The organism is Corynebacterium sp. L4757 (assembly GCF_043673995.1).
In the GTDB taxonomy this organism is placed as follows: Bacteria; Actinomycetota; Actinomycetes; order Mycobacteriales; family Mycobacteriaceae; genus Corynebacterium.
Genome location: NZ_JBIMEN010000001.1, coordinates 460,763 through 518,433, shown reverse-complemented (window position 1 = coordinate 518,433; position 57,671 = coordinate 460,763). Strand labels below are relative to the sequence as shown.

Annotated in this window: 51 protein-coding genes (2 of these 51 running past the window's edge); 44 read left to right on the top strand and 7 right to left on the bottom strand. The window is 54.6% G+C overall.

Annotated elements, in window-relative coordinates:
* Positions 1-1,593, bottom strand: the 5' portion of a protein-coding gene (gene asnB, locus ACG98I_RS02375) for an asparagine synthase (glutamine-hydrolyzing) (protein ID WP_394718017.1). The gene continues 324 nt to the left of window position 1, outside the view; 1,593 of the gene's 1,917 nt are visible here — the first part of the coding sequence; it begins with the start codon at positions 1,591-1,593; its stop codon lies off the left edge, out of view.
* 383 nt (positions 1,594-1,976) lie between these two features.
* On the opposite strand from asnB, the gene ACG98I_RS02370 reads away from it, so the two are divergent.
* The 14 genes from ACG98I_RS02370 to ACG98I_RS02305 all read left to right on the top strand — a co-directional run bounded on the left by ACG98I_RS02370 (position 1,977) and on the right by ACG98I_RS02305 (position 18,043).
* Positions 1,977-3,071 (top strand): cytochrome c oxidase subunit II, encoded by a 1,095-nt coding sequence (locus ACG98I_RS02370; protein ID WP_394718015.1) that lies wholly within the window; start codon positions 1,977-1,979, stop codon positions 3,069-3,071.
* A 19-nt stretch (positions 3,072-3,090) separates the two neighbouring features.
* A complete protein-coding gene (locus tag ACG98I_RS02365) occupies positions 3,091-3,522 on the top strand; it encodes a cytochrome c oxidase subunit 4 (RefSeq protein WP_394718013.1) in 432 nt (143 codons plus the stop codon).
* Positions 3,523-4,121: 599 nt separating this feature from the next.
* Positions 4,122-4,706 carry a heme-copper oxidase subunit III gene (locus ACG98I_RS02360; RefSeq protein ID WP_394718075.1) on the top strand — a complete coding sequence of 195 codons (585 nt, stop codon included), beginning with the start codon at positions 4,122-4,124 and terminating at the stop codon, positions 4,704-4,706.
* A gap of 81 nt (positions 4,707-4,787) precedes the next feature.
* The gene (locus ACG98I_RS02355; protein ID WP_394718073.1) at positions 4,788-5,681 is read left to right on the top strand and encodes a c-type cytochrome; all 894 of its coding nucleotides are present in this window, start codon (positions 4,788-4,790) and stop codon (positions 5,679-5,681) included.
* Positions 5,678-6,898: a ubiquinol-cytochrome c reductase iron-sulfur subunit gene (locus tag ACG98I_RS02350; RefSeq protein ID WP_394718011.1), complete on the top strand. Its 1,221-nt coding sequence runs from the start codon at positions 5,678-5,680 to the stop codon at positions 6,896-6,898. Before ACG98I_RS02355 ends, ACG98I_RS02350 begins: the two co-directional genes overlap by 4 nt.
* Positions 6,898-8,520 carry a cytochrome bc complex cytochrome b subunit gene (locus ACG98I_RS02345; protein WP_394718010.1) on the top strand — a complete coding sequence of 541 codons (1,623 nt, stop codon included), beginning with the start codon at positions 6,898-6,900 and terminating at the stop codon, positions 8,518-8,520. Before ACG98I_RS02350 ends, ACG98I_RS02345 begins: the two co-directional genes overlap by 1 nt.
* 1,439 nt (positions 8,521-9,959) lie before the next feature.
* On the top strand, positions 9,960-10,604 hold the full coding sequence (locus ACG98I_RS02340) for a C40 family peptidase (RefSeq protein ID WP_394718008.1): 645 nt from the start codon (positions 9,960-9,962) through the stop codon (positions 10,602-10,604).
* A gap of 238 nt (positions 10,605-10,842) precedes the next feature.
* A complete protein-coding gene (locus ACG98I_RS02335; RefSeq protein WP_394718007.1) occupies positions 10,843-11,937 on the top strand; it encodes an NlpC/P60 family protein in 1,095 nt (364 codons plus the stop codon).
* A 27-nt stretch (positions 11,938-11,964) separates the two neighbouring features.
* A complete protein-coding gene (locus ACG98I_RS02330; RefSeq protein ID WP_394718006.1) occupies positions 11,965-13,080 on the top strand; it encodes a glycosyltransferase family 4 protein in 1,116 nt (371 codons plus the stop codon).
* Between the two features lie 40 nt (positions 13,081-13,120).
* A complete protein-coding gene (locus tag ACG98I_RS02325) occupies positions 13,121-14,074 on the top strand; it encodes an ROK family protein (protein WP_394718005.1) in 954 nt (317 codons plus the stop codon).
* 74 nt (positions 14,075-14,148) lie between these two features.
* Positions 14,149-14,880, top strand: coding sequence for a lysophospholipid acyltransferase family protein (locus ACG98I_RS02320; RefSeq protein WP_394718072.1), 732 nt, complete (start codon positions 14,149-14,151; stop codon positions 14,878-14,880).
* A gap of 2 nt (positions 14,881-14,882) precedes the next feature.
* Complete coding sequence (locus ACG98I_RS02315; protein WP_394718003.1) at positions 14,883-16,016, top strand: acyltransferase family protein; 1,134 nt, start codon at positions 14,883-14,885, stop codon at positions 16,014-16,016.
* A gap of 11 nt (positions 16,017-16,027) precedes the next feature.
* A complete protein-coding gene (locus tag ACG98I_RS02310) occupies positions 16,028-16,534 on the top strand; it encodes a polyadenylate-specific 3'-exoribonuclease AS (protein ID WP_394718001.1) in 507 nt (168 codons plus the stop codon).
* A gap of 120 nt (positions 16,535-16,654) precedes the next feature.
* Entirely contained in the window at positions 16,655-18,043 is a 1,389-nt protein-coding gene (locus tag ACG98I_RS02305) for a class II 3-deoxy-7-phosphoheptulonate synthase (protein WP_394718000.1), read from the top strand.
* A gap of 140 nt (positions 18,044-18,183) precedes the next feature.
* On the opposite strand, the gene ACG98I_RS02300 is transcribed toward ACG98I_RS02305, so the two are convergent.
* Positions 18,184-19,770 (bottom strand): protein kinase, encoded by a 1,587-nt coding sequence (locus tag ACG98I_RS02300; RefSeq protein WP_394717998.1) that lies wholly within the window; start codon positions 19,768-19,770, stop codon positions 18,184-18,186.
* Between the two features lie 85 nt (positions 19,771-19,855).
* Here ACG98I_RS02300 and ACG98I_RS02295 point away from each other — a divergent pair, with 85 nt between their 5' ends.
* A complete protein-coding gene (locus ACG98I_RS02295; RefSeq protein ID WP_394717996.1) occupies positions 19,856-20,221 on the top strand; it encodes an Rv2175c family DNA-binding protein in 366 nt (121 codons plus the stop codon).
* 6 nt (positions 20,222-20,227) lie between these two features.
* Here the strand turns inward: ACG98I_RS02295 and ACG98I_RS02290 are convergent, their stop codons facing one another.
* Genes ACG98I_RS02290 through ACG98I_RS02280 form a run of 3 tightly spaced genes read right to left on the bottom strand, consistent with a single transcriptional unit; the run spans position 20,228 to position 23,536 of the window.
* Positions 20,228-21,835, bottom strand: coding sequence for an alpha-(1->6)-mannopyranosyltransferase A (locus ACG98I_RS02290; protein WP_394717994.1), 1,608 nt, complete (start codon positions 21,833-21,835; stop codon positions 20,228-20,230).
* Between the two features lie 12 nt (positions 21,836-21,847).
* Complete coding sequence (locus ACG98I_RS02285; RefSeq protein WP_394717992.1) at positions 21,848-22,948, bottom strand: polyprenyl synthetase family protein; 1,101 nt, start codon at positions 22,946-22,948, stop codon at positions 21,848-21,850.
* An 18-nt stretch (positions 22,949-22,966) separates the two neighbouring features.
* Positions 22,967-23,536: a GNAT family N-acetyltransferase gene (locus tag ACG98I_RS02280; RefSeq protein ID WP_394717991.1), complete on the bottom strand. Its 570-nt coding sequence runs from the start codon at positions 23,534-23,536 to the stop codon at positions 22,967-22,969.
* A gap of 269 nt (positions 23,537-23,805) precedes the next feature.
* On the opposite strand from ACG98I_RS02280, the gene ACG98I_RS02275 reads away from it, so the two are divergent.
* From ACG98I_RS02275 to ACG98I_RS02150, 26 genes are all read left to right on the top strand, one after another.
* A complete protein-coding gene (locus tag ACG98I_RS02275) occupies positions 23,806-24,255 on the top strand; it encodes an SAV_6107 family HEPN domain-containing protein (protein WP_394717990.1) in 450 nt (149 codons plus the stop codon).
* 272 nt (positions 24,256-24,527) lie between these two features.
* Positions 24,528-24,932: a DUF3040 domain-containing protein gene (locus ACG98I_RS02270; protein WP_394717989.1), complete on the top strand. Its 405-nt coding sequence runs from the start codon at positions 24,528-24,530 to the stop codon at positions 24,930-24,932.
* Positions 24,933-25,447: 515 nt separating this feature from the next.
* On the top strand, positions 25,448-25,882 hold the full coding sequence (gene mraZ, locus ACG98I_RS02265; RefSeq protein WP_394717987.1) for a division/cell wall cluster transcriptional repressor MraZ: 435 nt from the start codon (positions 25,448-25,450) through the stop codon (positions 25,880-25,882).
* Between the two features lie 205 nt (positions 25,883-26,087).
* A complete protein-coding gene (rsmH, locus tag ACG98I_RS02260; RefSeq protein ID WP_394717985.1) occupies positions 26,088-27,152 on the top strand; it encodes a 16S rRNA (cytosine(1402)-N(4))-methyltransferase RsmH in 1,065 nt (354 codons plus the stop codon).
* A 4-nt stretch (positions 27,153-27,156) separates the two neighbouring features.
* Positions 27,157-28,074, top strand: a complete 918-nt coding sequence (locus ACG98I_RS02255; RefSeq protein WP_394717983.1) for a hypothetical protein — start codon at positions 27,157-27,159, stop codon at positions 28,072-28,074.
* A gap of 492 nt (positions 28,075-28,566) precedes the next feature.
* Entirely contained in the window at positions 28,567-30,435 is a 1,869-nt protein-coding gene (locus ACG98I_RS02250; protein ID WP_394718071.1) for a peptidoglycan D,D-transpeptidase FtsI family protein, read from the top strand.
* A gap of 34 nt (positions 30,436-30,469) precedes the next feature.
* A complete protein-coding gene (locus ACG98I_RS02245) occupies positions 30,470-32,158 on the top strand; it encodes a UDP-N-acetylmuramoyl-L-alanyl-D-glutamate--2,6-diaminopimelate ligase (RefSeq protein WP_394717981.1) in 1,689 nt (562 codons plus the stop codon).
* Positions 32,155-33,699 carry a UDP-N-acetylmuramoyl-tripeptide--D-alanyl-D-alanine ligase gene (murF, locus tag ACG98I_RS02240; RefSeq protein ID WP_394717979.1) on the top strand — a complete coding sequence of 515 codons (1,545 nt, stop codon included), beginning with the start codon at positions 32,155-32,157 and terminating at the stop codon, positions 33,697-33,699. The genes ACG98I_RS02245 and murF overlap by 4 nt, the downstream gene beginning before the upstream one ends.
* A gap of 58 nt (positions 33,700-33,757) precedes the next feature.
* Positions 33,758-34,867 carry a phospho-N-acetylmuramoyl-pentapeptide-transferase gene (gene mraY, locus ACG98I_RS02235; protein ID WP_394717977.1) on the top strand — a complete coding sequence of 370 codons (1,110 nt, stop codon included), beginning with the start codon at positions 33,758-33,760 and terminating at the stop codon, positions 34,865-34,867.
* A 21-nt stretch (positions 34,868-34,888) separates the two neighbouring features.
* Positions 34,889-36,310: a UDP-N-acetylmuramoyl-L-alanine--D-glutamate ligase gene (gene murD / locus ACG98I_RS02230; protein WP_394717975.1), complete on the top strand. Its 1,422-nt coding sequence runs from the start codon at positions 34,889-34,891 to the stop codon at positions 36,308-36,310.
* Positions 36,307-37,884: an FtsW/RodA/SpoVE family cell cycle protein gene (locus ACG98I_RS02225; protein ID WP_394717973.1), complete on the top strand. Its 1,578-nt coding sequence runs from the start codon at positions 36,307-36,309 to the stop codon at positions 37,882-37,884. The genes murD and ACG98I_RS02225 overlap by 4 nt, the downstream gene beginning before the upstream one ends.
* 10 nt (positions 37,885-37,894) lie before the next feature.
* Positions 37,895-38,980, top strand: a complete 1,086-nt coding sequence (murG, locus tag ACG98I_RS02220; protein ID WP_394717972.1) for an undecaprenyldiphospho-muramoylpentapeptide beta-N-acetylglucosaminyltransferase — start codon at positions 37,895-37,897, stop codon at positions 38,978-38,980.
* A 33-nt stretch (positions 38,981-39,013) separates the two neighbouring features.
* Positions 39,014-40,414 (top strand): UDP-N-acetylmuramate--L-alanine ligase, encoded by a 1,401-nt coding sequence (gene murC / locus ACG98I_RS02215; protein ID WP_394718069.1) that lies wholly within the window; start codon positions 39,014-39,016, stop codon positions 40,412-40,414.
* Positions 40,415-41,074 (top strand): cell division protein FtsQ/DivIB, encoded by a 660-nt coding sequence (locus ACG98I_RS02210; protein ID WP_394717970.1) that lies wholly within the window; start codon positions 40,415-40,417, stop codon positions 41,072-41,074.
* 185 nt (positions 41,075-41,259) lie between these two features.
* Positions 41,260-42,516 (top strand): cell division protein FtsZ, encoded by a 1,257-nt coding sequence (gene ftsZ / locus ACG98I_RS02205; RefSeq protein WP_394717969.1) that lies wholly within the window; start codon positions 41,260-41,262, stop codon positions 42,514-42,516.
* Between the two features lie 21 nt (positions 42,517-42,537).
* Positions 42,538-43,266 (top strand): peptidoglycan editing factor PgeF, encoded by a 729-nt coding sequence (gene pgeF, locus ACG98I_RS02200; protein WP_394717968.1) that lies wholly within the window; start codon positions 42,538-42,540, stop codon positions 43,264-43,266.
* Positions 43,267-43,953 (top strand): YggS family pyridoxal phosphate-dependent enzyme, encoded by a 687-nt coding sequence (locus tag ACG98I_RS02195; RefSeq protein ID WP_394717966.1) that lies wholly within the window; start codon positions 43,267-43,269, stop codon positions 43,951-43,953.
* A gap of 41 nt (positions 43,954-43,994) precedes the next feature.
* A complete protein-coding gene (locus ACG98I_RS02190) occupies positions 43,995-44,441 on the top strand; it encodes a cell division protein SepF (RefSeq protein WP_394717964.1) in 447 nt (148 codons plus the stop codon).
* An 85-nt stretch (positions 44,442-44,526) separates the two neighbouring features.
* Positions 44,527-44,820, top strand: coding sequence for a YggT family protein (locus tag ACG98I_RS02185; RefSeq protein WP_394717962.1), 294 nt, complete (start codon positions 44,527-44,529; stop codon positions 44,818-44,820).
* 215 nt (positions 44,821-45,035) lie between these two features.
* Positions 45,036-46,115, top strand: coding sequence for a DivIVA domain-containing protein (locus ACG98I_RS02180; protein ID WP_394717961.1), 1,080 nt, complete (start codon positions 45,036-45,038; stop codon positions 46,113-46,115).
* Positions 46,116-46,192: 77 nt separating this feature from the next.
* Positions 46,193-46,375, top strand: coding sequence for a hypothetical protein (locus tag ACG98I_RS02175; RefSeq protein WP_394717959.1), 183 nt, complete (start codon positions 46,193-46,195; stop codon positions 46,373-46,375).
* A 290-nt stretch (positions 46,376-46,665) separates the two neighbouring features.
* Complete coding sequence (ileS, locus tag ACG98I_RS02170) at positions 46,666-49,809, top strand: isoleucine--tRNA ligase (protein WP_394717958.1); 3,144 nt, start codon at positions 46,666-46,668, stop codon at positions 49,807-49,809.
* A gap of 47 nt (positions 49,810-49,856) precedes the next feature.
* The gene (locus tag ACG98I_RS02165) at positions 49,857-50,033 is read left to right on the top strand and encodes a hypothetical protein (protein WP_394717956.1); all 177 of its coding nucleotides are present in this window, start codon (positions 49,857-49,859) and stop codon (positions 50,031-50,033) included.
* A 150-nt stretch (positions 50,034-50,183) separates the two neighbouring features.
* On the top strand, positions 50,184-50,435 hold the full coding sequence (locus tag ACG98I_RS02160) for a hypothetical protein (RefSeq protein WP_394717954.1): 252 nt from the start codon (positions 50,184-50,186) through the stop codon (positions 50,433-50,435).
* A gap of 85 nt (positions 50,436-50,520) precedes the next feature.
* Positions 50,521-51,048: a hypothetical protein gene (locus ACG98I_RS02155; protein ID WP_394732520.1), complete on the top strand. Its 528-nt coding sequence runs from the start codon at positions 50,521-50,523 to the stop codon at positions 51,046-51,048.
* 92 nt (positions 51,049-51,140) lie between these two features.
* Positions 51,141-51,941: an EamA family transporter gene (locus tag ACG98I_RS02150; protein ID WP_394718068.1), complete on the top strand. Its 801-nt coding sequence runs from the start codon at positions 51,141-51,143 to the stop codon at positions 51,939-51,941.
* 49 nt (positions 51,942-51,990) lie between these two features.
* Here ACG98I_RS02150 and ACG98I_RS02145 read toward each other — a convergent pair whose 3' ends face one another.
* Complete coding sequence (locus tag ACG98I_RS02145; protein ID WP_394717950.1) at positions 51,991-53,484, bottom strand: mannitol dehydrogenase family protein; 1,494 nt, start codon at positions 53,482-53,484, stop codon at positions 51,991-51,993.
* A gap of 3 nt (positions 53,485-53,487) precedes the next feature.
* Positions 53,488-54,801: an RbtT/DalT/CsbX family MFS transporter gene (locus tag ACG98I_RS02140; protein ID WP_394717948.1), complete on the bottom strand. Its 1,314-nt coding sequence runs from the start codon at positions 54,799-54,801 to the stop codon at positions 53,488-53,490.
* A 143-nt stretch (positions 54,802-54,944) separates the two neighbouring features.
* Between ACG98I_RS02140 and ACG98I_RS02135 the strand changes: the two genes are divergently transcribed.
* The 3 genes in view from ACG98I_RS02135 to ACG98I_RS02125 are tightly spaced (at most 17 nt apart) and all read left to right on the top strand, a layout consistent with a single transcriptional unit that may run on beyond the window.
* The gene (locus ACG98I_RS02135; protein ID WP_394717946.1) at positions 54,945-55,760 is read left to right on the top strand and encodes a DeoR/GlpR family DNA-binding transcription regulator; all 816 of its coding nucleotides are present in this window, start codon (positions 54,945-54,947) and stop codon (positions 55,758-55,760) included.
* A gap of 17 nt (positions 55,761-55,777) precedes the next feature.
* A complete protein-coding gene (gene xylB / locus ACG98I_RS02130) occupies positions 55,778-57,148 on the top strand; it encodes a xylulokinase (protein ID WP_394717944.1) in 1,371 nt (456 codons plus the stop codon).
* A 10-nt stretch (positions 57,149-57,158) separates the two neighbouring features.
* Positions 57,159-57,671: the start of a DNA polymerase IV gene (locus ACG98I_RS02125; RefSeq protein WP_394717942.1), read on the top strand. It continues 822 nt past the right edge of the window; the window shows 513 of its 1,335 coding nt (coding positions 1-513); the start codon lies at positions 57,159-57,161; the stop codon falls past the right edge of the window.

Genomic DNA, 57,671 nt, shown 5'->3' with positions numbered 1-57,671 from the left:
CTTGGTGGTGCCATGAGAAATCTTGTACTCATGTGGAATGGACTCAGCGACGCGGAAGACTTCCTTATCCAAGAAAGGCACGCGCAACTCGAGAGAGTTAGCCATATTCATCTTGTCAGCCTTGACCAGGATGTCGCCGCGCATCCAAGTAAACAAGTCCAAGTGCTGCATGCGCGCCACCGGATCCATGTGCTCTGACTGTGCATAGATCGGTGCGGTGACTTCTTCGTGGTTCCATTCTGGACGTGCCCAAGGAATGACGCGCTTCATTTGCTCAAAATTGAAGGAGCGCGCGTTGCCGTAGTAGCGCTGTTCCATAGTCATCGAGCCGCGCTCGAGCAAAGACTTACCCTTCATTCCATCCGGAAGAACACGAGAGAGTTTGCCCAGGCCCTGACGCAGTGGGGAAGGGATCTTCTCAAATGGGGCAAGGGAGAGCGGTTCCTTATAAATGGTGTAGCCGCCGAAGAGTTCATCTGCGCCCTCGCCGGAAAGAACCACTTTGACGTACTTGCGGGCTTCTGCCGCAACGAAGTACAGCGGCACGAGGGATGGGTCTGCAACGGGGTTGTCGAGATACCACATGATTTTCGGAATAGCAGCGGCATATTCTTCGGGGGAGACCACCTTGACGATGTGCTCAGCGCCGATCGCCTCAGCAGATTCTGCTGCCACATCTACTTCGGAGTAGCCTTCGCGCTCGAAGCCCGTGGTAAAGGTCAGCAGGTTTGGATTGTGGCGCTTGGCCAACGCCGCAATAGCGGTGGAGTCGATGCCGCCTGAGAGGAAAGAGCCGACAGTAACATCTGCGCGCATATGCTTGGCCACGCTATCTTCCAGAGCATTAGCGATGTCATTGTAGAGCTTTTGTTCATCATTGACGGTCTTAGTCCGGAACTCAGGCTTGAAATAACGATCAGAAACAACGGTGCCGCCGGGGGTCAAAGTGACGGTGCAGCCGGATTCGACGCGACGAATATGTGAATGAAGGGACTCTGGCTCTGGTACGTACTGCAGGTCGATGTAGTGCTCAATCGCGCGCTTATCAAGCCCTAGGTCTAGATTTAGCGTATCTGCCATTTCTAGGATGGACTTCATCTCAGATGCGAAGACAGTGCCTGCGTCGGTGGTGGCGTAGTACAGCGGTTTGATGCCGAACTGGTCGCGTGCTGCGAACATGACCTTCTTTTCGGTATCCCAAATGACGATGCCGAACATGCCACGGAGGTGTTCGACCACGTCGCGGCCCCAGTGGTGGTATCCAACGACAATGGGCTCGCCATCGCCCTCAGTATTAAAGGTGTAGCCATAGCCCTGAAGCTCTTCACGCAATTCAATGTAGTTGTAGATTTCGCCGTTGAAGGTCATGGCGTAGCGTTCAGGATTTTCTTCAGGCCCCCACCTTAGAGGCTGGTGAGAATGCTCCAGGTCGATGATGGAGAGGCGGTTGAATCCGAAGACTGCGTCTTCATCATTCCAGGTACCAGCTGCGTCTGGCCCGCGGTGGTACATGCAATCTAGGCTGCCTTCGACTGCAGAAACATAGTCTGCAGCGGTGCCCTTTGCGGTGAGCATGCTCAAGAGTCCACACATAGGTGACTAGTACTCCTTCATATTTATGTCGCTAATTACTTGAGAATCAACTTTACGGCTACCGCCGTCAAAACTCTCATAGGGGCGCGCTAACAAAAGGCTTTCCCCTTAAAGGTGCAAACTTTCGGATGATGATCGATGATGTCTGTTGTGAATTGAATTACAGCAACTGTTCAGCTGGTGGGGGTGGTGATGAGCCATTCTGCAGGTGGGGCGGTAACATGCTTTCTGTATGCCACTCTCAGGTTGTTCTTATGCATTTTTTACCATGGTGAACAAAGCATAAGAACCAGCTTGAATGCATTATCCTCGATGGATAGGAATGTATTTTGCCCTGGCAAAAACATTTGGGAAGTTTGTGTGGACAGAAAGGTAGAACACACGTGGGACAGCGTAAAGAGCGCACCATTACCCGCAAAGCTGGGCTAGCAGGTGCTTTGGCACTGGCCGGCGCAGCATTGGCAGGCTGTGAGGTTGCTCCACCACAGGCAATGAGCAACATTTTGGGCTTTGGTTGGCCAGACGGCATCACCCCTGAGGCTCACGCTATGCACAACTACTGGATTTGGGTCTGGGTAGTTGCTTGGATCATCGGCATCATCATGTGGGGTCTCTTCCTCGTTGCCATCTTCCGCTGGTCTGCAAAGCGTGCGAAGAAGAAGGGCCTGGGCGAGTTCCCTAAGGCTCTGCAGTACAACGTGCCATTGGAAATTGGCCTCACGGTCGTTCCAGTCATCATCATTATGGCGCTGTTCTTCTTCAACGTTCAGGCGCAGCAGAAGGTTGTGGCCCTGGATAAGGATCCTCAGGTAACCGTTGACGTCACCGCATTCCAGTGGAACTGGAAGTTCGGTTACGCAAACTTGGGTTCTGAGATTTCTCCAACCGGCTCCGAGTACGACGGTCGCGATGAAGAGCGTCACGAGATTGCAGAAGCTTCTTCTGAGGATCCAGAGGAGATGACGAACTCGAACCCAATTCACGGTAAGTCCATGGGCGACCTTTCTTACTTGAACTACAACGAGATTGAGACCCTGGGTACTACCGAAGAGGTTCCAGTCTTGGTTCTGCCTACTGACACCGCAATCGAGTTCCGTCTGGCTTCCGGCGACGTTTCCCACTCCTTCTGGGTTCCAGAGTTCCTGTTTAAGCGCGATACCTACGCACACCCTGAGGCAAACCAGCAGGAGCGTAGCTTCCAGATTTCTGAAATTACCGAAGAGGGCGCATTCGTCGGTCGCTGTGCTGAGATGTGTGGTACCTACCACTCGATGATGAACTTCGAAATCCGTGCGATCAGCCCAGAAGCATTCGAAGAATACATGCAGTACCGCATGGACAATCCAGATGCTCCTAACTCTGAAGCACTTGCTTCTGTTGGTGAAGAGCCATACGCAACCAGCACCCAGCCATTCAACAGCTCCCGTTTGGGTACCCGCGAAGGCGACAACGCTGTTGACGCCAACGCACAGGTATAAGGAAAAGGGGTAAGTAATCATGCGCGCTAGTGCAAAAACCTTCTATTCAATTGGTGCCTACATCTTCGTCGCCCTCTTGGCGTATGTGTTTGGTACCGCCTTCATGGACAATGACGGCTCCATGATTGGTCCAGAGTACGTCGGTATCGTCGCTCTGACTCTGTCCTTCCTGTTCTGTCTGATGCTTGGTGGATACTTCCACATCACCTCCAAGGGCATTGACGTGCTCCCTGAGGACTGGGAAGAAGCAGAAGTTGAGGATGCTCAGGGCATCTACGGCTTCTTTGCTCCAAGCTCTATCTGGCCATTTGCTATGACGGCATCCATCGCCGTTCTTGGCTACGGTATTGTCTTCTTCTACCTGTGGATGATTGCCCTGGGTGCCGTAATGCTCCTGTGGTCAACTACCATGCTGTCTCTGCAGTATGGCCTTCCAAAGGAAAAGCACTAATTTTTCAGTGCTCTAAGGATTAGCTTCCCGCCAAACTTCACAAAGCCCCCTATCCACGCCCACGTGGATAGGGGGCTTTGGCGTTGCGTCGGACGGCAGTCCCGAATAGTTCCCACGTATTTTGAGAATTCCGCAAAGCAGGCAGAAAATCTCGAAACCGGACAACGAAAACAGGGGAGAGGTAGCCCCGTGCTCCGGCATCAAATTGACAAAATAGCATGTCAATGGACATTTCAGATCGGGGGTCAACCGAAAGTTGCAACGGCCCAAAATTGCGGTATATGCCGATGTGATCTTTCTTACAGGACTCGCTGTCGAAAGTGGTTGCAAAAGGCTGAGTATGCGTTGCGGGCAAATGCTCAGGAGAAGAGCATTATTTAACACTTCCTTGAGTCAATTCAATGACCAGCAGGAATGCGCAGCTTTTTAAGGGGAAAATCTGTCACTGAACTTGGCAATACCGATAGGTTTTCAAAAAGTCTGGCGATCCCCTGAAAAAGGTCTAAAAGGGAACTTGATGGAGCGGGGGGAAGGAGATGACTTAATGGTCAAAAGCAGTCATACTGTTAAGCGTGACGAGCGCAGTTTCAAACCAGAATATGGCAGCACCACGTGTTGCCACGCTGAACCGACCCAATTTGGTCAGCGTGGGCACCATCGTGTTCCTGTCCCAGGAATTGATGTTCTTCGCCGGATTGTTCGCGATGTGGTTCACATCGCGCGCTAACGGCCAGAGTGGCGATTGGGCAGAGCAAACCGCAATGCTTAATGTGCCAATGGGTACCTTGATCACCGCGATCTTGGTCCTCTCTTCCGTTACATCGCAAATCGGCGTCTTCGCAGCTGAAAGGGGTGACGTATATAAGCTTCGCGTTTGGTACGGAGTGACCATCGCACTGGGTGTAGTCTTCATCGGCATTGTTGGCTACGAGTGGTACGAGATGATCCACCACGGTGTGACGATTCAGTCCAGCGTGTTCGGCTCAGTCTTCTACATTCTGACTGGCTTCCACGCAATTCACGTAACAGCAGGCATCTTGGCCTTCGTGGTCATTTTGCTGCGTACTGCTAAATCCAAGTTCACGCCAGCACAGGCAACTGCAGCAATGGCAGTTTCTTACTACTGGCACTTTGTGGACGTTATTTGGATTGGCGTGTTTGTCGTTATCTACCTGATTCAGTAGACCGCTTAACAACGGGCTTCAGACTTAAACGACGGCCTACAGCCAATCGCTTTCCGCGAACGAACATTTATAAGGAAAATGATGGAAACCAATTCCACCCCAGTGCCAGAGCAGGAAGGCACCCAGCCTTCTGCCGAGGCTAAAAAGACGCGGCGAGGCCGCAAGGTAAAGCGAACCCTTGCGGGTGCATTCGCTTTGGCCGTTGGTCTTACCGGTGCTGGCGTGCTTGCGACCGCGTTGACCCCAGACGCACAGGTTGCAACAGCACAGCGTGATGACCAGGCTCTCATCCAAGAGGGCAACGATATCTACGACGTTGCATGTATTACTTGCCACGGCGCTAACCTTCAGGGTGTTCAGGACCGCGGTCCTTCACTCGTCGGTATCGGTGCTGGCGCAGTTTACTTCCAGGTCCACTCCGGTCGTATGCCGATGATGTCTAACGACGCTCAGGCTGAGCGCAAGACTCCTCGCTACACCGAGCAGCAGACCCTCGCATTGGCAGCATTCGTCGCTGCTAATGGTGGCGGCCCAGATATCGTGTACAACGAAGACGGCACCATCGCAATGGAGGAGCTGCGCGGCGCCAACTACAACGGTCAGATTCAGGCCGAGGATGTAGCTAAGGGTTCCGAGCTTTTCCGCATGAACTGTGCGTCCTGCCACAACTTCACCGGTCAGGGCGGCGCGCTTTCCTCCGGTAAGTATGCACCGCCACTGGATCCTGCAAATGAGCAGGAAATCTACCAGGCAATGCTGACTGGCCCACAGAACATGCCTAAGTTCTCCGACCGTCAGCTCACCGCTGATGAGAAGAAGGACATCATCGCCTACATCAAGTCTGCAGGCGAGACTCCTTCTCCAGCAGGTTGGGACCTTGGTGGTCTTGGTCCAGTAGCTGAAGGCTTGGCTATGTGGATTATCGGTATCACTGCACTGTGTGCAGCTGCTATGTGGATGGGATCGCGTTCATGAGTAATGTAAAGAAGAATTACACCGATGAAGAACTAAAGGGCATGAGCAACGAAGAGCTCGCAACCCTTGGTACTGAACTCGATGACGTTACCGTTGCATTCCGCAAGGAGCGTTTCCCAATCGCCGGCGACCCAGCTGAAAAGCGCGCCGCTCGCGGCATCAACATCTGGTTGGTTATTTCGGTAATCAGCGCATTGGCATTCCTTGGCGTCTACATCTTCTGGCCTTGGGAATTCCAAATGCTGGGCGACGAGGGTCTGATTTGGCACACCCTGTACACCCCACTGCTTGGTCTTACCGCAGGTATTTCCATCATTGCGTTGGGCGTTGCGGTCGTGCAGTTTGTTAAGCGCCTCATGCCGGAGGAGATTTCGGTACAGCGTCGCCACGATGGTCCTTCCGAGGAAGTCGACCGTCAGACCCTGACCGCTTTGCTCAACGACTCCTGGAAGACCTCTACTCTGGGTCGCCGTAAGACCATGCAGGGTCTACTCGGTGGTGCAGCAGTACTGTTCGGCCTTGTTGTTGTTGCGCCTCTCGGAGGCATGATTCAGGATCCATGGCGCAAGCGTCATGAGTTGAACTACATGGGTGACGGCACCCTGTGGACCTCCGGTTGGACCCTGCACGAGAACGGTGTCAAGCTGTACCTTGCTCGTGATACCGGTACCATTGCGGAATACCACGAGGGTGAGTCCGGTGCTCACTACACCACCCAGGGCGTTTCCCGTCTGGTTCGCGTCCGTGCAGAGGACCTGGCAGCCGGCGGCATGGAAACCGTATTCCCATTGGCTGAGTCCGATGTGAATGATGGCGACCGTTACGACCCACAGGCTGATGTGTACGAGAACCACATGCACTCCATCCACGGTAACCGTAACGCTGTGATGCTTATCCGTCTTCGCCACGAAGATGCGCAGAAGGCGATTGAGCGCGAAGGTCAGGAAGACTTCCACCACGGCGACTACTACGCTTACTCAAAGATCTGTACCCACATCGGTTGCCCGACCTCTCTGTACGAGGCTCAGACCAACCGCATCCTGTGCCCATGCCACCAGTCGCAGTTCGACGCGTTGCACTACGGTAAGCCAGTCTTCGGACCAGCTGCTCGTGCATTGCCTCAGCTGCCAATCACCGTGGACGAAGAGGGCTACCTCGTTGCACAGGGCAACTTCATTGAGCCAATCGGCCCGGCATTCTGGGAGCGTAAGTCATAATGAGCACTAAACTCGGAAATATTGGTAATAACGTTGACTCCCGCCTTCCAGTAGCTGGTGTCGTACGTACTCAGATTAATAAGGTCTTCCCGACCCACTGGTCCTTCATGCTGGGTGAGGTGGCTCTTTACAGCTTCATCATCTTGCTGCTGACCGGTGTCTACCTGGCACTGTTCTTCGATCCTTCCATTACGAAGGTCATCTACGACGGTGCATACACTCCGCTGAACGGCGTTGAGATGTCACGTGCTTATGCAACTGCACTTGATATTTCCTTCGAGGTTCGCGGTGGCCTGTTTGTTCGCCAGATGCACCACTGGGCAGCATTGATGTTCATGCTCGCCATGGTTGCTCACATGGGCCGCATCTTCTTCACCGGCGCATTCCGTCGTCCACGTGAAGCAAACTGGATCATTGGTTGTTCCTTGATTCTGCTGGGCATGGTTGAGGGCTTCCTCGGCTACTCCCTTCCTGATGACCTGCTCTCCGGTGTTGGTCTGCGTATTGCATCCGCTATCATCTTGGGCTTGCCAATCATTGGTACCTGGCTGCACTGGGGCATCTTCGGTGGCGACTTCCCATCCGATTTGATGCTTGACCGTTTCTACATCCTCCACGTTCTGATCCTGCCGGGCATCATCCTTGGCTTGATTGCAGCGCACGTTCTTCTGGTTTGGTTCCAGAAGCACACCCAGTTCCCTGGACCTGGTCGCGCTGAGAACAACGTCGTTGGTGTTCGAATTCTCCCAGTCTTCGCTACCAAGGCAATCGGCATGGGTCTCATGACCGCTGGTGTTCTTGCACTGATGTCCGGTCTGTTCACCATTAACGCAATCTGGAACTTGGGACCATACAATCCTTCCCAGGTTTCCGCGGGTTCACAGCCTGATATCTACATGCTGTGGACAGATGGTATGGCTCGTATCCTCCCAGCGTGGGAGCTCTATTTGGGCAACTACACCATCCCATCCGCATTCTGGGTTGCACTGCTCTGTGGTGCTCTTGTTGTCCTGCTGATTTCTTACCCATTCATTGAGAAGAAGCTCACCGGCGACGATGCGCACCACAACCTGCTGCAGCGTCCACGCGACGTTCCAGTTCGTTCCGGTATCGGTGCAATGGCAATCACCTTCTTCCTGTTGATCACCATGTCCGGTGGTAACGACCACGTGGCTCACTTCTTCCAGATTTCTCTGAATGCAATGACCTGGGTTGGTCGTATTGGCCTTCTGGTTCTGCCTCCACTGGCTTACTGGATTACCTACTCGGTTTGCGTTGGTCTGCAGCGTTCTGACCATGAGGTTCTGGAGCACGGCATCGAGACCGGTATCATCAAGCAGATGCCTAATGGTGCATTCATCGAGGTTCACCAGCCACTGGGGCCTGTTGATGAGAATGGCCACGCAGTCCCACTCGAGTACTCCGGTTCTTATGTTCCGAAGCAGCTCAACCAGTTGGGTGTCGCTGACTCCGAGACTCAGGGTACTTTCTCCCCAGATGATCCTGAGCTGATGAAGCGTGTGCACGACCACCACGCTGATAACCAGGCAGAGGAAGCAGATATGCTGCGTCGTCTGAACGAGGCTAACCGTCGTGAAGACGAAGAAAACGGCCGCATCTAATCCTCTTAAGGTTTAGAAACTTATAAAGCGCTCACAACCCCGCTGCACTTACTTCTATCAAGAAGTTGGGCAGCGGGGTTTCGCTTTGTCTTATGAAGCTTAATGCTTGGAGTGCGCTCACAAACGATAATGCGCGTCAGGGCATTTCGTTCCGTAACGCATCGGTGGTGTGCTTCTCACCGCGTTAGGGGCAGCCATTGACTGCTGCGGGGTACTAGTCGGACTGTGAGCGATTTCCGCCTTATCCAAATATGGAGCCGCTTGTGGTCATTTAGTGGGGCAGTACGCGGTCCCCAGCTTGGTACCCGTGGTGGCGACATTGGCCCCTAGGGTCTGGTTGCTTTATTTATGTGGCGAGATTAATGCAAATCTGGTGGCCGTACGAGCCTTGTGGCTTTCTCGGCCCGTGCAGCGTACTGGGGGATGGGACGCATTCCGTTTCTCCTTATATATAAGGAGTGCGTTGGGGAGATTGATCCACTTGTTCTGCGTAAGACAGGAAGGTTCTGCAGGACTGTGGAGTGGGCTCTAAGGCACTAATTCCCTGACTCGGCTTTGGGGTCACAGTATGGGCCTCAACTGCTTTAGAACCTTCATAGAAAGGCTAAGTCTATGGCTCTTCGTATATGACCGCAGGCGGCGTTTGTGCGCTCCCTGGCACACATGATTAAGAGTTGGTCACTCAGCGTCCCTCGCGCTATAACATGCGCAGTTTTATTCGGGAATCCGCTTTGCGGAATCTACAAGTGGTATTTGGCTCTGGCGCATAAGGCTTCAATGGTCTTTTGCAGGTCTCATCGAGTAGGGGACGACGAGACCTCGCTGTTCAAAAATGGGTGGAATGGACGGTTTCGCCTTGTGACGCTTGGTCAATTTGGGGTTAATGTGGCGTGGTGGTGATCAAAGACACATTGGGGATCGTATATGGCGCGCAGGTCGGAATTCTTTTCGATTGTTCGGTAGTTTCCCGGTTGAATCTAGCTTTGGTCCGTGCAGGGTGTGCGGGGTTTTGTGGACTAATCACCTACGGGGAAGGTTTGTTTGGTGTTCTACCTAAGCTTGGGGAAATTTTGCGTTTCGGATTGATAACGGTCCGATAACAACGCGGCACGCGGTTCAAAACTCGACAAAATTCGTGATGGTTTCGTAATCTATTCGAGACATTGCGTTACCAACCGGGTAGCCAATTTGAATAACAACAACTTAAAGCGTCGCATCTGGTCCTGTCTGCTAAGTAGGCGGGGCCGAGCGGAGGAAGTCTTGAAGAGGAAGTCTTCCAAAGAACGTTAGGCCCAACCACAGGGGCCAGAGCTCTAATCCTCACTCGCTGAGAATTTAGAAGTTATTGATTGAGACCGTAAATGCCACGGAGCTCAAGAAGTAACTCTGATGCGAGAGATGTTTAGGGTAGACGCGCAGATAGATTTGGAGTTTATTTCGTGGCAAAGCATCGTCGTCAGAACGTTAAGAACGTTCGTCGTATTGCAGGCACCACCGCAGTAGCGGCAGTAGCGGCCCTCGGTGGTCCAGCAGCAGCAAACGCAGCAGAGGTCGTAGTTCCTAACACCGACTACGCTTTCAACGTCGAAGGTCTGGAAAACGTTCCAAACATCGATAAGGTGCCAAACATCGGCCAGTACGTGCCATCCTTGGATTCACAGAACAAGACCTCGCTGCAGGCGTCGGTTGAGTCCGCCAGCAACTACGCTTCTGAGGCTGCACCAAAGGCTGAAGAGAAGTCTGCAAACCAGAAGGTTGTTGACGCAGTCTATTCCAAGATTGGTTCCCCATATGGCTGGGGCTCCGCTGGCCCAAGCGCATTCGACTGCTCTGGCCTGACCTCCTGGGCATACGCTCAGGCTGGCAAGACCATCCCTCGTACCTCCCAGGCTCAGGCAGCGCAGGGCACCCCTGTTGCAATCTCTGACCTGCAGCCAGGCGATATCGTTGCTTACTACGGCGGCGCATCCCACGTTGCTATCTACGTTGGTAATGGCAAGATCGTTGACTCTTTGAACTCTGGTTCCACCGTTTCTGAGCGTCCACTGAACTACATGCCAATCCACTCTGCGGTACGTTTCTAACCTGCAGAAAGTGCTTTAGCGCCGAAAAGGCCCACGATATACACCTTGGATGTGTACATCGTGGGTCTTTTTGTATAGTTTATTGCTATGAAAATTTGCGGGCCCAGGCCTGTAGTGTTTGTGCAGGTCGTTGCCTGCTTGACGATAGGGCTTAACCTGCGACACACTAGCTAGATAATTGACGAAAACATTATTATAGTTACTTGAGTCTGTGGTGTTGTAATAGGAAAGTTTCATCGTGTCGGTTGTTTCTAGGTCTCATCGTGGCCGCCTTGTGGCTACTGTTTCCGCCTTTACCGTGTGTGCTGTTCTTGGCGCCCATGGTCTTATTGCTCCTGAAGCACAATCCCAAGAAGCTGAGAACGCGCACTCGGAGCATTATGATTCGAATGCCGCGCTCCCAGATGACATGGCAGGCCTGATCGACGAAGTGGGCAAGGTAGCCCGTGAAGTCTCGGCTAAAAATGAGGAAGTTAAAGCTCTAGAAGATGAGCTCTCAGCGAAAGAAGAAGAACTAGGGGAGCTGGAGGCACGGGCCCATCAGGCTCAGGTTGCCGCAGAAGACGCCGATGAGTTCCTCCGCCTCGAGCAGGAAAATATCGATGGTATTGCGCAATCCCGTTACCGCGGTGACACCTTGGACCCATTCATCGCAACACTTAACTCGAGTGACCCAACCAGCGCTGTAGAGCGCCTGGGCTACTTAGGTGCTATCTCGCGTGATGCACAGCGCTCACTTAATTCTATGGCTGAGTTATCCGCAGCAGCAGAAGCATCGCGGGCGGAAGCTGATGAGGCGGTTGCTGACGCGCTAGCTGCCAAGGACAAGTTGCAGCGTGAAAAGGATGCTGCGCTCGAGGAGCGTGCCGATTTGGAATCGCGCCAGCAGGATATCGAAGAACGTGTTGACTCCCTGAGCCCTGAATTGCGGGCGGCGTGGGAGAACCAGAACAGTCCAATTTCCATGACGGATTTGGCTGAGCTTGGTGAAAATGCCACCGGAGCGGTAGCAGCAGCGCTGTCTAAGCAGGGCTCACCATATTCCTGGGGTGCTTCCGGTCCTAGCGCTTTCGACTGCTCGGGTCTCATGTTCTGGGCTTATCAGCAGCAGGGCAAGACTATCCCGCGTACGTCGCAGGCTCAGATTTCTGGAGGTGCTTCCGTTCCCGTTGATCAGCTACAGCCAGGCGACATCGTGGGCTATTACCCAGGCGTTACCCACGTTGGCATGTATATCGGCAATGGTCAGGTAGTTCACGCATCCACCTATGGTGTCCCTGTGCAGGTGGTCCCGGTGGATTCGATGCCTATCACCGGCACCGCACGCTACTAGCATCTATCCGCTACTAGTATCTAAAGGGTGCGTACTCTTCTAGTCACTAATGATTTCCCGCCCACTATTGGCGGAATTCAGTCCTACCTGCGTGATTTTCTTGACTGTTTGAATCCTAAAGAGGTCGTGGTCTTTGCATCGACCCAAGATGAGCAGGCGGCAGACGAGTGGGATGCGGCATCACGCTATACGGTTATCCGTTGGCCGCGGAAGGTCATGCTGCCGACACCAGCGACCGCGAAGCGGATGCAGGAGATTATTCGCGAGTATGACATCGACACCGTGTGGTTTGGCGCAGCAGCGCCTCTAGCGCTGTTGGCGCAAGCCGCACGTCAGGCAGGCGCTAAGAAGGTGGTTGCCACCACTCATGGGCATGAGGTTGGCTGGTCCATGGTGCCAGGTGCGCGCCAAGCATTGCGCATTATTGGCAATAACTGTGATGCAATCACCTATATTTCCCAGTACACGTTGCGCCGCTTCCGCCGCGCATTTGGCCCGCATCCGAAGTGGGTGCACTTGCCCTCTGCTGTTACCGCTGACCTCTTTAACCCTCAGGACGGGGCAAAGGAGCATTTCCATCTGACCAATTCGCCCGAAGCGCCTGTCATCGTGTGCGTGTCACGTCTGGTTCCGCGTAAAGGCCAAGACCAATTGTTGCGTGCAATGCCGCTGGTGAAAGAGGCCATTCCCGGCGCACAATTGCTTATTATTGGCCGGGGGCGTTATCGCGCGACGTTGGAAACACTTGCAAAGATGTATGTCCCTCACGCAATCATTCAGGAAGCTAAAGACATGGAAGAATTGGCATTATCCTTTTCTGCCGGCGATATTTTTGCCATGCCGGTGCGTACCCGCGGTGGAGGTTTAGATGTGGAGGGCCTGGGCATTGTGTACCTTGAGGCCCAAGCGGCAGGACTGCCAGTTATTGCCGGAGACTCGGGCGGGGCTCCGGAGACCATCACGGGGGAGACCGGCGTGGTCATTGATGGCACCAATGTGCACATGCTTGCCGATTCCCTGATTAGCCTTCTTTCTGACCCTGAGCGTATGGCGCGGATGGGAAGCGCTGGGCGCAAACACGTGGAAAATAATTGGACGTGGGAGATCATGGGCCGCAGATTGCGTGAGACGTTGCGGCCGTGACGATTATCCAGAATGCTGATGGCCGTATATCCTATTGTTCATGAATAATGCTTCCCAGCAGCTCGTCTCGAGCCAGCTTGCCATCGGTTTTGATATCGGAGGCACCAACATTCGCGCTGGTGTCGTCGATGCAGAAGGCCAAGTGCTGGACACCCGCGAGGCAGCGACACCTAAGCATGCCGCTGATTTGGAAGAAAGCATCGAGAAGCTGGTCACCGAGTTGCGGGTGGACCATGACATTCAGGCAGTCGGCTTAGCCGTGGCTGGTTTCATTGACCCCACCTGCACCACAGTGCGCTTTGCACCGCACCTGCCATGGCGGAATGCGCCGGTCCGTGATTCCATTCAGGAAAGAATCGGGCTACCCGTGCGCCTTGAACATGATGCGAACTCAGCAGCGTGGGGCGAAAACCGTTTCGGTGCAGGCAAGGAAGCCCAAGACTGGGTGTTCTTTGCCATTGGTACGGGTATCGGCGCAACATTGATGGCCAAAGGCGAAATCTATCGTGGTGCCTTCGGGACCGCACCGGAATTTGGCCACTTGACAGTCGTTCCAGGCGGAAGAGAATGTTCTTGTGGCAAAGCTGGTTGTCTCGAGCGTTATGCCTCCGGAACTGCTCTGCCAGATATTGCGGTGGACTTAGGCTCGAAGTATGAATCGAGCCTGCCGGTCGTCCCAACCGGTGAAGAGATTGTTGCAGCGGCACGCGCAGGGGATCCCCTGGGCATCGCAGTCATGGAAGAATTCGGCACGTGGCTGGGACAAGGACTAGCGATGGTCGCTGATGTGTTAGATCCTGAGCTCATTGTGCTGGGCGGGGGAGTATCTCGCGCATCAGATCTGTATCTGGACATTGCGCGTCAAGGTATGCAAGACAATATTGTTGGTGCTGGATATCGCCAAGTTGCTGAGCTGAAAGTCGCAGATTTGGGCTCACAAGCGGGTATGATTGGTGCGGCTGATTTGGCCCGCGCATCCGTGTGCGTATCCTAATTATCAGTAACAGCGATAACGCTACATTTTCTAAATTCCCGCCCAGATAATTGAAGGATTGATCCGATATGGCTATGAAGAACCGGTGGTACTGGACGTTTAAGCATATTTTATTCGGCCCAGCCCTTCGTGTCTGGAATCGACCATGGAGCGAGGGAATTGAGAACCTTCCGAAGGAAGGCCCTGCCATTGTGGCGTCGAGTCACCAGGCGGTGATGGATTCATTCTATTTCCCACTAATGTGCCCGCGGCAGATGAAGTTCATTGCTAAGGCAGAATACTTTAATACCCCAGGATTTATCGGGCGTCTGCAGAAGTGGTTTTTTACTTCAGTCGGCCAAGTTCCTATTGATCGCTCTGCTCGAACTGCCGCCGAAGGCATGATGAACTCGGCACGCGAGATTCTTGAAGCCGGCGAGGTCTTTGGTATTTATCCAGAAGGCACTCGTTCACCCGATGGTCGTATCTACCGTGGACGCACCGGTATGGCTCGAGTGGCCATGGACACCGGCGTAGACGTCTATCCCGTTGCCATGTTCAATTCTCGCAAGGCGAACCCAATCGGTACTTGGATTCCCCGCCCAGTACGCGTTGGAACCCGCATGGGAGAGGCCATTAATCCCCATGAGTGGGCACAAGAAAATGATCTGGATCCAACGTCCCAGGAAGCCATCCGTGGGTTTACTGACTACTTCATGCATAAACTAGCTGAATTGGCTGAGCAACCATACGTTGATGTTTATGCATCTAACGTGAAAGAATCGCTGAAGAAGGGGAATGGATACCCGAAGGGCGCTGAGAAGTAATAGTGAGCTCCAAAGAAAGACTTGTATGGCCTGACGTAGCCAAGGGAATTTCGATCCTTGGCGTTGTCATGCTGCACGTCGGCATTGGCGTACCCGGTGGTGAGACCACGTGGCTATATCAGCTCAATACCTGGTTGGATCCTTTGCGGATGCCGCTATTTTTCGTGGTATCTGGCTATTTCTCCACGAAGGTTCTGCAGTACACCTTTAGGGATGTGCTGGTAAAACGCGTCTGGTATTTCGCGGTACCGTACATCATCTGGGTCACCATTGAATTGTGGACCAAGAACCTCGAATGGCGTTGGGTCTTTGGCAATGAACCATTGGGATGGCGTGAGCTAGGAATAAACCTGCTGCTCGGCCACAATATGGGCTGGTTCCTGCATGCGCTTATCGTCTTTAACCTGGTGTTGGTTGCTGCACGCAAGCTGCATCCGGCGGCCGCCATGCTGGTGAGCTTTGCTCCAGTGCTGCTCTTGCCTCTAAATGAGCACATCTATTTCATCGGCAAGGCATTGATGTACATGCCGTTATTCTTCGCCGGTGTCTACTTCCGTAGAGCCATCACAGCATTCGTGGATGCGATCTGCCGCTTGAGCATTCCCGCATTTACTTTCGCGGCCATTACCTACGCGGTGGGGTATTTCTCCCGCGGGTGGTGGAACCAATTCCAAGGTGAGATTGCCATCCCGTGGTATCTGCCGGGCATGGATTTCATGAATCATGAGGAAATCCTCTTGCTGGTCAGGTTCGTGGAGCAAACCTTCCAGTTGCCTATGGCCCTCGTGATGGCCGTAGGCATTGCTCACGTGCCTTATGTCTCGCACTTCTTCGCGTTTATTGGCCGCAATACTTTGCCGGTCTACTTAGGTCACCCGATTGCGATGACCGTGGGCTATCACTATGTCCAAATCCTCGGCGGCTGGGAGATTTCTCCCGATGCCACCGGGCTACTTTCGAGCACCTGGTTCTGGACCATCTACTGCATCATCCTGTGCGGTGCCGGCGGGCTCATGCTGTGGTCTATCTCCAAGGTGCCAGGCCTGGGATGGACGGTCTACCCACCGAGTCTTGCTAGCCTGCAGCAAAAGATTAGAAATGCCCCGGTGCTCAAGCTCGCGGTGGGCAAGCGCTAAGCTTAGTACTTGTGCGCTATTTCTACGACACTGAATTTATTGAAGACGGCCGAACCATTGAGCTCGTCTCCATCGGCATCGTCGCTGAGGATGGCCGTGAATACTACGCAGTGTCCACTGACTTTGACCCAGGTAAGGCAAATGCTTGGGTTCGTGAGAATGTTTTGGATAAGTTGCCCAGCCCGCGTGATGAAGTCTGGAAGTCTAAAGACACCATCCGCCGTGAGGTGCTGGAATTTCTCACCGCTGATAAATCTCCTATGCAGTTATGGGCCTGGGTAGGTGCCTATGATCACGTGGTTCTAGCGCAGCTGTGGGGCGATATGGCTGGTTTGCCTCGCGCTATTCCGCGTTATACTCGTGAGTTGCGCCAGTACTGGGAATTCGCCGGACGTCCGCAGCTGCCCGCCATTCCGGAGGGCAATCATGACGCCTTGGTCGATGCTCGTCATAATCTGGCGAAGTTCAAGATTTGCGCTGAAAAGCTTCCGTTGTCTCCAGGCAACCGCGCGGTGTGATCCCGCACTGCGGGCTGGTGCTGGCAGAAACGTGTCTCATCTTATGGGAAACGCCCCGATAGGGTAATTAATACGGACCAAGCGGTGTGACTACTTGACGTACGTGATTAAATAGTAGTTGTGAGCTGGACAGTAGATATCCCTAAAGACGTACTCCCTGATCTTCCACCATTGCCTGATGGCATCGAGGAAAAGTTTCAGGATGCCATCACGCGAGACGCGAAGCAGCAGCCAAATTGGGATCAAGCCCAAGCTGATAACGTCCGCAAGATCCTTGAATCAGTGCCGCCAATCGTGGTTGCACCAGAGGTAGAGGAACTAAAAACCAAGCTGGCTGATGTTGCCAACGGCAAGGCATTCTTGCTGCAGGGCGGTGACTGTGCGGAGACGTTTGAATCGAATACCGAACCACACATCCGCGGCAATATCCGTACCCTGCTGCAGATGGCAGTTGTGCTGACCTATGGTGCATCCACTCCGGTGGTCAAGCTGGCACGTATCGCGGGGCAGTACGCTAAGCCACGTTCTTCGGATTTCGATGGCAATGGTTTGCTCAACTACCGTGGTGACATCGTCAACGGTGTGGAACCCACTGAAGAAGCACGCCGTCATGACCCAGCGCGCATGATTCGTGCGTATGCGAACTCTTCGGCAGCTATGAACTTGGTCCGTGCGTTGACCAGCTCCGGAACTGCTGACCTTTACCGTCTGCATGACTGGAACCGTGAGTTCGTACAGTCGTCCCGCGCTGGTGCTCGCTATGAAGCATTGGCGAAGGAAATTGAAAACGGTCTGAACTTCATGACCGCGTGTGGTGTTTCTGATGAAACCCTGCGTGCAGCAACCATTTACTGCTCCCACGAGGCACTGCTTAAGGACTATGAGCGCTCCATGCTGCGTCTGGGGAAAGATAGCCGTGGTCAAACCAAGCTTTATGATCTTTCTGCACACCAAGTGTGGATCGGTGAGCGTACCCGTGGCATGGAAGACTTCCACGTCAACTTCGCCTCTCTCATTGGAAACCCAATTGGTTTGAAGATTGGTCCGGGCATCACCCCTGATGAGGCCGTCGCTTATGCTGAAAAGCTGGATCCACTGCGTGAGCCAGGTCGTTTGACCATGGTTACCCGTATGGGGCATGACCGCATCCGTACTGTGCTACCGGACATTATTCGTGCGGTTGAGAATTCTGGGCACAAGGTTGTGTGGCAGTCTGACCCAATGCACGGCAACACCTTCACCTCCTCGAATGGTTATAAAACCCGCCACTTCGACAAGGTTCTGGATGAGGTTCAGGGCTTCTTTGAGGTCCACCGCGAGCTGGGTACCCACCCAGGTGGCATCCACTTGGAGTTCACTGGTGAAGACGTCACTGAGTGCCTGGGTGGCGCTGATGACATCACTGATATTGACCTACCGGGCCGTTATGAGTCTGCGTGTGACCCACGCTTGAACACCCGCCAGTCACTCGAGCTGTCTTTTTTGGTTGCAGAAATGCTCCGCAACTAGGAGTCTGTTGCCCCCGGACAGGTAATTCGGGGATATACCTGCTCACCAGAGCTAGGAATTTTTAAAGGGTGACTGTTTTCCAAATTTATGGAAAACAGTCACCCTCTTTCATCGTCAAAAGCCGAAGGGGCTTTTGACAGCTAACGGATAAACCAGGGGGTGTTGCCGTAATAGCCGGAGCCAAACCACCAGCCGGCTAAGCCCACGCCGGCAACGATGATGCCGACGAGCACCAACCAGGCAATGAAGGTAATTGGGGAGCGGTTGCTCAGAGGACGTAGCTGAGGTTCTGGCTCAGCCGTTGTTGGGCGCTGACTATCCCTTTCTTGAAGGCTGTTGTGCTGTTGGTGTTCCACCGCGTCGTGGTGCGGTGATGGAGTAATGCGGGTCTCTGGCCCCTGTATACCAGGGCGCACGTGGTCGGGGTATCGCTGGGCACCTGCTGCAGCGCCTGAAGCCGCTGAACCGGCAGTGCTGGCTCCAGCAGCGCCAGCACCACCAGCGAGCCCGCCGCCAGCGGCAGCACCACCGGCGAGTCCGCCGCCAGCGGCAGCGCCACCGGCCAGACCGGCGGCAGGCTTCGGTATCCCAGGGGTTTCGCGTGGGCGATCTTGAGTCGGGACATCAGCGTGCTGGTTGCCAACGGTGTCCGGGCCATCAAAACGGGTTTCAAAGCTCAGTGGTTCACGATGTGGCGGATTATAGGGACCTGCTGGTTCCACGCGAGTTTCTTCAGCGATGGCCTCGCCAAAAACTTCAGTGGCAGGCTCAGAGGTGTCAATGAACCCAGTAGGTTCAAATACGCCGGCGGAATCAATGCCGTCCATATTGGTCGGCGCTGCCGCTGTACGCGCTGCAGCAGAATTATGGGGGATAGGAACCAGATAGGTCGGAAGATTCAATTCCTCCGCCACATCATCCAATGCATCCAAGAATTCACGGGCATCAGCAAAGCGTTCACTTACATCTGATGAGGTTGCGGTGGCAACTAGGGCATCGACAAGCGGTGGAACGCCAGCAATCTTGGATGATGGGCTGGGCACATCGGCATCCAGCCGCGCCATTGCGTGACCCAACGGGGTGTTGCCTGAAAATGGAACGGCGCCGGTGAGTAATTCAAAGAGTACAATACCTGCGGAATACACGTCGGACGCTGCAGTAATATGCGCGCCAGTGACTTGTTCCGGGGAGAGATAAGATACCGTGCCTACAATCTGATTGGAGGTGACGGTGTGTGAACTGGTAGCGCGGACAAGGCCGAAATCGGCTAGCTTAACTGTATGATCGCCATGAATAAGGACATTATCCGGTTTGATATCGCGGTGTACCAGTCCCTTGTCATGCACAGCGGAGAGGCCAGTCAGTACCGAACGCATGACGGACAAGGCGGCGTGAGGCGGCATCGGCCCGCGCTCTGCGGTGAGCTCCCTTAACGTGCCGCCGGTAATCAATTCCATGATGAGAAAAACTGGGTCGCCCTCGGCGGAAAAGTCATACACGTTGACCAGGTTCGGGTGCATCAATTGCGCCATCGCGCGGGCTTCGCGGTGGAAGCGGTGAATGAAGACCTCATCTTGGCTGTACTGGTCATGCATGACCTTGGCAGCGAGTGCGCGACCGAGGCGTAAATCTACACAGCGGTAGACAGTAGACATGCCTCCTTTAGCAATCGGCCGGTCGATCCGGTAGCGATGCTCGAGAACGTCTCCTACTTCCAACTGTGCCATGGGATCTAGTATGTACGATGAATCAACCTTTTAGCCAACCAACGTGACCGTTCTTAGCATCCGTTGATCTAAAGTAGGAGGCGTGATGGAAAAGAATACTGAATTAGACACCCTGCTGAGCAACGAAGAACTCTTGACTCTGCCCGAGGTCGCTGAAGAACTCGGCATCGCGGTTACCCGCGTGCATGATTTATTGCATGCAAAGAAGCTGATTGCCTATATCCGTGATGGCCAGCGTTTGGTGCCGGCCGCATTTATCAATGACAAGGGCGCAATCAACAAGCACGTATCCGGCGCGATTACCGTGCTATCTGATGGTGGCTTTAGCAATGAAGAAATCCTTGAGCACCTGTTTACCGAGGATGAGTCCCTCCCAGGTCGCCCGATTGATGGTTTGCAAGGCCACTTGGCGCGCGAAGTTATTCGACGCGCACAGGCAATGGGCCTTTAAAAACTCTTAAGCCTCCTGAGCCTTCCGGGAATCTTCCTGGTTGTGCTCAGAGTCAGTAGGCTGCGCTGCCGAACCAAATTCCACGCGGGGAGTGGTGTCAGGATGGAACATCCACATCACAGCCCACCAGGAGATAAACAGCGCGCCGAGTACCCACCACCAGGTATAGAGCTGGTGGTTGCCATCGCCGGAAAAAGCTAATGCCACAAATACGGAAGCACCAGAAGAAATCTGGATGAGCCACATCGGGGGACGCGCTACACCAAGCAAGGTGATAACTGATGCGAAGTACCACGGCAACGTCACTGAGTTGAACATGAAGGCGACTTGATAGGCCGCTGGGATACCGAGCATTGCCGCCCGGCGGTTGGCTCTAAAGAGCCACCACATGGCAACCAATCCCAACAGCATGAGAACACTGGCAAGCATTCGCATGGTGTCCAGAATCTGGTTATAGGTGATGTCCTCATTCAGTGTGGTTATTAATGGCGCAATGGTATCGGTGGCCACGGTCGGACCCGCCAGAGGATTGACCACCTTGGAGTTACCGGTAATCTCTGACAACCAGCCAGATGAGGTTCCAGAAAGCCATGTCACCAAGACAACGATGATGACGGTTTCTACCACCGCGACAAGTCCGGATACAACGAAAGCAACAAATTTATTAATGCGCTGGCCATAGTGGTGCATCATCAACCACACCACGAAAGGAACTGCGATGAAAGCGGTGGCCTTCAATGCAACGGCCAGCGCAATCAACGCCAGACCAATGAGGTAGCGGTGACCAAGACACGCCAGGAGGCCTACGGATACGAGTGCCACCATGGTGGACTCATTATGCATGCCACCAATCATGTGTAGGAGCATCACGGGGTTGGCAACGCCGAGCCACAATGCCAACGTTGGGTCGCCACCGAGCTTGCGGGCAATGAGCGGGATAGACCAGGCAATGACAGCAAAACTTGCTACCGACAGTAGCTTGTAGAGCAAGACACCCAGGGTGACGTTATCGCCTACGATGCGAGTAATTCCGTCACCAATCCATAAGTGCAAGGGCCCATAGGGCGTCGTAGTATTGCGCCAGTCCTGGGAGACCTCAAGCAGCATCGGCCCAGGATTGACCGCGGGGCCTTCGGTATAGGGGTCAAAGCCGTCACGCACCATTGCGCCCTGCATGAGGTAGGAATACACATCGCGCGAAGCCAGGGGAGCGGCAAGCACCAGTGGTGCGATCCACGCCCACATGGTTTTACGCATGTACGCAAATGCTGACTCATCTACTTCCGCAGCAGGAACCTCACGCGTTGCCAAAGCAAAGCGTGGATGCGTTGGGCCAGAGACCTTTGGGTTGCGGTTTCGGCGCACACTATCGGCGACGATGAATTTACCAGCGAGGATCCAGGCGGCGATGAGTAAGAACATGCCAACCCAGAACAAGGTCATTCCAATATTGCGCCCGTGTCCCGCAGAGAACACTCCCAGATTGAGTGCTTCTAGAACGCCACCACGGTTACGAGTAGCACCACCCAAAAAGGACGCGATAGTGAGGACGATGGAGCCTATTACGCCCACGGTAAGTGCTGTGGGCAGCGTGATCTTCAATGCTTGCTTCACGGTGTGAAGTTCCTATTTTGCGCGGGCAGTAGAACGCAGCGCCAGCGAACGCAGAAGCTCGTGGACATCAGCATTGACGTTGGCCTTAGCGAGGTGCGCCAGACCAGACTGGGTGAGTGCATCAATGCGTTCCTCAATCTCAGCAGGAGCGCCCGAGTCTTCGATGATCTGGGACATCTTAGAAATCACGTCGGCGTCATCGGTCGTACCAAGGTGTGTGCGGAGGTACTCGGCGGATGCGGGATCTTTTTGATCCGCGTTTTGTAGTGCAAGCGCCAGCAATACGGTGCGCTTGCCTTCACGCAGGTCATCACCGGCAGGCTTGCCAGTTACCTGTGGGTCGCCGAAGACACCAAGCTGGTCATCGCGCAATTGATATGCGATGCCAATGTCATGGCCATAGCCGCGGAAAGCGGTGATGAGCTCAGGTGAGGCGCCAGCTATTGCGGCACCCAGGTGAAGCGGGCGTTCAATAGTATAAGCGGCAGTCTTGAAGCGATTGACGGAATCAGAAAGCTCTACCGATTCGATAGCGGCTGCCTCCAGCGAGACATCTAGCAATTGACCACCAATAACTTCGGTGCGCATGGCACGCCATGGCTCACGGGCACGCTTGAGTGCTTCCTGGGATAGTCCAGAATCGAGGTACATGTCCTCTGCCCACACCAGTGACATATCGCCCACCAAGATGGCAACGGAACGGCCGAAAGCTTCCGGATCACCAGTCCAATTATTCTTTTGATGCTTGGCCTCAACTGCGCGATGCACGGTCGGATTGCCACGGCGTGTATCGGAGGCATCCACGATGTCATCATGAATCAAGGCACAGGACTGGATGAACTCTAAGGATGAAGCGGCGCAGAGCACTGCTTGGGGATCTTCATCGCCCAAGAGTCCATCGGCTGCGACGAAACCAGCCCAAGCATAAAGCGGGCGTATACGCTTTCCCCCATCCAGGACGAAATTTTCTAAGTGGGCGATAGCTTCGGTGACTGGCTTACCGATGCTTGCGATCTGAGATTCGCGTTCTTTCAAGAAATTGGCGAGTTCCACGCGCACTTGCGCTGGAACGTCATTGAGAGAAAGTGGGGATGAAGTCTCAGAATTAGTCATGGTCTAAGACTACCTTTCCTATTCTGATTCACTCGACAGCGGTAGGGAGGTCTGCAGGATTGCGAAAGGACGGTCATCGCCCGGGTATTGGTGATGACGAATGAGATCAGTAAACCCCATGGAACGATAAAGACTAAAGGCCCTATTAGATTCCCCGGGTACCTCCGGTGTGGAAAGCAGTGCCCACTTGCCGGGGGCATTCCATAAAAGCTGTGTCAAAAGCTCCCTGCCCAGTCCCAGCCCTTGCATGCGTGGTAAGACATGGATTTCGGCGACCTCGAAGTAGTTACGCAGAATCGTCATCTCTTCATCGCTCGGGCCGCCGCGCCGCCGCAGCGCCATGCGCAATTGCCTATCCCACCAGGAATCTGGGGTGCCGATGAAGCCATAAGCAACGCCAACGACCCCAGTGGCATCTTCTGCAATTAAAGATGTAAACCCTGGGCGTGAGATCTCCCGTTGCCATGAGTAAATCCGTCCATCACGAATCGCAGGGTCATAGCCCATGGCTGCAATGTAGATATCCACCAATGCGCCCGCGCTGAGCGCGAACTCCTGGGGTTTTAAGCGACGGATTGTTAAAGACACAGTATCTATCTAACAAAACTTTCACGCTGCGTGGGGGAGAACGCCCGAAGCGAGCTCGAATTGACTCTTTGGGTATTGCATTTCAAATGCAAGCTTTATGGTTCGTGTTCGAATAATGGAAAACCTATGCGCTGCAAAAACATGGACTTTATCGAACATGTGGTCTAGAATGGGGCTTAGATGTACGAACGGAAAATTAGAGTAGCAGTCACAAGATAAAACACATCAACATCTCGTTTCCACGAGGAGAGCAAGAAGGAGGCAAGGCAATGGGACAAGTAATTTCCGCAACAGCACGACGTGCTCAGCGTGCAGGGGGCTCTCGTGCAAAGCGTCAGCGTTTCTTGACCCAAGCTGCGCTTCTTCTGGCTGATGCTCGCGCTCAGGCATCCGCGGGGCGCATGGATGATGCAATGGAAAAGGCGTACCAGGCGGGCCTGCGTGCGGCTGGTGCGTGCGTGGCGGCTTCGAGCGTAGCTAAGCGCCGTCGTCTTCCCACCTCGGCATGGGATCAGCTTGCGTTGGTCGGTGAGGGAGAAAAGGAGTGGGCTGAAAAATTCCGCGCCTATTCCCGCACTCGTTCCCGTTTGATGACGGGTCTGGATCGCAGCGTCAAGGACTCGGTGGTCTTTGACTTGATGGAATTGGTGGCACGTTTCCTTGAATCACTGGAAATTGGAACCTATGACTTCGATGGCGCAGGCGACCAGGCGGCTTAAGTGGTTACCGTCAAGTGGCACCCTCGCCCGAAATGTTCTGACGTGAGGGCACCCGTTGGGGAAGGTGAGGCAGGAAACAGTTAAGTCGGGAACTATCTGATGTGCATGCGCGTTGTACATAGTAGATAAAGGAATGACGTCGCCGGTGTTTTATTGTCCTTAAACCTTAATTGTGTCCCGGTAGGGCTCAGTTATACTTGAGTGAATCGCTCGGTGACCGATTTTTGGCCCTAATAAACTGCTATTTTTAGTCCGGACTTTTTGGAGGAACAGTGTCTCTTTCAGAGCAAGAGCAGCGCGCGCTTCGCGAAATTGAGCAGTCCCTGCTTGCTGAGGACCCTAAATTCGGTGCCTCCGTGTCCAGCGATGCTTCATTTGTTGGCTCGGGTGGCGCACTAACCCTGCGCGGTATCGCGCTCGTCGTGGTTGGCCTCGTGATGATGGTCGGCGGCGTCGCTCTTGCCCAAAGCAGCCTATGGTTTGTCCTTTTGTCCATTGCTGGCTTCCTCGTGATGTTCGGTGCGGGCGTGTGGATGCTGCGCGGTGATGGCTCCGGTTCTCTTGGTTCATCCAAAGGGAAGAAGAAGCCTAAGTCGGGTCGTTCCGGTGCAGATAACTCCAATGGAAAGACCAGCAAGCTGGAAGAAAACTTCCGCCGTCGCTTCGAGGAGCGCTAGACGCATTTAGCTTTTAGCCCTTCTGTCCTCCTGGTGCACATATTGATGTGCGGCAGGAGGATTTTTTATGCCCATTTCCACGCCTCGTCCTTGGGTCACCCACTTCCACCCACCGCGAGCTCCCACTTTCACCCACCCTTCGCCAAAGCTTGGCGAGGGTGGGGTGGGATTTAGTTTTGCTCGACAAAATGCCTGTTCGTGTGAGAGGTGGGAGATGAAAAAGTCCTTAAGAAAGTATTTTTGTTATTGATGTAGCTGTGCCTACTGGGGTTTGTGTGGCGCAAGTGATCTAGTCTTGGGGGAGTTTGGGGAAATCTCCCCACTCAATTTTTATGCCTTGACCTGGTTAATTGTTCTTCTTTAGTGTGTGACACGCGCGTAAAACTGTTGCTGGTGGGTGAAAGTGGGGTAGAGTGGGGCGCAGCGGGTGAGAAGTGGTGAGATTCTAAGGATTGCACCGCTTCACATTTGCGAAGAGGAAACCGGTGTTATCAAACAAGGAAGGTGGAACCGGGATGTTTCTCGGAACCTACACTCCGAAGCTTGATGACAAAGGGCGACTAACTCTTCCAGCTAAATTCCGTGATGAATTGGCTGGAGGGCTGATGGTGACAAAGGGGCAGGACCACTCTTTGGCTGTGTACCCCCGTGAAGAATTCGCGGAACGTGCACGCAAAGCGGCGGCAGTGTCCCGGACGAATCCGGAAGCGCGTGCGTTTATTCGTAACCTGGCTGCCAGTGCGGATGAGCAAAGGCCTGATGGAAGCGGCCGAATCACACTGTCAGCAGCGCACCGGGAGTACGCAAACCTTTCAAAGGAATGCGTGGTCATCGGTTCAGTTGATTTCCTTGAGATTTGGGACGCGGCCGCTTGGGCTGAATACCAATCACAAACTGAAGATGCCTACTCGGCAGCTGACGCGGATGATGTCCTCGGAGGCTTGCTCTAAGGCAACCTGAGAACTTCACAGAGTGCGTGTAAGGACTCTGTCCGAGGTTGATAGTTCTGGTGTACTTCCCCGATATCAGAGCATCCCTCGGACAGGGCCCTATACGCACTCGAGTCGTCTTAGGGCAAAAGTAAGAACACTTTATCGAAAAGTGTGGCCGGACTTTATCCCACGTTAGAAATGCAGGAAGGGGGGAGGCACGCCCATGAATGGTGCAGATGATGCACAAGGTGCAGAAGTGAACTTTGATATCACCGAAAACCATGGACATGTCCCCGTGATGCGTGCCCGCATGGCGGAGCTCATCGCCCCTGCAGTTGAAGCCGCGGGAGAAAGTGCAGTCATTATTGACGGCACTTTAGGTGCCGGCGGACATACTGAATACTTTCTTCAGACCTTCCCGCAGGCCCGCGTCATCGGCGTCGATCGTGACCAGGCTTCGCTGGCCGCTGCAACGGAGCGTCTAGCACCTTTCGCAGACCGTTTCATCGGCGTCAATGAGCGCTTCGATGAGGTTGGTTCCGCGATTGCGCACGGGGAGGGCGAGATTTTCGCGCTAGCGCGTGAAAACGGTATTGCCGGTGCACTTTTTGATTTGGGTGTTTCCTCGATGCAACTAGACCAGGCAGACCGCGGGTTTGCCTATAAAGTTGATGCACCACTAGATATGCGCATGGATCCTTCCGCCGGTATTACTGCCGCGGATGTCCTCAATACCTATTCCCATGGTGAACTTGCACATATCTTAAAGTTTTACGGCGATGAGCGTTTCGCCGGAAAGATTGCTTCCGCGATTTTGAAAGAACGCGAAAGCAAACCATTTGATACTTCCGCACGGTTAGTTGAGCTGCTCTATGCCACCATTCCGGCAGCAACCCGCCGCACTGGCGGGCATCCAGCTAAGCGCACCTTCCAAGCACTACGCATTGAAGTCAACCGCGAGCTGGAAGCAATTGAGCAGGTCATCCCTGTTATTACTCAAGCACTGACCGTTGGTGGGCGAGTGGTCTTTATGAGCTACCAGTCTTTGGAAGACAAGCTGGTCAAATCCAGCTTCAAGGCTCTGACCACTTCATCCACGCCGGCTGGCCTGCCCCTGGACCTGCCTGGCACCGCCGCAGAATTCAAAGCCATTACTCGTGGCTCTGAAAAAGCTACCGAAGCAGAAATCGCTGAGAATTCACGTGCGACCTCCGTGCGTGTACGAGCCTTCGAGCGCCTCGAAGGTGACCACGAATTCATTCCGCCTGGAACTGGATTAAGGGCTTAATCAAATGGCAGATTCAACCACCACCAGGACAGAGAGAACCACCATGGGACAACGCACCAAGCGCACACAGGGTACGACCACCAGCGTGATGGATCGACCTGTAAAGGCACGTGGCACCACTGCTGCAGCCAGCGAGGAGAAGGTATCGCGGGCAACGTCGGGTGCGGCCGGGACTTCGACTGGAAACATTACGCGTACCCCGCGTAAGACCCGCACCACCACTCGTGGTGAGCAGCGGACTGCAACTCGTACGGTATCCCCAACGCGCACCACGCGTCGGGAAATCCCGATGATTCCCCAGCCAGCGCGCAAGTCCCGTCTGGGCTCACGTCAGATAGTTACCCAGCGTGGTCGTCGCGTTGCACCAATCAAAAAGGTCACTTTATTCTCACGCCTGTCCGCGGTAGCTATCGCGCTGCTCATTGGCGGCGTCATTCTCGCCGTGTGGTTGTCTGGTGTCTCCACCTCTCAAACTTTCCGTATCCAGCAGTTGACCTACCAGGAGTCCCAGCTAGAAAACCAGCTGGAGACCCTCAACCGCGACTTGGAGCAGGTTCGCTCTTCTGCTGATGTGGCTCGTCGTGGTGCTGATGCCAACATGGGTGTTCCTACCCAGCCGGGCATCGTCGAGGTAACTGAGGATGGCTCGGTTGAAGAACGCCGCCCAGCCACCCAGGGCACCGAATCCATCATTGATGTCAACGGTGAGCCAGTGCGCACTGGCCAGGCCACGAGTGACCCAAATGATACAGAGGGTGTGTCTGATGAACTTAACGCAGTTCCACAGGGGCAGCAGCAGCGCATTGGTGATGTCAGCGCTGATGATGCCGTGGATAGCCGTCCAACGAGTGAAGAAGAAGATGCAGATGCGCCACTGCCAGTTGGTGAAAACCTGGATACTCCATACCAGTCTGGCGAATAAGGGATAAGCCTCCCACATCTTCCATCATGTTCCGGCTACAGTCATACGAGAATTCACATTGTGAAGGGAAGATTTAAAATTATTTCTTCAAGCTATGTGTTGAAGAAGTTTTGACCACGAGAAGGCAGGTGACACACCACTGTGACTCCACCACAATCTGGTGACCCAAACCGCCGTCGCCGTCGCGAGAGCGCTGATAGCTCCCGCAATAATGACACTCGCAGTGGCCGTAACCGTAGGCCGTCTTCTCATGCTTCCCGTGACTGGTCAACCGATGACCGCGAGCAGTACCGCGCCGGCGCTAATCGTCGCGATGCCCGGCGTGCCGGTGCTGCTCCTTCCGCTAACGCTGAAAGCAGTGAGCATGTCCGCGCACGCGCACAGCGCGTAAATTCCCAACGGGCACGCGCGCAGGGACCGGCGCCTGCACCAGTACAGGGGCCAGCGAGGAAGAAGTCTGGTCCCAAGAAAGCATTGGCGCAGCATCCAATCATGGCCAAGCGCTTGAACCTCATTATCAGCCTGCTGGTTATCATTACCGTGGTGCTGGTGGGCCGTTTGGCTTGGGTGCAGATTGTGTGGGGGCCCGATCTGGCTGCGATGGCAGAAGCACAGCGCACCCGCGTATATGTGGAGCCAGCTCGCCGCGGTGAGGTAGTAGACCGCGATGGCCAGCGCCTGGCATACACTATGGCGGCGCGCTCTTTGACCGTGTCACCAACGCGTCTGCGTGATGAATTGCGCGAACAGGGAGAACAAGAAGCCACCACCAATGGTGAACTGTCTGGGATGAGCGAGGAGGAGCAGGAGAAGTTCCTCGACGACAAGCTCACCGAGCGTCTAGAAGAAATGGCCTCCGGTATCCCTGATGCGATTGAGGAATCCGGTGCATCCACTGACAACGTGGATGAAGAGCAGATCATGGATAAGCTGCGCGCTGATACCCAATATGAGGTGTTGGTCCGCAACGTTGACCCTGATATCGCCGTAGAAATCGCTAATAACTACCACGGTGTCGCAGCGGACCACCAGGACATCCGTCAGTATCCCAATGGCGCAATTGCAGAAAATATCATCGGCAAGGTGTCCATGGATGGCCAAGGTCAATTCGGCTTTGAGGCCTCCGGCGACTCGATTCTGACCGGTATTGATGGCCGCTCCACTGAAGATGTTTCCACCGATGGCCAGCTCATCCCGGGTACGGTCCGTGACCAGGTAGAAGCTATTGATGGCTCTGATGTGACCTTGACCCTGGATTTGGATCTGCAGACCTATGTTCAGCAGAAGCTGGAGCAGGCAGTAGAAAACTCAGGTGCCAAGGACGGTGAAGCCGTGGTCCTTGACGCAGTCACCGGTGAGGTGCTGTCCATGGCAAACACGGGCACGATTGACCCGAATAAGGACATCGAGGCTCAGCTGGAGGATGGTAAGCACTTTGAAAACCCTTCCATCTCGCACCCATATGAGCCAGGCTCAGTTGCGAAGATTGTGGTAGCTGCCGCGGCCATCGAGGAAGGGCTAACCACTCCAGAAGAAGTCCACCAGGTGCCAGGCACCATTGACATCGCTGGCGTGACGGTTGCCGATGCATGGCAGCACGGCGTTGAGCCATACACCACGGCGGGTATCTTCGGTAAGTCCTCCAACGTCGGTACGCTGCAGATTGCGCAGCGTCTCGGCGAGGAAAAATTTGCTGAATACCTAGAGAAGTTCGGTCTGGGCCAAACCACCGGCATTGAGCTGCCTAATGAGTCTTCCGGTCTGTTGCCAGCACTTGAGCAGTGGTCTGGCGGTACTTTCGCTAACTTGCCAATTGGCCAGGGCATGTCCTGGACTACCCTGCAGATGGCTAGCGTGTACCAAGCCATGGCGAATGGCGGTGAGCTGATCCAACCGCGCATCATTGACAACATGACCGATGCCGAAGGCGAAGATATTCCGCAGGAAGAGCCCGGCACCACCCAGGTCGTGTCTGAAGAAACCGCCGACACTGTCGTGGATATGATGCGCTCGACCTTCCAATCGGACCCGGCATATGTCCAAAACGGTACAGCGATGGGCAATGACATTAAGGGCTATCAGCTCTCTGGCAAGACCGGTACCGCACAGAAGGTTGATCCTGACACCGGTGCTTATTCTGATAGCGCGCACTGGATCACCTTCGCTGGTATCGCGCCAGCTGATGACCCACGCTTCGTGGTCGCCATCATGCTGGATGAGCCACAGACCGGCACTAATGATGATGGTTCCGGCGGTGAATCAGCCGCACCGCTATTTAGTGACATCGCATCCTGGCTGTTAGATAGAGAAAACATTCCACCGTCACCACCAGCCGAAGACTGGGTTATGACCCAGAACTAAGACACCACTGAAATCGATAATGAGGAAGACTCACATGACTACGACGCTGAAGAAGCTCGCGGAGATCGCCGGCGGAACCGTACACGGCGATGCCAGCCTAGCCGTTGATTCCATCACTCTAGATTCCCGGCTTGTTGAACAAGAAAGCCTTTTTGCAGCAGTCCCCGGCAGCAAGGTGCATGGCGCCGAGTTTGCAGCTTCCACGGTTGCGAAAGCAGTGCTTACCGATGCCCAGGGCTATGACATTCTCACATCCCAAGCAGAGGGCGAGAGCTTTGAGCGGCCGATCATCGTGGTCGAAGATATTCGTGCCATCTTGGGGGCGGTATCAGCAGAAATCTATGGTCACCCCACCCAGGATATGACGGTCATTGGTGTCACCGGCACTTCCGGTAAGACCACAACGACCTATCTGCTGGAGTCCGGACTTTTGGCTGCCGGTTTTAAGACGGGTCTGATTGGTACCACCGGTACGCGTATTAACCGCGAGCCGGTAGAGACCAAGCTGACTACCCCCGAAGCGCCGACCCTGCAGCAGCTTTTTGCCCGCATGAAGGACGAAGGCGTTACGCACGTGGTGATGGAAGTATCCTCCCACGCCTTGGATCTGGGTCGTGTCAATGGCGTGAATTTCGCTGTCGGTGGCTTTACAAACCTCTCCCAGGACCACTTGGATTTCCACCCGACGATGGAAGAGTACTTCGAAGCCAAGTCCAAGCTCTTTATCGGTGAGAATGCCGCGCGCAATGCGGTGGTGTGCATCAACGATGACTGGGGTGAGCGCTTAGCCGATGTGGTGGATGCCGAAGATACTCCACTCACGGTGGTCTCTTCCACCGGCACGATTTCATTTAGTGCTGGCGAGGCTGATGCTGCCGATGCCCACAGCATGCTGCGGGAGCGTACCCGCGAGCTGCTCGTGCCAGGCACGGTCGTGGCGTGGCAGCGCAATGTAGAAAATACCGGTGAGCAGGATGTGGCGCTGGAAATCAACCCTGCGCGGGATGCAGAAACTATCCAGTCTTCGTTGCCACGCGCTTTCGATTTCCGCTTGCCGCTGCCAGGAGAGTTTAATATCGCTAATGCGGCACTTGCCATCGGTATGGCATCGGCTGCGGGCATTGACCTCGATGCATTTATCTCCGGGCTGACTCAGGTGGCGGTTCCTGGACGCATGGAGCGCATTGATGAAGGACAGGACTTCGTCGCGGTGGTGGACTATGCCCACAAGCCGGCCGCGATTGAGGCAGTGCTGGATACGCTGCGCGCGCAGCTGGATGCCGCTGCTACAGACAGGCCCGGACGCATTGGCGTCGTGGTGGGCGCTGGTGGTGACCGTGATTCTTCCAAGCGTGGACTCATGGGTGCTGCGGCCTCGACCCGCGCGGACTTCGTGGTGGTCACAGATGATAATCCGCGTACAGAAGACCCGGCGCCAATCCGTCAGGCGGTGATGGAGGGGGCATCGGAAGGTGCTGCGAAAGCTGGCCGTACCCCGGAGATCATTGAGGTGGCCTCCCGTGCGGAAGCCATTGATGCGGTTGTTAATTGGGCCGAGCGCGGTGATGCCGTCATCGTGGTGGGCAAAGGCCACGAGGTCGGCCAGCTGGTGGGAGAGACCATGCATCATTTCGATGACCGTGAAGAACTCACCCGCGCACTACAATCTAAAAGGGCTGCGGGATTACGCGGTACACCAGAGCCCAATGGGAGGCCAGAATGATTGACTTAACCGTCAAGGAAATCGCCGAGATCGTCGGCGGCACCTTAGATAGCGTTGCTAACCCAGACGCTAAGGTGACGAGCTTTGTGGAATTTGATTCCCGCAAGCTCAGTCCTGGTGGGCTCTTTCTGTGTTTCCCGGGAACCAATGTGGACGGGCATGACTTTGCGGAAAAGGCAATTGAGCAGGGCGCGGTTGCTGTGCTCGCGGCTCGGCCGGTCGGCGTCCCAGCTATCGTGGTTGAACCCACTGGAAAAGTTGAAGGCGATAGCGCGAATGCCGATATTTATGCTAATGATTCTGATGGCTCAGCCGCTGCAGTCGTACGTGCACTTTCTGACTTGGCGCACTATGTCACGGGTAAGCTTACCTCTGAGCATGACCTGACGATTATCGGCGTGACGGGTTCTGCGGGCAAGACCTCCACGAAGGATCTCATCGCGACGATTTTGCGCAATGATGGAGAAACGGTTGCGCCTCCGGGGTCTTTTAATAATGAAATCGGGCATCCTTATACGGCACTGCGCAGTGATGTGGATACCCAATACCTCGTGGCTGAGCTCTCAGCCCGCGGAATTGGCCACATCAAGCACCTGACCGATATTGCCACTCCACGCATTGGCGTGGTGCTCAACGTCGGTTCGGCGCACTTGGGTGAGTTTGGCTCGCGCGGGAATATTGCCATCGCGAAAGGTGAGTTGGTTGAAGCTTTGCCATCCGCCGCCGATGGCGGGGTAGCAGTGCTCAACGCCGATGATGAATTCGTTGCTGCCATGGCCAGCCGCACCCAGGCGAAGGTGGTGCGTTATTCTTCGGCGAATCCGCCGGCACCAGATGCGGACTACTATGCCACGGATATCACCTTGGATAACGTGGCACGTCCTTCCTTTACCCTGCATGCGCCAGGTGCTGTGCCAGTCTCGGTGAAACTCCAGGTCTTTGGTGTCCATCAGGTATCTAATTCTTTGGCTGCAGCGGCCGCTGCGATTGAGGCCGGGTTATCCGTTGAAGCCGTCGCAGATTCATTGAGCGGGCATAAGAATGCTTCTGCTCACCGCATGGATGTGCACACCCGCGCTGATGGGGTCACCATCATTAATGACTCCTATAATGCGAACCCGGATTCTATGCGCGCTGCCATTGCGGCTTTGGGATATACCACCTCGGGACGTGCCGATGCGCGCGCGATAGCTGTGCTGGGAGAAATGGGCGAGCTGGGACCTGATGCAATTGATGCCCACTATGCACTTGGCGGGGAGCTGGCAAAGTTCCACGTCAATACGCTGATTGTGGTGGGTGATTCGGAGAATTGCGAGGCGATGGCTGATGCGGCAATAGAACGCGGTATAAATACTAAGGTTAGCCGCGACATTGATGATGCCATTTGGCACATCGAAGAAGTCTTAAAGACTCCACCTGCCGGGGTAGAAGACTGGTCTGCCCGGGAGCTCAAAGACGTCGTTCTGGTCAAAGCCTCCAATGCCCAGCGCTTGTGGCTGGTCTCTGAACGCCTGCTGAATGGCAGTGACACCTTAAAATAATGAAAACTTACATGATGATGCCGCGAAACTTGATTACTAGAAGGATAGTGATGAACTAATGACTCAGATTATGGCCTCCGGCGTCATCAGCTTCCTTGTCGCTATCTTCTTTACCCCTTGGCTGATCCGCTATTTCTCTAATGCTGGTAAGGGCCAAGAGATCCGTGAAGATGGCCCGAAGTCTCACCTGCGTAAGCGCGGCACCCCAACGATGGGTGGACTAGCCATCCTGGCGGGTATCACCATCGCTTATCTCTCTGTGGGAACCTATGGCTCGATTACTGGAACCGGCGGATTTACCATTTCCGGCATCTTGGTGCTGGGCCTGACCTTGGGCCTGGGCGGGTTGGGCTTTGCCGATGACTTCATCAAGCTTTTCAAAGCCCGCAACCTCGGTCTGAATAAGACGGCGAAGCTGGTGGGGCAGCTTGCCTTGGCGTTGACCTTCGGTCTGCTGGTCCTGCAATTTCCAGATGATAATGGCTTAACACCTGCTACCACGCACTTGTCTTTTGTCCGCGATATCCCGACTTTTGATATCGCTGTGGGTCCGACCATTATCGGCATCATTCTCTTCTTGGTGTTCATGTATGTTTTGATCGCTGCATGGTCGAATGCGGTCAACCTGACTGATGGCCTGGATGGCCTAGCGGCTGGTACCACCGCTTTTGTGATGGGCGCATACTCGATCATCACCTTCTGGCAATTCCGGAATTCTTGTGAAGCAGATTATGTCGCCGGCTGCTACCAGGTGCGCGACCCATTGGATCTGGCGATTTTGGCATCGGCAGGCTTGGGCGGCTGCTTGGGCTTTTTGTGGTGGAATGCGGCGCCCGCGAAGATCTTCATGGGCGATACTGGTTCCTTGGCACTCGGTGGCCTAGTCGCGGGTCTCTCTGTAACCACCCGAACTGAACTTCTGATGATTATCATCGGCGCACTCTTCGTGGTCGAAGTTGCATCCGTTGCCATCCAGATTGCGGTCTTTAAGACCACCGGAAAGCGCTTCTTCCGAATGGCACCAATTCACCACCACTTTGAAAATGGTGGCTGGCCAGAAACCGCCGTGGTTATCCGCTTCTGGTTGCTCGCTGGCATGGCCGCGATTACGGGCGTGGGCATCTTCTACGGCGAATGGCTCTTAGCCACCGGCGCAAGCATCCTTTAATAGACACCTTTGGAGAAGAATATGAATTCCACCCTCGAGCTACCTCAAACTGTGCTGGTTGCCGGCGGCGGAGTATCAGGGCGCGGATGCGCTGAAATCCTGGCTTCCTTAGGTATTAAAGTCACCGTCGCTGATGGCAACACGGAGACCCGCGCAAGCATTGCGGAGTCCTTAAGCGTTGCGACCATTGACCCAGCCGAGGTCGGCTTTGCTGAATCTAGCTATGACCTGGTGGTGACCTCGCCTGGTTGGCGTCCGGAATCACCTCTGCTGGTGCAGGCAAAGAATGCAGGCCTCGAAGTCATTGGTGATGTGGAACTAGCCTGGCGCCTTGACCGTATGGAAGTATTCGGCCCGCCGCGCACCTGGCTGGTGATTACCGGTACCAACGGCAAGACCACAACCACCGGCATGTTGGCTGCGATCATGCAGGCTAATGAAGCCGAGTCCGGCTTGCGCGCGGCTGCGGCCGGCAATATTGGTGTCTCACTCTTTACCGCGCTGTCAGCTCATCCGCGCGTGGATGTGCTCTGCGTTGAGCTTTCTTCTTTCCAGCTGCATTGGTCCAATAGCATCCGCCCACACGTGGGTACGGTGCTGAATTTGGCTGAAGACCACATCGATTGGCATGGCAGCTTTGACGGATACGCCCAAGATAAGGCGAAGGCACTACTCGGTGATGTCGCTGTGATCGCCTCAGATGACGCGAAGGTGGTCAAGTCTGCACACGCGATTGAACCGCAGGGACGGATCACGCGCTTTAGCGCTGGCCTGCCAGATGGTGGTGTGGGCGTGATGGGTGACCAGATTGTGTTTGCTCCAGGCAACGTGGAATTAGCCAGTGCCGAGGGGCTGCAGCCAGCGGGCATTGCTGGTGTGTTGGATGCGTGTGCGGCAGCCGCCGTTGCTTATGCGGCTGGTGCTACGCCGCGCTCTATTGCTCAAGGCTTGGCTTCTTATCGCGTGGATGCGCATCGCGGTGAAGTCGTGCATGAGGCAGGGGAGATTACCTTCATCGATAACTCCAAGGCCACCAATCCGCATGCAGCTGATGCAGCGCTGGCTGGATTGCGCAACGTCATTTGGATTGCGGGAGGTCAACTTAAAGGAGCTGAAGTAACAGAGCTCATTGAGTCCAACCGTGGCGCGCTGAAGGCAGCGGTGCTTTTGGGGCAAGACCGCAGCATCATCGCGAAGGCTTTGCAGGAGATTACGCCGGAGATTCCAGTGCACATCATCGATGAGACTGATCCCGTCCAAGCCATGGAACTATCAGTAGAAGCAGCACTTCAACACGCCGAGGCGCAAGATACCGTGCTTTTGGCGCCTGCTGCGGCATCGTTGGATATGTATTCAGGCATGGGACAGCGCGGCGAGCTTTTCGCCGCTGCGGCTCGCAAGCTATCTTCGGACCGTGACATTGACAGGGAGCGTTTATCATGACGGCACTAGGTCCCGATGTAACCGATCCACGTTTTGAAGACGAACGCGCTCAGAAGCCGTCGGGCAAAAGGGTAAATAGCTCCAAATCGAGCTGGTTTAGTGACCTGCGTGCCTACATGGATTCTCGTGCTGGCTTGGATTATTTGATGCTGCGCATCATTATCTTCCTGCTCATCGGCATTGGTGTCACCATGGTGTTCTCTTCATCCATGGCGACGTCATTCGTGGAATCTACGAATGTCTGGTCCGAGGCGCTGCGCCAATCCGCAATGGTGTTTGTAGGCCTCTTCCTTTTCTGGATTGCATTGCGCACTCGGCCCTCGTTCATCCGCAAGCTCGTGCCGTGGGTTCTCGTGATTTCCATTCTTATGCTTATTGCCGTGCTGATTCCGGGAATCGGTACTGGCCGTGAAGAAGTGGGCTCGCAGTCCTGGCTGATCATCGGTCCAGCTAGTGTTCAGCCTTCAGAGCTGGCCCGTATTGCCATTGGGCTTTTTGGCGCATCTGCACTGGCTGATAAGAGTCAGAAGAATATTGGTCCGCGGGAACCTTTTACTGTATTCACAGGCATCGCTCTCATCATGCTCGTACTGATCCTGGCCCAAGGTGACGTGGGTATGGCGATGTCCTTTGCCGTCGTGGTTATCTTTACCCTCTTCTTTGCGGGAGTGAACTGGATTGTGATCGCAGCGTGCGGTGGCTTTGCGGTTCTCGCGGCATTGATTTTGTTCCTGGGTGGTGGTTTCCGTTCCAGCCGTTTCCACACCTACTTTGATGCGCTTCGCGGCAATATCGAAGACACACAAGGCACGGGCTTTCAGGCATATCAGGGCTTCTTGTCTCTTGCTGACGGCGGGTTGACCGGTGTAGGCATTGGTCAGTCTCGTGCGAAGTGGTTTTATCTGCCGGAAGCCAAGAATGACTTTGTCTTCGCCATCGTGGGCGAGGAACTCGGCCTACTAGGCGGCGCATTGGTGATCTTGCTCTTTGCCGGACTGGGCTTCTTTGGTATCCGCACTGCAATGCGCGCACAGAACCAATTCCAGGCGTTGATGGCTGCGACCTTGACCGCCGGTGTGGTGGCACAGGCATTCTTCAATATAGGCTACGTGGTGGGGCTTCTGCCCGTGACCGGTATTCAGCTGCCTATGATTTCCGCGGGTGGTACCTCAGCGATTTTGACCATTGCCTCCATGGGCATTTTGGCCAATGTGGCCCGTCATGAGCCGATGCAGATTTCTGCGATGCAAAACTATGGCCGCCCGCTCTTTGACCGGATCTTCAACATTCCTGAGCCAGACCCCATTGACGGTGCTCCACGCAGGTCACGTCACGCACGCGGGAGCAGGAAAGCTGCACCGGGCCAAGGCCCGAACCGTCAGGGCACCCCACGTCGCGCACCTGCGCGCCAGGGTGCCACGAGGCAGCGAGCTACACGCGTGACCGCACAAACAACGGCGCAGCGCAGCGCGGAAGCTCGCGGCAGTCAGCCACGCCGGGCACGAGATGCTGAGCGCGAGCGTCGATTTGGACAAGCAGTTACTGATAACCGCCGCCCACGGGAGAAAAGGTAGGGTTTAAACCATGAGCAACGATGTATTATCGGTCGTTATTGCAGGTGGTGGCACTGCTGGACACATTGAACCAGCTCTCGCGGTGGGTGAGCAATTAAGTACCCACCACGACGCGCGCATTACTGCATTGGGAACGCCCAAAGGCTTGGAAAAAGAGATCATCCCGGCACGCGGAGTGGACTTGAGGATGATTATCCCGGTCCCTATTCCACGCAAGCCCAGCATGGATTTGGTCAAGCTGCCATATCGCATCATCCGCGCGGTCTCACAGACCCGCAAGGTGTTAAAAGATGTTGATGCTGATGCCGTATTCGGTACTGGCGGATATGTTGCGGCACCTGCCTATCTGGCTGCGAAGTCTCTTCGCCTGCCATTTTATGTCCTCGAAACCAATGCACTGGCTGGCATTGCCAATAAGCTCGGCGTCAAACTCGGTGGCGTGGGGTTTAATGCGACAGCCAGCTCCGGCATGGCCGGGGAAGTAGTGGGCATCCCAGTTCGCAGTGAGTTGGGCAAGGACCCGGATGGGGAAGCCGCCCAACGCGGCTATGACACCTGGGGCTTGAATAACTCCAAGCCGGTACTTCTGGTTACCGGTGGTTCTCAAGGTGCTGCTTCCATTAACGCTGCGGTCGCTGACGCTTTGCCAGAACTTCTCCAACACGTTCAGGTACTGCATGCTTATGGCCGCAAGAATGAAGCACCGCAGGCGCGTGATGGATACGTACCAGTTCCATATATTGATGACATGGCTGCTGCGATTGCGGTCGCGGATCTCACCGTGTGCCGTTCTGGTGCCATGACCGTAGCGGAAATTACTGCCGCTGGTTTGCCCGCAATTTATGTTCCTTTGCCACATGGAAATGGTGAGCAAGCGTTGAACTCGAAGCACGTGGTTGATGCTGGTGGCGCTGTCATGATCAAAGACAGTGACCTAAACGGTGCGGCACTGGCTAAAGCTGTGGAAGAAATCGCAACTGATGATGCCAAGCGTCAGGACATGATTACTGCCGCCAAGGGCAGTGGCGCGGGCGATGTGGCCCGAAGCTTGGCTGCCCGAATTGCCAATGACGTTAAAGCGAAGGAATCAAAATAAGTGAATAACCCAATCGATCTCTCACGTGTCCATATGATTGGCATCGGTGGTTCCGGAATGTCGGGACTGGCACGTATCTTGCTCTCCCGCGGCAAAGAAGTATCGGGCTCAGATGTCAAAGACTCCACTCCGGTGGAAGTTCTGCGCACGATGGGCGCGAAGATTGCCATTGGACATAGAGCTGAGAACCTGCAGCAGTTGAGTGAGGCCCCAACCGTGGCGGTGACATCTTTTGCTGCGATCCCTCAGGATAATCCCGAGCTGATGGCGGCAAAAGAAGCAGGTATCCCAATCATTCGTCGTTCCGATCTGCTCGGTGAGCTCATGCAAGGCCTGACCCAGGTGCTGCTTGCCGGTACGCATGGCAAGACCTCGACGACTTCGATGGTGGTATCTGCTCTACAGGCCGCAGGTGTGGATCCTTCCTTTGCTATCGGTGGACAGCTCAATCGCGCTGGGACCAATGCACACCAGGGTAAAGACGATATCTTCGTTGCCGAAGCCGATGAATCAGATGCATCCCTGCTGCGCTATGAACCCAATATCGCGGTAGTAACCAACATTGAGCCGGACCACCTGGACTACTTCGGTTCGCGCGATGCCTATTTCAAAGTTTTTGATGACTTCGTAGAGCGGATTACTCCCGGAGGCACATTGGTGGTGTGTGTCGAAGATGAGCATGCGGCAGCCTTGGGCGCGCGTGCAGTAGCAGCCGGTGTCAAGGTACTGGGCTATGGTTCCAGTGAGGCTGTGGCGAAGCATGCTGATATCCCTGTTGGAGCCGAAATCCTGAAGGAAGAGATCAGTCAGGAGGCCACCAAGGTCACCGTCAAGCTGCCTTCGGGTGAAGTCACCTATAACTTGCAGATTCCAGGCCATCACATGGTGCTGAACTCTGCCGCATCTTTGATTGCTGGTGAGCTTGTCGGCGCTGACCCAACACTGCTGGCAGAGGGACTAAGTGACTTCACTGGTGTACGTCGCCGCTTTGAATACCGCGGCACCGTTGGTGACGGCATCCGCGTATTCGATGATTATGCGCACCACCCAACGGAGGTTTCTGCCGTCCTGCGTGCTGCGTGCGACAAGGTCGATGCTGAGGGCAACGGCGGCCGCGTCGTGGTCTGTTTCCAGCCACACCTTTACTCACGCACCATTGAATTCGCATCTGAATTCGCTCAAGCCTTGTCTTTGGCTGATTCCGTGGTCTTGCTGGATATCTTTGGCGCACGCGAACAACCAGTAGAAGGGGTATCTTCGCGTATCATCGCTGAAGAAATTGATGACAGCGTGGACGTTATCTACGAACCGGATTTCTCCGCCGCACGGACAACCGTGGCGGATGTTGCACGCAGCAATGACTTGGTCTTGACCATGGGCGCTGGCTCTGTGACATTGCTGGCGGCTGAAATCCTGGAGGAGATTCAGGGCTAGATGAAGATTTCCGCCAAGCTCATTGCCAAAATTGTTGGCATCATCGCCGCTATCGCCGTCGTGGTTGGATTAGTGGTGTATTTCGTGCCGGTCTTTCGCGTCACCAATGTTGAGGTCACCGGAAATTCTCATGTGACACCTGAACAGGTTGAGGAAGCTGCTGGAGTACCTGATGGTTCTAACCTGTTGCGGATCAATGTCCACGACACTGCCGCAAATGTGGCGAGCCTGCCGTGGGTAGCCACTGCAACGGTAGGCCGCAGTTTGCCTAATACGTTGGTGGTTGAGCTGACTGAGAGGGAAGTGGCGGCCTACGTTGATGCTGAAGACGGCCCGCATTTGATTGATACCAATGGCCGCGAATTCATTATTGATACCCCACCCGAAGAAGCCGTAGAGATCACCGGCGATTGGGACTCTGAGACTTTGTCAGAACCGGTGGATGTGATTGCTGCAATCCCTGAGGAATTACGAACCCAGATTGCTCGCATAGATGTTGAAGAACGCTATGTCATGAGCATTCACATGGAAGACGGGCGCACAGTAATGTGGGGCGCCAGCGAAGATAATGAAAATAAGGCTCGCGCTCTAGAGACTGTCTTGCAGATGGAGGGCGATAATTGGAATATTTCTAACCCCTCACTTGTCAGTCGACCCTGATTTCACCGTATGCTGGGGGACGAGCAAAACCGCATGTCAGCAACTCTAAACCCAAGGTTGAGGGTAGCGACACGCGGTGAAATGAACCCGAAAATTACAGCGGTGTCGTTAATGATGGAAACAACGCGTCGATTTCCTCGTTGACGGACCAGAAATTTCACGAACGAAAGGTGCTAGCGCCTCTAATGACCACTCCAAGTAATAATCTCGCGGACATCAAAGTCGTCGGTGTCGGCGGTGGCGGTGTAAATGCCGTTAACCGCATGATTGAAGAGGGCCTCAAGGGTGTTCAGTTCATTGCTATTAACACTGATTCCCAAGCGCTGCTGTTCTCCGACGCAGATGTAAAACTCGATATTGGCCGCGAACTGACCCGTGGCCTCGGTGCAGGTGCGAATCCAGAGGTTGGCCGGACTTCCGCTGAAGACCATAAGTCTGAAATTGAAGATGCCCTGGCTGGCGCAGACTTGGTCTTCGTCACTGCCGGTGAGGGTGGTGGCACCGGTACGGGTGCTGCTCCAGTTGTTGCTTCCATCGCGAAGAAGCAGGGCTCTTTGACCGTCGGTGTTGTCACCAAGCCTTTCCTTTTTGAGGGCAACCGCCGTACCCGCCAGGCAGCCGAGGGCATTGAAGCACTCCGCGAGGTATGTGACACCCTCATTGTTATCCCTAATGACCGCCTGCTGCAGCTGGGTGATGAGAACCTGTCCATGATGGAAGCTTTCCGCGCTGCGGATGAGGTGCTCCACAATGGTGTCCAAGGTATCTCTGACCTGATTCTTATCCCAGGCATGATCAACGTTGACTTTGCGGACGTTCGCTCCGTCATGTCTGACGCTGGTTCCGCGTTGATGGGTGTTGGCTCTGCACGCGGCGAAGACCGCGTGATGCAGTCTGCACAGCAAGCAATTAACTCCCCATTGCTGGAATCCAGCATGGAAGGCGCCAAGGGCGTTCTGCTGTCCGTTGCGGGTGGCTCGGACCTTGGTCTGCAGGAAGTCAACCAGGCAGCCATCATGGTCTCTGAGAAGGCTGATGAAGACGTTAACCTCATCTTCGGCACCATCATTGATGACAATCTGGGTGATGAAGTCCGCGTGACCATCATCGCAACTGGCTTCGACGCTGAGGCTAACCTGCAGGGTGCCAATAACCAGAAGGCAGCGAAGAAGGAAAAGGAAGAGGAGAAGCTGGAGTCCCGTCCAGGTTCCCTCTTTGATAGCCGCGACGAGCGTGCTCCTGAGCCAGAACCAGTACGTGAAGAGCCACGCTACGAGCCACGTCATTCCCGTCCATCCGGCTCCGGTCTATTCACCAGCCGTGAGGATGACCGTGACCGTGATTATAGCCGTGACCGTGATTATGGCCGTGACCGCGAGCCAGACCGTGATCGTCGTCGCGCTGGTGGCGATGATCTGGATGTTCCGGACTTCATGCGCTAAATAACGCGCTAGTCTGGATGCATGCCAGTTAACGAGGAAAATTTCCGCCCCGTCCGCATGGTGTTTACCACCCGTGCCGGCGGGGCTTCGGCGTCCCCATATGGAACCTTCAACCTTGGTGACCACGTGGGCGATGAGCCAGAAGCAGTAGCCGCAAACCGTGAACGCCTGAAGAAAGTTACAGGCGTCGATGACATTATTTGGATGGAACAACTCCACACCAACACCGTCACCGTGGTGGATAGATCGACCGAAGTTCCGGTTGAGGCAACCGATGCCATCGTGACCACCACGCCTGGGCTCGGCCTCGGCGTGCTCGTGGCTGACTGCGTGCCAGTGCTGCTTGCTGATGCTCAAGCGCGCGTTGTGGCCGCTGCTCATGCTGGACGCATGGGTGCCCGCAATGGAATTGTTGCCAACACCATTGACGAGATGGTGAAGCTCGGTGCAACCCCATCCAATATTCAAGTGCTGCTTGGTCCTGCTGCATCAGGACGCAATTATGAAGTCCCTGAAGAGATGGCCCAAGACGTAGAGGCACACCTGCCAGGTTCCAAGACCCGAACCACCAAAGGCACCTGGGGCGTGGACGTGCGCGCGGGCTTGATACGCCAGCTCATGAGCAAGGGCGTGACGGCTATCGAAGCGGACCCTAGGTGCACCATTGAGGATGAAGACTTCTTTTCATATCGCCGGGAAGGTAAGACGGGACGGCAAGCCGGCCTTATCTGGATTCAGGAGAAGAAATAGATGACTTTAAGAATTGATGAGCTGAAAGCACGCCTAGAAGACACACGCGCGTTGATCACGCGACTATCTCAGGAAGCTGGACGCGACGAAGCCCCACAACTTCTGCCAGTAACCAAGTTTCATCCATCAGAAGACGTCGCCCTACTCGGCGAACTGGGTATTAGTGATGTGGCTGAAAACCGCGAGCAAGAAGCCCGTGCAAAGGCCGAGGAACTTACCTCAATAAATTTCCACATGATTGGCCAAGTGCAAACCAAGAAAGCCAACCATGTTGCGCGTTGGGCAAAATCGGTTCATTCAGTCGATACGGAGAAGCTGGCTAATGCGCTCAACCGTGGCATCGAGAACGCCGAAAGGGAACCACTTCCGGTATTCATCCAAGTCTCCTATGACGGCGATACTTCGCGAGGCGGTATCGCCATTGATGGGGTAGTGGAACTAGCCGAAATTATTGAAAACTTGCCAAACTTAGAGCTTTCTGGATTGATGGTGGTTCCTCCCTTGGAATCCGATGCGAGCGAGGTGTTCACCACTGTGCGCAAACTCGCTGATCAGCTCGGTGAACAGCTGAAACGCCCGATGAAACTATCGGCCGGAATGAGCGCAGATTTGAAGGAAGCGATTGCTGCGGGAAGCGATATCGTGCGTGTCGGAACCGGAATTATGGGGGAGAGGCCATTAGGTTAAAAGCCAACGACAAATACCCGGCATCTCAAAGGGAGTAATGAATGTCTTTTTTGGTAAAGACCAAAGAATTTTTCGGCCTTGCTGAACCTGAAGCAGGCGTAGACGACGCTTACTACGCAGACGAGCCACGCTACGATACTCACGGTTCCGCGGCATACGCACCACGTCCTGCTGCATACACCCGTGCAATTGCTGAGCCAGAGTTTGAGCCTTCCATCGTTGCTGTCACCGTAGTGACCTTCAACCAGGCTCAGAAGATTGGCGAGCCATTCCGTGATGGCGACGCTGTGGTCTTTGAAGTAACCGACGCTGAGTTTGATGTTGCAAAGCGTTTCGTTGATTTCGCTGCAGGTCTCTGCTTTGGCCTTCGCGGCAAGATGATTAACTTGACCCGCGACTTGGACACCGACCGGCGCGTGTTCGCGATTGTTCCTGAGGGTTCAGCAATCCCAACCGCTGAACTTGAAGACGCAGCGGGCCTGCGTTAAACAGGATAGTCCTTGAACGAGATGCCAACCCCACCCTCAAAGGTGGGGTTGTGTGGGTTTTAACAACTGCTGATAGGGTTGACGCGTGACTGCATTTGGAATCATTTTGTTCGCGTTGCTGAGGCTTTATGCTTTGGTGCTGATTATCCGCATTATTATTGAGATGATCCAGTCCTTCTCGCGGAACTTCAATCCACCGCGTTGGTTTATGGTGATTGCAGAACCCCTGTTTGTCATCACGGATCCACCGGTAAAGGCACTGCGGAAGGTCATTCCGCCACTTCAAATGGGTGGAGTTGCCCTGGACCTGTCTGTCTTGGTTTTGTTCATTATTTTGCAAATCCTGCAGGTAATCGTTCAGGTCATTTTCATCTCTTAATGCAAGATTATTACTAGGAACTGCCAGAAAACGCGCAGAAACATCAGGAAACACCGACGCGTTAAGTAGAATTAGGTAACCTAGTAGTTTAGATTTAGGTAAAACGTACATTTAAAGAGCTTTAACACTCATGTGATTAGTTTCATTAGGGTGGGAAAGTAATAAAGTACTTCGGGTCACCGGAGTTCGACCGACTTGAAGGGGAAGAGAAGTCCATGCCACTGTCACCCGCTGACGTACACAATGTCGCATTCAGCAAGCCGCCGATTGGCAAGCGTGGCTACAACGAAGACGAGGTCGATCAGTTCCTCGACCTCGTTGAGGATGCCTTAGCTCAGCTTCAGGACGAGAACTACGAGCTGCAGAAGCAGGTCGAATCTGGTTCCTCCTCAACCGCTGCTGCTGCTGCACCTGCAGCTGATGAATCCGCTATCCGCAAGTCCGTTGAGTCTGAACTTCGCGCGGAGTACGAAAAGAAGCTGGCTGATGCCAAGGCTGAAACCACCAAGGCCAAGGAAGAAGCTTCCAAGGCTAAGGATGAGGCTGCTAAGGCTAAGTCCGCGTCCGCGAAGCCAGCAGCCGCTGCTTCCACTGCTGACTCTACTGAGCTGAAGGCAGCTCAGGATGAGACCGCTAAGGTACGTAAGCAGCTTGAGGCAGTGAAGAAGGAACTTGACGCTGCGAAGAAGGAAAACTCTGAGCTGAAGACCTCCAAGGCTGCCGCTCCGGCTGCTGGCGCTGCCGCAGCCGGTGCTGCCGCAGGTACTGCTGCTGGCACCACTGGTCCAGCTACCCCTGAGACGCACATGCAAGCTGCTCGAATCCTGGGTCTGGCTCAGGATATGGCTGACCGTCTCTCCAATGAGGCACGCGCTGAGTCTGAGTCCCTGTTGACTGAGGCTCGTGAGGCTGCTGAGCAGCAGTTGGCTGACGCTGAGAAGCGTTCCAGCACCCAGCTGTCTGAGGCTGATACCCACTCCAAGAAGCTGGTTGCTGACGCTGAGGAGAGGGCAAAGCAGACTGAGTCCGAGGCGAACTCCCGCGCCGAGGCTCAGGTCCGCCAGGCTGAGGAAAAGGCTGCTGCACTTGAGGCAGAGGCAACCAAGAAGCACCAAGAGGTCATGACCACCATCAAGACCCAGCAGACTGCTCTTGAGAACCGCATTGCTGAACTGCGCACCTACGAGCGTGAGTACCGCACCCGCCTGAAGTCCTTGCTGCAGTCCCAGCTGGATGAACTGGATTCCCGTGGCTCCGCCGCTCCTAATGGTGAACCAACCAAGGACGCGAACTAATTCGATTCCCATAAAAGCCCCCGATGCTGTAGCGTTTAACGCGGCTCGGGGGTGTTTTGCGCACATAGGAGATTAACGTGCTCGTTGCAGCATTAGTTCTAGCTCTCGTAGCGTTTATCGCATTTGTCAACTACATCCTCTCCGCCGCCACGTGGTCGCTCATCCTCGTATTCCTTGCGGCCGGCGCAGGCATCATCCTGTTCATCATCGACTGGTATCAGAAGTCTAAGGCCAAGCCGGAACCTAACGAAGACGAGTAGGCATCGGCAGCTGCTTATAGTTGTGTTTCCAACTGTTGAATATTTGACGGTGGGTGTAGAGTAGGCAGCGTATGCATTGATCCGGCAATCACCGGGGAGCATTTCGGAAGAACAGCTAACCAGCGTTTGCGCCTTAATCGGGCTGGGGCTTAGTAGAACCGAACGGGTGGGACCGAAATATCCTTCACTACCAATCGAGTGGAGCTGTGAAAGCTCAAACAGGGTGGTACCGCGTACACATTGTGCGTCCCTGTAGCTGGCAATTTATTGGCGAAGTGAAGGATCAAGCAATGGACGTAGGACACGTTTACCCCAAGGTCGACATGACCGGTGGCTCATCCAAGTTCCCTGAAATGGAGACTGAAGTTCAGAAGTTCTGGGCTGAGGATGACACCTTCAAAGCATCATTAGAGCAAAGCAAGGGCAATCCAGAGTACATCTTCTACGATGGCCCTCCATTCGCAAACGGCCTGCCACACTATGGTCACTTGCTGACCGGTTACGTTAAGGACATTGTTCCGCGCTACCGCACCATGGCTGGTAACTACGTACCACGCGTATTCGGCTGGGACTGCCACGGTCTGCCAGCAGAGCTAGAAGCAGAAAAGCAGCTCGGTATTACCGATAAAGGCCAGATCGAAGACATGGGTCTGGAAAAGTTCAACGAGTACTGTGCACAGTCCGTTCTGCGCTACACCGATGAGTGGCAAGAATACGTCACCCGCCAGGCACGCTGGGTAGATTTCGATAACGGCTACAAGACGATGGACCCGAATTACATGGAGTCTGTCATCTGGGCATTCAAGACCCTCTACGATAAGGGCCTGATCTACCAGGGCTTCCGCGTTCTTCCATACTCCTGGGCAGAGCACACCCCACTGTCAAACCAGGAAACCCGCCTGGATGACTCCTACAAGATGCGCCAGGACCCAACCCTGACGGTTACTTTCCCAGTTACCGGTAATGCCCCGGAAGAACTGCAAGATGCAGCATTCTTGGCATGGACGACCACGCCATGGACCCTGCCATCCAACCTGGCTCTGGCGGTTCACCCAGAGGTTGATTACGCGCTGGTACGCGTTGGTGGTGACACCGAATTCTCTGGTCAGAAGTTTATTCTGGCAGAAGCATTGATTGGCTCCTATGCCAAGGAACTTGGTGAAGACCATGAGGTTCTGAAGACATTCAAGGGTGCTGAGCTGGAAGGCATTACTTACCAGCCAATCTTTGATTACTTCAAGGATCAGCCAAATGCTTTCCAGATCTTGCTGGCTGATTACGTCACCACCGAAGACGGCACCGGTGTTGTCCACCAGGCACCTGCCTTTGGTGAAGACGATATGGCGACCACCGCCAAGTACGGCATTGAACTGGTCATGCCAGTAGATGATGACGGCAAGTTCACCTCACAGACACCTGAGTACGAAGGCCAGCTGGTCTTTGACGCTAACAAGGACATCATCAAGGATCTGAAGGCGAAGGGCCGGGTTATCCGCCACGTCACCATCGAGCACTCCTACCCACACTCCTGGCGCTCCGGTGAGCCTTTGATCTACAAGGCCATGCCAGCATGGTTCGTGGATGTCACCAAGATCCGTGACCGCATGGTCGAGCTCAACCACAATGAAATCGAATGGATGCCAGAGCACGTTCGTGATGGCCAATTCGGTAAGTGGCTCGAAGGTGCACGCGACTGGAATATCTCCCGTACCCGCTACTGGGGTTCCCCAATCCCAGTGTGGCTCTCCGATAATGATGAATACCCACGCATCGATGTCTATGGTTCCCTGGATGAGCTCGAAGCTGACTTCGGTGAGCGTCCAAAGTCCCTGCACCGTCCACACATCGATGAGCTAGTTCGTCCGAACCCAGACGATCCAACCGGCAAGTCCATGATGCGCCGTGTCCCAGATGTCCTCGACGTATGGTTCGACTCTGGTTCGATGCCATTCGCGCAGGTACACTACCCATTCGAGAACAAGGAATGGTTTGATACCCACTCACCATCCGACTTCATCGTGGAGTACATCGGCCAGACCCGCGGCTGGTTCTACCTGCTGCATGTCCTGTCTACCGCACTCTTTGATCGTCCAGCATTCAAGAAGGTTGTCGCTCACGGCATTGTCTTGGGTGATGATGGTCTGAAGATGTCCAAGTCTAAGGGCAACTACCCGAACGTCAACGAGGTTTTTGATCGCGACGGTTCGGATGCCATGCGTTGGTTCCTGATGTCCTCACCAATCCTGCGCGGCGGTAACTTGATTGTCACCGAACAAGGTATTCGTGATGGCGTGCGTCAGGCATTGCTGCCAATTTGGAACGCGTACACATTCCTTAATCTGTACGCCTCCGAGGACGCGAAGTTCGACACCAGCTCTGACAATGTTCTGGACCGCTACATCCTGGCTAAGACCCATGACATGGTTAAGAACGTGGATGAAGCACTGGCGAACACAGATATTTCGTCTGCAACCAATGAAGTGCGTCTTTTCGCTGATGCATTGACCAACTGGTACGTGCGCCGTTCCCGTGATCGTTTCTGGGAAGGCCAGGAAGCACACCCTGAGGCTTTCAACACTTTGTACACGGTGCTGCACACCGTCTCCCGTGCAGTGGCTCCGCTGCTGCCGCACATCTCTGAGGTCATCTACCGTGGCCTGACCGGTGAGCGTTCCGTACACTTGGCTTCCTTCCCGAAGGCAGAGGACTACCCAGCGGACGCTGCTTTGGTTGAGGCCATGGACACCACCCGTGCGGTGGCTTCTGCTGCCAGCTCTGTGCGTAAGTCTAATAAGCTGCGTAACCGTCTGCCATTGCCAGCATTGACCGTGGCAGTCACGGATTCGGCTCAGCTGAGTGACTTCAAGGACATCATTCGTGATGAGGTCAACGTCAAGGAGGTCCTCTTGACCGATGACGTTGACTCCGTCGGCACCTTCGAGGTTGTCTGCAACGCGAAGGTTGCTGGTCCTCGCTTGGGCAAGGATGTTCAGCGTGCGATCAAGAATCTTAAGGCTGGAAACTACACCCGTGATGGTGAAAATGTCATCGTTGATGGTGACTTGGTTCTAAGCCCTGAGGAGTACACTGAGCGTCTGCAGGCAGCGGATCCAAAGTCCACCGCACGTATTGATGGTCTTGATGGCCTGGTTGTGCTCAACACCGAGGTCACCGAAGAACTCGAGGCTGAAGGTTGGGCAGCCGACGTTATTCGTGGCCTGCAGGATGCACGTAAGGCATCTGGCTTTGAGGTCTCTGACCGCATCAGCGTGGTACTTGCCGTTCCAGCAGACAAGGAAGACTGGGCTAACCGCCACGCAGACCACATTGCTGCGGAAACTCTGGCCACCGAATTCAAGGTCACCACCGAGTCCCTTGACGGTGAAAGCCACGATGTTCTCACCGGTGTCACCGCGCAGGTGGCTAAGAACTAAAGGTCTTTCTTGACCTTGACACGGTGTCAAGGCGTGTAGTTAAGAACATGAATTCTTCTACACGCCTTCGCCATGCCCTGGACATGGGCACCAACCCGCAACCAGGGGATCTGATTTTTCTCATCGATCGCCTAGGTTCAGAGCCGGACTTCTTCGTCCGCGATATGCTCACCTGGGCCATCACCCGGCACCCAGCGCATGAGTCATTCCCGCTGCTGGTCTAAGCACTTAATAATCCTGATGCACGTGCACAAGCGCTGCATACGTTAACCAAAACTGGGCATCCCGATTCCTGGTCAGTGGTGACTGCGGAGTTGTTGCACGACCCAGAGCCTGAGGTTCGGACAACTGCTTGGCGTTTAGCTGTGGGAAGCGTGCCTGACAATCAGAGTGAGTGGCTGCTTAATGAACTGATCGCTGAGTTAGCTCGGGGCGATGCTGATACGCAGCGCAGTCTTAACCGTGCCTTGGCTGTATTCGGTGATAGAGCGCGCATCCGTCTTGAGGCAGTTAATGTCCACGCCAGCCAAGCTTTGGATCTGATGGCTGACCCGGAGTTTGTGGATGATGCCAATATTGCACTGGCTAGAAAGGTTGCTGTATTGGGAACTGATGGGCATGACTGAATGTCATGCGTATTGGTGAAATCGCTGAAGCGACCGCGGATCCGCGGGGGGATTGCGCGTGCGGCGTTGATGGAAGAAAACCTTAATGGTGGCTGGAGCGCTTGCCTGGTCGGCACTTCAGGCAGGACCTGATGCTTCTATGGAAATATTGCGCACCTTGAAACAAGGAGATGACGCTCGGCGCTTGCGGGCGGTGCGTATTTTGGTGCAAGCGGAGAGAAACGAAGAAACGGACTGGTTTCTGTGCTCTGCTTTGGAAGATACTAGTGCTGCAGTTCGCCGTGTCGCAGCCTTGGAAGTAGGGGCGATTGGCAGAGCGAAAGCTTTTCATGAACTCATCGCCATGATCATTGATGGCGACCATGACACTGAGGCTGCTGACGTGCTTGCGGAGTCAGAGCACTGGCACGACAAAGCGCTGGAGACTATTGAGTTCTTGGTTATAGACCCAGATGAGGACTCTGAGGCGACTGTGGATACCCCGGCACGGGCTCGGCTGGTGCAAGCGCTGGCGGAGTTTGAAGGCTCAGATGAGCTATTGGAAAAGTTGGTGTCAGATCCAACACCGGTGGTGGCCTTAACCGCCAAAGCTATCTTGAGCACACGGGGGTAAAACAGCGGACTAAGTGACAGGTAATATGCCCTGTTGTGAAGTCTCAAGGTCAAGCAAATTCGGTTGCACAAAGTCTTGCAGCACCGGCAGTCATGGCGGTGTCCGGCGCTTCTTTGTATGCGGGTGCTGCCGTGGCGGTGGGACTCTTTGAGAATTTCTCACCAATTATTGTCGCATGGTTTCGGGTTGCCGCCGCAGGCGCAATTTTGCTGGTCTTATATCGGCCGCGGCTGCGTGCCTTTGGTGGGATTTCGGGGCGTAATGCGCTGATTTATGGCGTTATGACTATGGCCATGAATATGTCCTTTTACCAGTCACTGAACCATATCCCCATGGGTACTGCAGTGGCGATTGAATTCTTAGGTCCTATCGTTGTGGCAGCCTGGGGTTCGCGCAGGGCACGGGATTGGATCGCGTTGTTATTCGCCGCGGTGGGTGTGCTGGTGATTTCTGGTGCTACCTGGTCCGATAATGCCATTGGCATTATGTGGGCATTGGCAGCGGGATTATTCTGGGCCGGCTACATTGTGATTTCCAGCCATATTGCTGCCGATAAAGAAAACTCGCGTGCATCCATGGCAGTGGGCTTTAGCTATGCCGGGCTCTTGGCGCTGCCGGTCATGATTCTGATTTGGCCGGAAGACCCCGGGATTCCGGGATTGACCGTGTTGGGATTAGCGGCCGGACTGGGACTGCTGTCCGCGGCAATTCCTTATAGTCTCGACCAGGTTGTCCTGCGCATGGCAGGCTCGAGTTTCTTTGCGCTCCTGCAAGCCATCCTGCCCGTCGTTGCGGCTATCGTGGGTGCGATTGCACTGGGGCAGTGGCTGACCACCGCGGAAATTATCGGCATCGTGCTGATCATTATCGCGGTGGCGCTGCGTAGGAATTAGCCCTACTGCCTTGCTAGGCCTGAGATTTGGCTCGGGGTGTTTTCCTGGGCTATTTTTTAGCGGAATTTTCAGCAAGCAGCTTATCCAGGGTGGCTTCGGAACCGACCTCGTGCAGGCTGCGCAGGGCATCCGCATACGCTGCCGTGAAGGTCTCATTATCAACCAAGTCGCCGAAGACTTCGCGGTCACGGATAAACGCCAGAATATCCTCGTGGTGGTGTGAAGCATTCTCCTTCAAGCGATCCGCCATGCGGTCATTGATATTGATGGCCTCGCCCTGTTCATCAGTGCCTTCGGCATAACGAGCCCAGGATGCGACGATGGCAGCGGACAAGGTAACAGGGGCGTTGTTGGTCTCAAGGTTCTCGCGCACAACGGGCAAAAGCCACTTTGGAATGCGGTCGGAGGATTCAGCGCACAAACGCGCCACGGTGTCTTTAACTGCCGCATTGCCAAAACGCTCAATAAGCTGGTGGCGGTAGGCATCCAGATCCACGCCTGGAAGTGGACGCAGGGATGGCGTTGCTTCTTGTTCCATGTAGGCCAAGAGGAAATCAGCGAAGCGCTGATCCGCCATGACATCGTGCACCAGACGGTGACCCGCGAGGTAACCGAAATAGCACAAGCCCTGGTGAGATGCATTGAGTAGACGCAGCTTCATCAGCTCATAAGGCACCACATCATCCACTAATTCCACACCGACCTTGTCGAATGCTGGGCGGCCATGTGCAAATTTATCTTCCAGCACCCACTGGGTGAAGTCCTCACAGACGACTGGCCAGGCATCGGCGTACTCGAGCTCCGCGCGGTCATCATCGGTGGTTTCCGGGGTGATGCGGTCCACCATGGAATTCGGGAAAGGAACGTTGTCATCAATCCACTGGGCGAGCTCAGCATCAATGGCGCCGGCGAAAGCCAAGAACATACGATGTGCCATCTCGCCATTGCCCTGAATATTGTCACATGACATCACGGTAAAAGGAGTGGTGTTTGCCGCGCGCCGGGCAATGAGACCCGCTGTGATCAGGCCATAGAAGGTACGTAGTTCATCAACCTTGCCCTGCTTGAGGTCTGTGATATCAGCAGCCACCTGAGGATTATCCAAGTTGAATTCACCACGCACGTGGTCAAAGTTATAGCCGCCCTCGGTCACAGTCAGCGAAACAATTTTGATGGAGTCTTTCGCCAGAATTGATACCGCATGGGCAGGATCATCTGGGCTGAAGATGTAATCCACAATCGAGCCAATGACGCGGGAATGTGCTGAGCCATCGGGTGCCTTTTCCGTCAAGGTATACAGGCAGTCCTGGTCTTTGAGCGCATCACGCATGCGGGCATCGGAAGGCATAACGCCCATGCCGATGATGCCAAAGTCCATCGCTTCGCCCTGGCGCATGAGTTTATCCACATACAAGGCTTGGTGGGCGCGGTGGAAACCACCCACACCGAAGTGCACGATACCTGGTGTAATCGCGGAGCGGTCATACTCAGGACCGGTGATTGGAAGGTCCTTCAAGGTGCTTTGGGAAAGCTGAGTGGTCATGTTTTAGACTCCTTCGGTAATTTCAGTCATGTCTTTAACGGCGGGGTTTCCATCGAATCCTGGCTGGGTTCCGCGCAGGCTATGCGCCATTGCTGCCGCGAGGGCAAAGAGAACCATGAAGATGAGGATGAGGCCAGTGGCACCAACCAGTGGATAGAAGATGGCAACCAGTGCGGGGCCAGCAGCGACCGCGCCGCCAACACCCAGGTTGTACGCAGCCATTGCAGCGCCGGGACGATCGGGTTTGAGGGACACTGCGATCGGGGAGAGTGGCACGAAACCTGCCAAGGAAACGCCGAAGAGTGCACCGCAGGCCAAAGTGATGGCAAAACCGACACCATCTGGAATGCCCAGTGATACAGAAATCATCGGGACAAAGTAGACCAGCGCCAACGTCACGCCACACGCAATTGCGCCGGCCCACACAACGGTCTTGGACCAGCCGAATTTGTCACCAATCCGGCCATAGAAAGGATTAAATGGCAGGTTGACCGCGTAGATGACCGTGGTGAGGATGAGGAACCACGCCAGCGGCCAGTCAAGACGCTCAGTGAAGTAGGCAGGGAAGAACACCGCCATGGCATAAGTCGGGATGGAGTTGATAGTGCGGATGTAGACCACGAAACGCGCGCGGCGGTCAGAAAACAGAAGCTTGAAAGATGCACCCAGCGTGGCGGTGACATCATCAGCATTCTCCACCAGAGGCTTGCGGCCAAGCTTTTCCTTCACACCGATGAATACACACGCGGCACCGATGATGACCAGCACGAGCGATACCCACAGGGTTTGGTAGAAGTCCAGGTTGAACCACGCCATGGAGATGGTGGCGGTCAAAGCACCCAGAGTTGGCAAACCTGCAGAGAATGCCACATAGAACCAGCCGGTGCCGGTACCGAGCTTGTCAGCGGGGGAGACTGCGGTAATCCACACCAAGAAGCCATAAGCAAAGAGCGGATAACCGAAGCCACGCAGGCCATAGGTGAGGAAGATCAGGGCAGTGGAGCTAGCGGTGAGCGCAAGTAGCAGGAACGCGAGTTCAAAAACAATCCAGATGGCTGCGCCGAGGATCATCACGCGGCGTGGACCCCAGAGGTCAGAAAGCGCCGCGGCGAAGAAAGCAGCGATGGCAACAGCGACACCATAGACCGTGATCAGCAGCCCGGCGCGGGAGACCGTAAACCCATGCTCACTGGAGAGGAAGGGTTCGAGGATATTGGTTTCTACGCCATCACCAATCATGAAGATGGCTAGGCCGATGAAGCCCCAGATGAGCGGGCGCGGAATTCCAAGTCTTTCTATCAAAGGTTCTTGTGACATGTAATAGACTCCGTTTCAGTAAAGGACACCGTCACATTCTGTGATGCAGATAAAACTAACATGGATTTAACAAAAAGATGTTATAAATAACAGAATTGATGTTAAAATTCTCGATATCGGTGAGAGAAGTAGAGGTGCAATTCATGGCAAGTCCGGCCGAATCCCGGCGCGCACAGATCCTGTCCACACTGAAGGAAAGGGGCCAGGTTCGTGTTGATGAGCTGGCGCAACGCTTCAATGTCAGCGTTATGACCGTTCATCGTGATTTGGATTTCCTGGCTGCTGAAGGGCACTTGGAGCGCGTGCGTGGCGGTGCGCGGTGGATTGAACCCGAATTCGGGGAGACTAATGTTGAAATCCGGCGTGAAACTAACATTGATGTGAAAAAGGCGTTAGCAGATCAGGTCGCATTGTTAGTTTCGGCCGGCGATATCGTGGCGTTGGATGATTCCACCACGGTGGAATTTTGCCTGCCGGGTGTCTTAGCCGCCGGGCCATCGGGAATCATTACGCATTCGCTCAACGTGATTAACGCAGTATCTTCGCATTTGTCGGAGGTGTCTTTGACGGCAGCGGGCGGGCGGTATTGCCTGGAGACTAATTCTTTCTTAGGCCGAGCCACGTGTTCAGCGGTTGAAAGACTCAATGCAACGGTGTCGATTGTATCCACCACCTGTATTAATTCGGCTGGTATCTACCATCCGGATGAGGATGCGGCGGTGACCAAGCAGTCTTTTGTTGCCCTCGGTACGCGTAAGATTTTGGTGTCTGATTCTTCGAAGTTTGATAACACCGGTATGCACTTTGTTGCACACCTGCGCGAATTTGATGACATCGTCATTGATAACAATCTCTCTGATGCTCAAGCTCAGTTGCTGGAGGACTCTGGCGCCAGGCTGCATCTTGTTCCCACTCCTAAGCCAGCGCCAACACTGCAGCCACCGGCAGTCCTGAAATAGTTAAGCGAGAAATCACTATGACTTATGTTCTTGGTATTGACTCATCCACCCAGTCATCGAAAGCCGTGCTGGTTGATACAGAGACAGGCGAGGTGGTTGACCAAGCCCGCGCCTCCCACCCCACGGGCACGCAGGTAGATCCGCAAGAGTGGATTGCGGCGATGGAAGAGGCTACCGCTGGGTTATTAGAGAAGGCTGATGCGGTAGCTGTAGCAGGCCAGCAGCATGGCATGGTGAGTTTGGACAAAGACAACCAGACTGTGCGCCCGGCTATGTTATGGAATGATGTCTCTTCCGCAGATGCGGCTGAGCAGTTGGTGGAAGAACTCGGCGGACCGCAGGCAACAGCGGAGTTGACTGGTTCGGTATTCGTGGCATCTTTTACAGGAACGAAGATGCGCTGGCTGCGGGATAATGAACCGGAAAATGCGACGCAGACTGCCAAGGTGGTTTTGCCGCATGACTATTTGACCTGGCATTTGGGCGGACGGGAAGAGTTCACTACTGACCATGGTGATGCCTCGGGTACGGGGTATTACTCCACGCGCGAAAGAAAGTTCTTGCCAGAACTTGCTGAGCAGTTTATGGGTCATGCAGTGGAGCTACCACGCATTGCCGCGCCCAATGAGATTGTCGGACGCACACGAACAGGTGCTGCGATTGCGGCTGGCACTGGCGATAATATGGCGGCGGCTCTGGGGCTAGATTTGCAGCCCGGGGACGTCTGTATCTCCGTGGGAACCTCAGGTGTGGCTAGTGCGTGGAGTAAAGATTCCATTCATGACGCAACTGGCATGGCTACCGGTTTCTGTGATGCCACTGGAGCATATTTGCCTTTAGCTTCTACGCTGAATGGTGCAAAAGTACTGGATTTTGCCGCTAACCTGCTGGGCGTTGACCATAAAGGTTTGTCTGATTTGGCGCTGGCTGGACAATCTTCAGTAACGCTCTTGCCTTATTTCGATGGCGAGCGTACCCCGAATCGCCCGCATGCCACCGGTCTGTTGACGGGGCTGCGCACTGACACCACTCGGGAAGATTTCGCCCGTGGTGTGGTGGAAGGCCTGTTATGTTCCATGCTGGATGCGATGGAGGCGGTGGAAAATGCCATGGGTGAAAAAGCCAAGCGCGTTCTGCTCATTGGTGGTGCTGCGCGTAGCCCGGCCATGCAGCAGCTGGCACCGGCTATCTTCGGCGTTGATGTTTTAGTACCTGCACCCGGGGAATATGTGGCATTGGGTGCTGCACGTCAAGCCGCGTGGGCGTTGTCGGGCGCAGCTGAACCACCAACATGGAGTGCTGCTGGCACCACCACGTATACCGCCGAAGCGAATCCAGAAACAGTTGCGCGTTATCAAAGAATTCGAGATTTAACCCAAGACTTCTAGACTTAGAGCCATGCAGCGTTGGGTTCTTCACATTGACATGGATGCGTTCTTCGCATCGTGTGAACAGCTCACCCGCCCAACCCTGATGGGCAGGCCAGTACTGGTTGGCGGTGCGTCCGGCCGTGGCGTGGTGGCGGGCGCTTCCTATGAAGCCCGAAAATACGGCGCGCATTCAGCGATGCCCATGTACCGCGCCCAGCAACTCATTGGGCCGAAAGCAGTGGTGGTACGCCCGCGTTTCGAGGTCTATCGCACCGCCTCCGAACGCGTCTTTTCGCTCATCGCTCAGCGCGTCAAGCTCGTCGAGCAGCTCAGCATTGATGAGGCCTATATGGAACCAGAAGAACTCCACGGCGCCACGCCCGCAGAAGTAGAGGCTTGGGCGCACGAGCTGCGCGCACTCATTCGTGAAGAAACAGGTCTGCCAGCCTCAATCGGTGCTGGCTCCGGAAAGCAATTCGCCAAGATTGGCTCGGGCCAGGCGAAACCAGATGGTGCTTTTGTCATCGCCGCCGATAAGCAA

What these genes read in the sequence shown, in the direction of transcription:
- ACG98I_RS02190 (WP_394717964.1), top strand. Translation starts at nt 43,995, where the DNA reads ATGTCTTTTTTGGTAAAGACCAAAGAATTTTTCGGCCTTGCTGAACCT.
- ACG98I_RS02245 (WP_394717981.1), top strand. Translation starts at nt 30,470, where the DNA reads ATGACTACGACGCTGAAGAAGCTCGCGGAGATCGCCGGCGGAACCGTA.
- ACG98I_RS02285 (WP_394717992.1), bottom strand. Translation starts at nt 22,948, where the DNA reads ATGACTAATTCTGAGACTTCATCCCCACTTTCTCTCAATGACGTTCCA.
- ileS (WP_394717958.1), top strand. Translation starts at nt 46,666, where the DNA reads ATGGACGTAGGACACGTTTACCCCAAGGTCGACATGACCGGTGGCTCA.
- ACG98I_RS02150 (WP_394718068.1), top strand. Translation starts at nt 51,141, where the DNA reads ATGGCGGTGTCCGGCGCTTCTTTGTATGCGGGTGCTGCCGTGGCGGTG.
- ACG98I_RS02225 (WP_394717973.1), top strand. Translation starts at nt 36,307, where the DNA reads ATGACGGCACTAGGTCCCGATGTAACCGATCCACGTTTTGAAGACGAA.
- mraY (WP_394717977.1), top strand. Translation starts at nt 33,758, where the DNA reads ATGACTCAGATTATGGCCTCCGGCGTCATCAGCTTCCTTGTCGCTATC.
- mraZ (WP_394717987.1), top strand. Translation starts at nt 25,448, where the DNA reads ATGTTTCTCGGAACCTACACTCCGAAGCTTGATGACAAAGGGCGACTA.
- murC (WP_394718069.1), top strand. Translation starts at nt 39,014, where the DNA reads ATGATTGGCATCGGTGGTTCCGGAATGTCGGGACTGGCACGTATCTTG.
- murG (WP_394717972.1), top strand. Translation starts at nt 37,895, where the DNA reads ATGAGCAACGATGTATTATCGGTCGTTATTGCAGGTGGTGGCACTGCT.
- ACG98I_RS02345 (WP_394718010.1), top strand. Translation starts at nt 6,898, where the DNA reads ATGAGCACTAAACTCGGAAATATTGGTAATAACGTTGACTCCCGCCTT.
- ACG98I_RS02250 (WP_394718071.1), top strand. Translation starts at nt 28,567, where the DNA reads ATGGCCAAGCGCTTGAACCTCATTATCAGCCTGCTGGTTATCATTACC.
- ACG98I_RS02275 (WP_394717990.1), top strand. Translation starts at nt 23,806, where the DNA reads ATGGGACAAGTAATTTCCGCAACAGCACGACGTGCTCAGCGTGCAGGG.
- ACG98I_RS02350 (WP_394718011.1), top strand. Translation starts at nt 5,678, where the DNA reads ATGAGTAATGTAAAGAAGAATTACACCGATGAAGAACTAAAGGGCATG.
- ACG98I_RS02355 (WP_394718073.1), top strand. Translation starts at nt 4,788, where the DNA reads ATGGAAACCAATTCCACCCCAGTGCCAGAGCAGGAAGGCACCCAGCCT.
- ACG98I_RS02145 (WP_394717950.1), bottom strand. Translation starts at nt 53,484, where the DNA reads ATGACCACTCAGCTTTCCCAAAGCACCTTGAAGGACCTTCCAATCACC.
- ftsZ (WP_394717969.1), top strand. Translation starts at nt 41,260, where the DNA reads ATGACCACTCCAAGTAATAATCTCGCGGACATCAAAGTCGTCGGTGTC.
- ACG98I_RS02365 (WP_394718013.1), top strand. Translation starts at nt 3,091, where the DNA reads ATGCGCGCTAGTGCAAAAACCTTCTATTCAATTGGTGCCTACATCTTC.
- pgeF (WP_394717968.1), top strand. Translation starts at nt 42,538, where the DNA reads ATGCCAGTTAACGAGGAAAATTTCCGCCCCGTCCGCATGGTGTTTACC.
- ACG98I_RS02300 (WP_394717998.1), bottom strand. Translation starts at nt 19,770, where the DNA reads ATGGCACAGTTGGAAGTAGGAGACGTTCTCGAGCATCGCTACCGGATC.
- ACG98I_RS02140 (WP_394717948.1), bottom strand. Translation starts at nt 54,801, where the DNA reads ATGTCACAAGAACCTTTGATAGAAAGACTTGGAATTCCGCGCCCGCTC.
- ACG98I_RS02165 (WP_394717956.1), top strand. Translation starts at nt 49,857, where the DNA reads ATGAATTCTTCTACACGCCTTCGCCATGCCCTGGACATGGGCACCAAC.
- ACG98I_RS02195 (WP_394717966.1), top strand. Translation starts at nt 43,267, where the DNA reads ATGACTTTAAGAATTGATGAGCTGAAAGCACGCCTAGAAGACACACGC.
- ACG98I_RS02360 (WP_394718075.1), top strand. Translation starts at nt 4,122, where the DNA reads ATGGCAGCACCACGTGTTGCCACGCTGAACCGACCCAATTTGGTCAGC.
- rsmH (WP_394717985.1), top strand. Translation starts at nt 26,088, where the DNA reads ATGAATGGTGCAGATGATGCACAAGGTGCAGAAGTGAACTTTGATATC.
- murD (WP_394717975.1), top strand. Translation starts at nt 34,889, where the DNA reads ATGAATTCCACCCTCGAGCTACCTCAAACTGTGCTGGTTGCCGGCGGC.
- ACG98I_RS02135 (WP_394717946.1), top strand. Translation starts at nt 54,945, where the DNA reads ATGGCAAGTCCGGCCGAATCCCGGCGCGCACAGATCCTGTCCACACTG.
- ACG98I_RS02295 (WP_394717996.1), top strand. Translation starts at nt 19,856, where the DNA reads ATGGAAAAGAATACTGAATTAGACACCCTGCTGAGCAACGAAGAACTC.
- ACG98I_RS02155 (WP_394732520.1), top strand. Translation starts at nt 50,521, where the DNA reads ATGGTGGCTGGAGCGCTTGCCTGGTCGGCACTTCAGGCAGGACCTGAT.
- ACG98I_RS02325 (WP_394718005.1), top strand. Translation starts at nt 13,121, where the DNA reads ATGAATAATGCTTCCCAGCAGCTCGTCTCGAGCCAGCTTGCCATCGGT.
- murF (WP_394717979.1), top strand. Translation starts at nt 32,155, where the DNA reads ATGATTGACTTAACCGTCAAGGAAATCGCCGAGATCGTCGGCGGCACC.
- ACG98I_RS02210 (WP_394717970.1), top strand. Translation starts at nt 40,415, where the DNA reads ATGAAGATTTCCGCCAAGCTCATTGCCAAAATTGTTGGCATCATCGCC.
- ACG98I_RS02255 (WP_394717983.1), top strand. Translation starts at nt 27,157, where the DNA reads ATGGCAGATTCAACCACCACCAGGACAGAGAGAACCACCATGGGACAA.
- ACG98I_RS02180 (WP_394717961.1), top strand. Translation starts at nt 45,036, where the DNA reads ATGCCACTGTCACCCGCTGACGTACACAATGTCGCATTCAGCAAGCCG.
- ACG98I_RS02320 (WP_394718072.1), top strand. Translation starts at nt 14,149, where the DNA reads ATGAAGAACCGGTGGTACTGGACGTTTAAGCATATTTTATTCGGCCCA.
- xylB (WP_394717944.1), top strand. Translation starts at nt 55,778, where the DNA reads ATGACTTATGTTCTTGGTATTGACTCATCCACCCAGTCATCGAAAGCC.